Source organism: Burkholderia sp. Ax-1719, assembly GCF_011753055.1.
Classification (GTDB): Bacteria; Pseudomonadota; Gammaproteobacteria; order Burkholderiales; family Burkholderiaceae; genus Paraburkholderia.
The window spans coordinates 114496-172166 of sequence record NZ_VWWJ01000001.1 but is presented as its reverse complement, the minus strand read 5'-3'; the positions used below and the strand labels follow the sequence as shown (position 1 = coordinate 172166).

At 63.7% G+C, this 57671-nt stretch carries 51 protein-coding genes and 1 riboswitch (1 of these 52 running past the window's edge); of the genes, 31 read left to right on the top strand and 20 right to left on the bottom strand.

All coding sequences use genetic code 11. The features are described from left to right. The first annotated feature begins 69 nt into the window (after positions 1-69). The 7 genes from F3J17_RS00750 (at position 70) to F3J17_RS00720 (ending at position 6354) form a co-directional block, all read left to right on the top strand. Positions 70-1974 (top strand): amidohydrolase, encoded by a 1905-nt coding sequence (locus F3J17_RS00750; RefSeq protein ID WP_167052847.1) that lies wholly within the window; start codon positions 70-72, stop codon positions 1972-1974. Between the two features lie 30 nt (positions 1975-2004). Then, positions 2005-2436 carry a DoxX family protein gene (locus tag F3J17_RS00745; RefSeq protein ID WP_167052845.1) on the top strand — a complete coding sequence of 144 codons (432 nt, stop codon included), beginning with the start codon at positions 2005-2007 and terminating at the stop codon, positions 2434-2436. A gap of 56 nt (positions 2437-2492) precedes the next feature. Beyond that, positions 2493-2744, top strand: a complete 252-nt coding sequence (locus F3J17_RS00740) for a DUF1427 family protein (RefSeq protein ID WP_167052843.1) — start codon at positions 2493-2495, stop codon at positions 2742-2744. Beyond that, positions 2741-3478 carry a YoaK family protein gene (locus tag F3J17_RS00735; protein ID WP_240160709.1) on the top strand — a complete coding sequence of 246 codons (738 nt, stop codon included), beginning with the start codon at positions 2741-2743 and terminating at the stop codon, positions 3476-3478. The genes F3J17_RS00740 and F3J17_RS00735 overlap by 4 nt, the downstream gene beginning before the upstream one ends. Positions 3479-3543: 65 nt before the next feature. Then, positions 3544-4470, top strand: coding sequence for a glyoxalase (locus F3J17_RS00730; protein WP_167054367.1), 927 nt, complete (start codon positions 3544-3546; stop codon positions 4468-4470). A gap of 59 nt (positions 4471-4529) precedes the next feature. Continuing rightward, a complete protein-coding gene (locus tag F3J17_RS00725) occupies positions 4530-5957 on the top strand; it encodes an alginate export family protein (RefSeq protein ID WP_167052841.1) in 1428 nt (475 codons plus the stop codon). Positions 5958-6018: 61 nt separating this feature from the next. Beyond that, positions 6019-6354 (top strand): hypothetical protein, encoded by a 336-nt coding sequence (locus F3J17_RS00720; protein WP_345891103.1) that lies wholly within the window; start codon positions 6019-6021, stop codon positions 6352-6354. Between the two features lie 10 nt (positions 6355-6364). Here the strand turns inward: F3J17_RS00720 and F3J17_RS00715 are convergent, their stop codons facing one another. Both F3J17_RS00715 and F3J17_RS00710 read right to left on the bottom strand, forming a co-directional pair. After that, positions 6365-7438: a WYL domain-containing protein gene (locus F3J17_RS00715; protein WP_167052839.1), complete on the bottom strand. Its 1074-nt coding sequence runs from the start codon at positions 7436-7438 to the stop codon at positions 6365-6367. A 47-nt stretch (positions 7439-7485) separates the two neighbouring features. Next, complete coding sequence (locus F3J17_RS00710) at positions 7486-8289, bottom strand: Sir2 family NAD-dependent protein deacetylase (RefSeq protein ID WP_167052837.1); 804 nt, start codon at positions 8287-8289, stop codon at positions 7486-7488. 203 nt (positions 8290-8492) lie between these two features. On the opposite strand from F3J17_RS00710, the gene F3J17_RS35975 reads away from it, so the two are divergent. After that, complete coding sequence (locus tag F3J17_RS35975) at positions 8493-9845, top strand: hypothetical protein (RefSeq protein WP_205194575.1); 1353 nt, start codon at positions 8493-8495, stop codon at positions 9843-9845. Between the two features lie 47 nt (positions 9846-9892). On the opposite strand, the gene F3J17_RS00700 is transcribed toward F3J17_RS35975, so the two are convergent. From F3J17_RS00700 to F3J17_RS00685, 4 genes are all read right to left on the bottom strand, one after another. Beyond that, positions 9893-10966: an MBL fold metallo-hydrolase gene (locus tag F3J17_RS00700; RefSeq protein ID WP_167052835.1), complete on the bottom strand. Its 1074-nt coding sequence runs from the start codon at positions 10964-10966 to the stop codon at positions 9893-9895. 45 nt (positions 10967-11011) lie between these two features. Next, the gene (locus F3J17_RS00695) at positions 11012-11668 is read right to left on the bottom strand and encodes a peroxiredoxin (protein ID WP_167052833.1); all 657 of its coding nucleotides are present in this window, start codon (positions 11666-11668) and stop codon (positions 11012-11014) included. Between the two features lie 627 nt (positions 11669-12295). Continuing rightward, positions 12296-14242, bottom strand: a complete 1947-nt coding sequence (locus tag F3J17_RS00690) for a TonB-dependent receptor (protein ID WP_167052830.1) — start codon at positions 14240-14242, stop codon at positions 12296-12298. An 88-nt stretch (positions 14243-14330) separates the two neighbouring features. Beyond that, positions 14331-14539: riboswitch (cobalamin riboswitch) on the bottom strand. 114 nt (positions 14540-14653) lie between these two features. Beyond that, positions 14654-16306: an extracellular solute-binding protein gene (locus F3J17_RS00685; protein WP_167052828.1), complete on the bottom strand. Its 1653-nt coding sequence runs from the start codon at positions 16304-16306 to the stop codon at positions 14654-14656. Positions 16307-16452: 146 nt separating this feature from the next. Between F3J17_RS00685 and F3J17_RS00680 the strand changes: the two genes are divergently transcribed. The 3 genes from F3J17_RS00680 to iolG are packed head-to-tail and all read left to right on the top strand — an operon-like array spanning position 16453 to position 19361. Then, complete coding sequence (locus F3J17_RS00680; RefSeq protein ID WP_167052826.1) at positions 16453-17499, top strand: sugar ABC transporter substrate-binding protein; 1047 nt, start codon at positions 16453-16455, stop codon at positions 17497-17499. 34 nt (positions 17500-17533) lie between these two features. Further along, on the top strand, positions 17534-18307 hold the full coding sequence (locus F3J17_RS00675) for a TIM barrel protein (RefSeq protein WP_167052824.1): 774 nt from the start codon (positions 17534-17536) through the stop codon (positions 18305-18307). A 46-nt stretch (positions 18308-18353) separates the two neighbouring features. Next, complete coding sequence (gene iolG, locus F3J17_RS00670; protein ID WP_167052822.1) at positions 18354-19361, top strand: inositol 2-dehydrogenase; 1008 nt, start codon at positions 18354-18356, stop codon at positions 19359-19361. An 18-nt stretch (positions 19362-19379) separates the two neighbouring features. Here iolG and F3J17_RS00665 read toward each other — a convergent pair whose 3' ends face one another. Further along, entirely contained in the window at positions 19380-19982 is a 603-nt protein-coding gene (locus F3J17_RS00665; RefSeq protein ID WP_167052820.1) for a UbiX family flavin prenyltransferase, read from the bottom strand. Beyond that, positions 19975-21522: a UbiD family decarboxylase gene (locus F3J17_RS00660; protein WP_167052818.1), complete on the bottom strand. Its 1548-nt coding sequence runs from the start codon at positions 21520-21522 to the stop codon at positions 19975-19977. The genes F3J17_RS00665 and F3J17_RS00660 overlap by 8 nt, the downstream gene beginning before the upstream one ends. Before the next feature lie 119 nt (positions 21523-21641). On the opposite strand from F3J17_RS00660, the gene F3J17_RS00655 reads away from it, so the two are divergent. Further along, the gene (locus F3J17_RS00655; RefSeq protein ID WP_167052817.1) at positions 21642-22520 is read left to right on the top strand and encodes a LysR substrate-binding domain-containing protein; all 879 of its coding nucleotides are present in this window, start codon (positions 21642-21644) and stop codon (positions 22518-22520) included. On the opposite strand, the gene F3J17_RS00650 is transcribed toward F3J17_RS00655, so the two are convergent. Next, entirely contained in the window at positions 22517-23497 is a 981-nt protein-coding gene (locus F3J17_RS00650; protein WP_167052815.1) for a LysR family transcriptional regulator, read from the bottom strand. The genes F3J17_RS00655 and F3J17_RS00650 overlap by 4 nt on opposite strands. A 248-nt stretch (positions 23498-23745) precedes the next feature. On the opposite strand from F3J17_RS00650, the gene F3J17_RS00645 reads away from it, so the two are divergent. Both F3J17_RS00645 and F3J17_RS00640 read left to right on the top strand, forming a co-directional pair. Beyond that, positions 23746-24825, top strand: coding sequence for a tartrate dehydrogenase (locus tag F3J17_RS00645; RefSeq protein WP_167052813.1), 1080 nt, complete (start codon positions 23746-23748; stop codon positions 24823-24825). Between the two features lie 201 nt (positions 24826-25026). Then, complete coding sequence (locus F3J17_RS00640; protein WP_167052811.1) at positions 25027-25383, top strand: hypothetical protein; 357 nt, start codon at positions 25027-25029, stop codon at positions 25381-25383. 27 nt (positions 25384-25410) lie between these two features. Here the strand turns inward: F3J17_RS00640 and F3J17_RS00635 are convergent, their stop codons facing one another. The 4 genes from F3J17_RS00635 to F3J17_RS00620 all read right to left on the bottom strand — a co-directional run bounded on the left by F3J17_RS00635 (position 25411) and on the right by F3J17_RS00620 (position 30864). Beyond that, positions 25411-26487, bottom strand: a complete 1077-nt coding sequence (locus tag F3J17_RS00635; protein WP_167052809.1) for a PAS domain-containing protein — start codon at positions 26485-26487, stop codon at positions 25411-25413. Positions 26488-27159: 672 nt separating this feature from the next. Continuing rightward, positions 27160-28122, bottom strand: a complete 963-nt coding sequence (locus F3J17_RS00630; RefSeq protein ID WP_167052808.1) for a PDR/VanB family oxidoreductase — start codon at positions 28120-28122, stop codon at positions 27160-27162. Between the two features lie 122 nt (positions 28123-28244). Further along, entirely contained in the window at positions 28245-29705 is a 1461-nt protein-coding gene (locus F3J17_RS00625) for an NAD-dependent succinate-semialdehyde dehydrogenase (protein ID WP_167052806.1), read from the bottom strand. A gap of 10 nt (positions 29706-29715) precedes the next feature. Beyond that, positions 29716-30864, bottom strand: a complete 1149-nt coding sequence (locus F3J17_RS00620) for a ring-hydroxylating oxygenase subunit alpha (RefSeq protein ID WP_167052804.1) — start codon at positions 30862-30864, stop codon at positions 29716-29718. A 443-nt stretch (positions 30865-31307) separates the two neighbouring features. Between F3J17_RS00620 and F3J17_RS00615 the strand changes: the two genes are divergently transcribed. The 7 genes from F3J17_RS00615 (at position 31308) to F3J17_RS00585 (ending at position 37712) form a co-directional block, all read left to right on the top strand. Continuing rightward, positions 31308-32753 carry a cytosine permease gene (locus tag F3J17_RS00615; protein ID WP_167052802.1) on the top strand — a complete coding sequence of 482 codons (1446 nt, stop codon included), beginning with the start codon at positions 31308-31310 and terminating at the stop codon, positions 32751-32753. A 40-nt stretch (positions 32754-32793) separates the two neighbouring features. Beyond that, on the top strand, positions 32794-33951 hold the full coding sequence (locus F3J17_RS00610) for a porin (protein ID WP_167054362.1): 1158 nt from the start codon (positions 32794-32796) through the stop codon (positions 33949-33951). Next, on the top strand, positions 33951-34934 hold the full coding sequence (locus tag F3J17_RS00605) for a LysR substrate-binding domain-containing protein (RefSeq protein WP_167052800.1): 984 nt from the start codon (positions 33951-33953) through the stop codon (positions 34932-34934). The genes F3J17_RS00610 and F3J17_RS00605 overlap by 1 nt, the downstream gene beginning before the upstream one ends. A 35-nt stretch (positions 34935-34969) precedes the next feature. Beyond that, positions 34970-36226, top strand: coding sequence for an aromatic ring-hydroxylating dioxygenase subunit alpha (locus tag F3J17_RS00600; protein WP_205194574.1), 1257 nt, complete (start codon positions 34970-34972; stop codon positions 36224-36226). Positions 36227-36296: 70 nt separating this feature from the next. Beyond that, positions 36297-36965, top strand: a complete 669-nt coding sequence (locus F3J17_RS00595) for a YdcF family protein (RefSeq protein WP_167052798.1) — start codon at positions 36297-36299, stop codon at positions 36963-36965. 72 nt (positions 36966-37037) lie between these two features. Beyond that, a complete protein-coding gene (locus F3J17_RS00590) occupies positions 37038-37292 on the top strand; it encodes a hypothetical protein (protein WP_167052796.1) in 255 nt (84 codons plus the stop codon). Between the two features lie 111 nt (positions 37293-37403). Next, entirely contained in the window at positions 37404-37712 is a 309-nt protein-coding gene (locus tag F3J17_RS00585; protein ID WP_167052794.1) for a high-potential iron-sulfur protein, read from the top strand. Positions 37713-37780: 68 nt separating this feature from the next. On the opposite strand, the gene F3J17_RS00580 is transcribed toward F3J17_RS00585, so the two are convergent. After that, positions 37781-38305 carry a hypothetical protein gene (locus F3J17_RS00580; protein ID WP_167052793.1) on the bottom strand — a complete coding sequence of 175 codons (525 nt, stop codon included), beginning with the start codon at positions 38303-38305 and terminating at the stop codon, positions 37781-37783. Positions 38306-38537: 232 nt separating this feature from the next. Here F3J17_RS00580 and F3J17_RS00575 point away from each other — a divergent pair, with 232 nt between their 5' ends. Then, positions 38538-40217, top strand: a complete 1680-nt coding sequence (locus tag F3J17_RS00575) for an ankyrin repeat domain-containing protein (RefSeq protein ID WP_167052791.1) — start codon at positions 38538-38540, stop codon at positions 40215-40217. Here the strand turns inward: F3J17_RS00575 and F3J17_RS00570 are convergent. Next, positions 40180-40623, bottom strand: a complete 444-nt coding sequence (locus tag F3J17_RS00570) for a hypothetical protein (RefSeq protein ID WP_167052789.1) — start codon at positions 40621-40623, stop codon at positions 40180-40182. The genes F3J17_RS00575 and F3J17_RS00570 overlap by 38 nt on opposite strands. A 171-nt stretch (positions 40624-40794) precedes the next feature. Here F3J17_RS00570 and F3J17_RS00565 point away from each other — a divergent pair, with 171 nt between their 5' ends. From F3J17_RS00565 to F3J17_RS00555, 3 genes are all read left to right on the top strand, one after another. Continuing rightward, positions 40795-41193 (top strand): FKBP-type peptidyl-prolyl cis-trans isomerase, encoded by a 399-nt coding sequence (locus F3J17_RS00565; protein ID WP_167052787.1) that lies wholly within the window; start codon positions 40795-40797, stop codon positions 41191-41193. Positions 41194-41340: 147 nt separating this feature from the next. Then, positions 41341-43344, top strand: a complete 2004-nt coding sequence (locus F3J17_RS00560; RefSeq protein ID WP_167052785.1) for an amylo-alpha-1,6-glucosidase — start codon at positions 41341-41343, stop codon at positions 43342-43344. Between the two features lie 44 nt (positions 43345-43388). Next, a complete protein-coding gene (locus F3J17_RS00555; RefSeq protein WP_167052783.1) occupies positions 43389-46106 on the top strand; it encodes a glucosidase in 2718 nt (905 codons plus the stop codon). A gap of 18 nt (positions 46107-46124) precedes the next feature. On the opposite strand, the gene F3J17_RS00550 is transcribed toward F3J17_RS00555, so the two are convergent. From F3J17_RS00550 to F3J17_RS00545, 3 genes are all read right to left on the bottom strand, one after another. Beyond that, on the bottom strand, positions 46125-46592 hold the full coding sequence (locus F3J17_RS00550; protein WP_167052781.1) for a YaiI/YqxD family protein: 468 nt from the start codon (positions 46590-46592) through the stop codon (positions 46125-46127). Positions 46593-46662: 70 nt separating this feature from the next. Then, on the bottom strand, positions 46663-46797 hold the full coding sequence (locus tag F3J17_RS36405; protein ID WP_275692881.1) for a hypothetical protein: 135 nt from the start codon (positions 46795-46797) through the stop codon (positions 46663-46665). Between the two features lie 169 nt (positions 46798-46966). Beyond that, positions 46967-47725 (bottom strand): SDR family oxidoreductase, encoded by a 759-nt coding sequence (locus F3J17_RS00545; protein WP_167052779.1) that lies wholly within the window; start codon positions 47723-47725, stop codon positions 46967-46969. A 126-nt stretch (positions 47726-47851) separates the two neighbouring features. Here F3J17_RS00545 and F3J17_RS00540 point away from each other — a divergent pair, with 126 nt between their 5' ends. From F3J17_RS00540 to F3J17_RS00515, 6 genes are all read left to right on the top strand, one after another. Then, positions 47852-48766: an AraC family transcriptional regulator gene (locus F3J17_RS00540; protein WP_167052777.1), complete on the top strand. Its 915-nt coding sequence runs from the start codon at positions 47852-47854 to the stop codon at positions 48764-48766. Between the two features lie 163 nt (positions 48767-48929). Then, the gene (locus F3J17_RS00535; protein WP_167052775.1) at positions 48930-52796 is read left to right on the top strand and encodes an ATP-binding protein; all 3867 of its coding nucleotides are present in this window, start codon (positions 48930-48932) and stop codon (positions 52794-52796) included. Positions 52797-52877: 81 nt separating this feature from the next. Further along, on the top strand, positions 52878-53801 hold the full coding sequence (locus tag F3J17_RS00530; RefSeq protein ID WP_167052773.1) for a LysR family transcriptional regulator: 924 nt from the start codon (positions 52878-52880) through the stop codon (positions 53799-53801). A gap of 28 nt (positions 53802-53829) precedes the next feature. After that, positions 53830-54729 carry a LysR family transcriptional regulator gene (locus F3J17_RS00525; RefSeq protein ID WP_167052771.1) on the top strand — a complete coding sequence of 300 codons (900 nt, stop codon included), beginning with the start codon at positions 53830-53832 and terminating at the stop codon, positions 54727-54729. Between the two features lie 115 nt (positions 54730-54844). Continuing rightward, positions 54845-55858 (top strand): zinc-binding alcohol dehydrogenase family protein, encoded by a 1014-nt coding sequence (locus tag F3J17_RS00520; protein WP_167054358.1) that lies wholly within the window; start codon positions 54845-54847, stop codon positions 55856-55858. Between the two features lie 130 nt (positions 55859-55988). Next, positions 55989-56912 (top strand): LysR family transcriptional regulator, encoded by a 924-nt coding sequence (locus tag F3J17_RS00515; RefSeq protein WP_167052769.1) that lies wholly within the window; start codon positions 55989-55991, stop codon positions 56910-56912. 38 nt (positions 56913-56950) lie between these two features. Here F3J17_RS00515 and F3J17_RS00510 read toward each other — a convergent pair whose 3' ends face one another. Further along, on the bottom strand, positions 56951-57343 hold the full coding sequence (locus tag F3J17_RS00510; RefSeq protein ID WP_167052767.1) for a nuclear transport factor 2 family protein: 393 nt from the start codon (positions 57341-57343) through the stop codon (positions 56951-56953). Between the two features lie 159 nt (positions 57344-57502). Continuing rightward, on the bottom strand, positions 57503-57671 hold the 3' end of the coding sequence (locus tag F3J17_RS00505; RefSeq protein ID WP_167052765.1) for an oligopeptide:H+ symporter. It continues 1334 nt past the right edge of the window; the window shows 169 of its 1503 coding nt (coding positions 1335-1503); its start codon lies beyond the right edge, outside the window; the stop codon is at positions 57503-57505.

The following is a 57671-nucleotide window of genomic DNA, read 5'->3' as shown; positions in this document are numbered from 1 at the left end:
TCCGGCACCGCGCGCCACACCTCCCGCAAGCAGTTCGCACTGAATCCAGCACTAAACAGGAGAGCGTCGATGAGCGCCCTTGATCAACCTCGCCGCATCGCCGACCTGGTGATCTACAACGGCAAGATCGCCACCCAGGACGAGCGCCGCTCGTTCTCGACCGCGCTGGCCGTTGCCGATGGCAAGGTCGTCGCGAGCGGCAACGACCGCGACGTCATGCAATGGGCGCGCGACGACGCACGCCGTATCGATCTGAATGGCCGCACCGTGATTCCGGGTCTCAACGACTCGCACCTGCACGTGATCCGCGGCGGCCTGAACTTCAACATGGAACTGCGCTGGGACGGCGTGCCGTCGCTGCGAGACGCGCTGCAGATGCTGCGCGAACAGGTTGCGCGCACGCCCGCGCCGCAATGGGTGCGCGTGGTGGGCGGCTGGAACGAATTCCAGTTCGAGGAAAAGCGCGGTCCGACGCTCGAAGAAATCAACGCGATTGCGCCCGATACGCCGGTCTTCATCCTGCACCTGTACGACAGCGCGCTGCTCAATGCCGCGGCGCTGCGCGCGGCGGGCTACGACCGCGATACGCCGAACCCGCCGGGCGGCGAAATCCAGCGCGACAAGCGTGGCAATCCCACCGGCATGCTGATCGCGCGCCCGAACGCGGGCTTGCTTTACGCAACGCTCGCGAAGGGTCCCAAGCTCGCGCTGGAGGATCAAAAGAATTCCTCGCGCCAGTTCATGCGCGAACTGAACCGCCTGGGCGTGACGAGCGCCATCGACGCGGGCGGCGGTTACCAGGCTTATCCGGACGACTATGAAGTCATCATGGACCTGGCGAAGAACGATCAGCTGACCGTGCGCATCGCCTACAACCTGTTCACGCAGAACGCGAAGCGCGAGATCGAAGACTTCGCGAAATGGGTGAAGAGCACGCGTCCGGGCGACGGCGACGATTTCCTCAAGGTCAACGGTGCGGGCGAGATGCTGGTGTTCTCGGCCGCCGACTTCGAGGACTTCCTGGAGCCGCGCCCCGATCTGCCGGACGGCATGGAGCAGGAACTGGAAGACGTCGTGCGCCTGCTGGTGCAAAACCGCTGGCCGTGGCGTCTGCACGCGACCTACGACGAATCGATCGACCGCTTCCTCAACGTGTTCGAGCGCGTGAACAGCGACACGCCGTTCAACGGCCTGCGCTGGTTCTTCGACCACTGCGAGACGATTTCGCAACGCAATATCGAGCGCATCGCCGCGCTGGGCGGCGGCATCGCCGTGCAGCATCGCATGGCGTTTCAGGGCGAATACTTTATCTCGCGTTACGGCGCGGAAGCCGCCGCGCGTACGCCGCCGGTGCGCCAGATGCTCGAAGCGGGACTGCCGGTGGGGGCGGGCACGGATGCCACGCGGGTGGCGAGCTACAACCCGTTCGTCTCGCTTTACTGGCTGGTTTCGGGACGCACCGTGGGCGGCACGCAGATGTATGCGCAGCGCGATCGTCTGGAGCGTATGGAAGCCCTGCGCCGCTACACCGTGGGCAGCGCCTGGTTCTCGAACGACGAGACGAAGAAGGGCGCGCTCGTGCCGGGCCAGTACGCCGACTTCGCGGTACTCAGCGACGACTTCTTCACGATCGACGAAGACGCCATCAAGCATCTGAACTCGGTGCTGACGGTGGTGAACGGCCGCGTGGTCTACGCCGACGAGGAATTCACCTCATACGGTCCGCCCGCCCTGCCGGTGAGCCCGTCGTGGTCGCCGGTGGCGGAATTTGGCGGCTATGCGCGCTACAAGCCCGTAGTGACGAACACGGCGAACGCATCGAACGCCACGCTGGCGCAGTCCTGCAGCGATGCCTGCGTGAATCTGTGCGGCGTACACAAGCATGCACACGGCTGGGCGTGGCGCAGCAACGTGCCGGCCGGGGACGCGAATGCGTTCTGGGGCGCGCTGGGCTGTAGCTGTTTCGCGTTTTAAGTCGAGTTGCAAGTCAAGCCGAGGTCAGTGATGAAACGTTTCGAGAGCGCCGATATTGCGCTGCTGTTCCTGCGCGTGAGCGCCAGCCTGCTCGTGCTGTTCGTGCACGGCTTGCCGAAGGCGTTGCACGTGCGTGCGCAACTCGGCGTGATCGAAGATCCGTTGCACCTGGGCAGCGCCTTTACGCTGTCCTTTGCGATCTTCGCGGAGGTGGTGTGCCCGGTGCTGATGATGCTCGGCGTCTTCACACGCCTTGCCGCGCTGCCGATTCTCGTGGTCACTGCGGTCGCGCTGTTGCTGGTGCATCCTGACTGGACGCTCGAGCAAGGTCAGTTTGCGTGGATGCTGCTGATCTTGTTCGGCACGGTCGCGATTGGCGGCGCGGGGCGTTATCGCCTGACGTGGCAATGCGCGCTGCGCGCCGCCCGCCGGACCCATCGGCGTGTGAGCCAATCGGCCTGAACGCGCTGGCGGACTTTCTGAAATCGCGCGTTTGAGCGCAGCAAGGAGCGGTCGACATGTCGTACCTCATTTCACTCGGAGCGGGCCTCGTGGTCGGGCTGCTCTATTACTTCTCGCGCGTGCAGTCGCCCGCGCCGCCGCTGATCGCGCTGGCCGGGCTGCTTGGCATCGTGATCGGCGAGCATGCGATTCCGTTCGTGCAGGCGCACTGGAGCGCACCGCAGGCACAGACGCAAAGCGCGCCGGTGCAGCGCGATGTGTTAAGCGCGTCAGTCGACCACGCCGATTCGACGAGCAGCAAGCCATGAGCGCGACGCTTGCACGGAGCAAGGCCGTACTCGACCCGATGCGCGGCGAGAACACCGTGCTCGCTTTCGTGGCGGGTTTTGTCGATACGCTAGGCTTTGTCGCGTTGTTCGGCCTGTTCACCGCGCACGTGACCGGCAACTTCATCATGATCGGTTCGGGCATCGCGGGGGTGAGCGGCGGCCTGCTGATCAAATGGCTGGCGTTTCCCGCCTTTGTACTGGGCATCGTCGGCGCCCGTGTGCTCGCAGACAAGTTGCACGCGCAAGCCCATGCCGTTCGCGTGGGGGCGCTCTATTTGATGCAGATCGTGCTGCTGGCCGCTTTCATGATCGTGGGCCTTGTCGCCGCGCCGATCACGAACGCCGATGCGCCGCTCACAATCGCCTGCGGCCTGCTGGGCGCGGCCGCGATGGGCGTGCAGAACGCGCATCCGCGTCTGACCGCACGCAGCGTGGTGGCCAATACCGTCATGACCGGCAATGTCACGCAGGCCGTGATCGACGTATTCGATCTGCTGGCGCGCAGCACGCATGTCGATCGCCGTGAAGTGCGCGAGCGGCTGACCCGCACGCTGCCGCCAGTGGCCGCCTTCGGCGTGGGCGCGAGCCTGGGCGCGACAGGCTGGCTGGCCGCCTCGTTCTGGGCGCTGATCGTGCCGCTTGCCTTACTTAGTGCGATTGCCGTCTTTGCCTGCCGCGCCAGCGACGGCAGCGCGGCAGGCACCGTTCAGTAAATCCTTATTCATTTCATCAGGAGCAACACGTGTCTCTCTTTAGCCTGAATCGTCCCCTGCGCGCCATGACGGCCGCATCGATCGTCGCCTTTGCGGCTTTGGGTCTGGCCTTCAACGCCGCCCCGGCCTTCGCCGACGATTCGCAATATCCGGCTGCCGTCGCGCAAACGCCCGCCGTCGCCGTGGGCCCGCAATACGACACGACGCATGTCTACGTTGCAAGCGCCGATATCGACGCCTTCGTCAACAGCTTCCTCGCTACCTTCGGCGGCAAGGCCTCGCCGCGCGCCGTCTTCACGGTCACGCCGACGCCGAGCAAAACCGCTTCGCAGTACGTGCAAACGCCGGTGGGCATGCTCTCCGTGTTCGCGTTCGAAACGCCGGTGCCGTACCCGTTCGGCAACGAGCGCACCGGCTATCTGGTGACCGATATCGACAAGGCCGTGCACGCCGCGCGCGCAGCGGGCGCCGATGTGATCGTCGAGCCGTTCGACGACCCGATCGGCAAGGACGCGCTGATCCAGTGGCCGGGCGGCCTCACGATGCAGCTTTACTGGCACACGAAAGCGCCGTCCTATGCACCGCTCGAAATGGTGCCCGACAATCGCGTGTATGTATCGAAGTACGAAGCATCGAATTTCGTGCATCGTTTCGTGCGCTTCTCGCATGGCAAGGTGGTGTCGGATAACCGCCATGCCGATGGCGCGGAAATCGGCAAGAGCGGCGAAACGATCCGCCGCGTGCGCATCGAATCGGCGTTCGGCAACATGCTGGTGTTCGTGACCGACGGCAAGCTGCCGTACCCGTATGGACGCGAAACGACGGGCTACCGCGTGGCCGATCTGGACGCGACGCTCGAAAAGGCGCAGGCCGCTGGCGTGAAGGTGCTGGTCGCGCCCGCGCAAAACGCCGAAGGCCGCACGGCCATGGCGGAGTTCCCGGGCGGCTACGTCGCGGAGCTTCATCAACTGGCGAAGTCGCCCGCGAAGTGAGTGAAGAGAACAGCGGTATGCGCCTTCGCCCTCGCTTTCGATTTTGCCTTTCGTCGCCGATGAAACAGACGACGCGCCAGGCCGCGTTTGCCCTCGTGGCAGGCGCGCTGCTGCACGCTGGCGCGGCTCGCGCTGAAACATCAGCAAGTGGCGCCACCGAGGCCGCTTGCGACGCAAAGCGCCCGATCCCCAGCTTCAACCGCTGGCAGGAAGACTGGGGCGCGCTCGCGAATCCCTGCGTGCCGCGCAAACCGCTGGATCGCCTCAAATACATTCCGCTGTCGAGCGATCCCACCTGGTATCTCTCGCTGGGCGCGAATCTGCGCGAGCGCTTCGAACTCAACAACACGCCGTTGTTTGGACTGGGGGGATCGAAGCCCGATAGCTGGGTGATCCAGCGCGCCGAAGTGCATGCCGATGCGCGCTTCGGCGAGCACGTGCAGGCGTTTTTCCAGCTGGAGGATGCGCGGCCGTTCGGCAAGGACTCGGTATCGCCGGTGGACAAGAATCCGCTCGATATCGAGCAGGCTTTTGTGGCGTTCGTGTATGGCGTCGGCCCCGGCACGTTCAAGGCGCGCGTGGGGCGTCAGGAAATGGCGTTCGACTTGCAGCGCTTTGTTTCCGTGCGCGATGGCCCGAACGTGCGTCAGGCCTTTGACGCGCTGTGGGCCGACTACGAGATCGGCAAATGGCGCTTCATCGGCTATCTCACGCAGCCGGTGCAGTATCGCGATGTCGATACTTTCGACGATGTCTCGAACACACACCTGAAGTTCAGCGGCGTGCGCGTGGAGCGCGCGAGCGTGGGGCCCGGTGATCTGTCCGCGTACTGGTCGCGCTACGAGCGCGATAACGCGCGCTTTCTGGATGCGAGCGGCAATGAACGCCGCGATGTATTCGATGCGCGCTACGCGGGCAAGAGCGCACCGTTCGACTGGGACGTCGAAGCGATGGCGCAGACCGGCCACGTAGGCGCAGACTCTGTTGGCGCCTGGGCGTTCGGCGCGCTGGGCGGCTACACGTTCGCCTCGTTGCCGGGCACGCCGCGCGTGGGCGTGCAGGTCGATGGCGCGTCGGGCGATCATCATCCCGGCGATGGTCACGTGGGGACGTTCAATCCGCTCTTTCCGAACGGCTATTACTTCACGCTGGCGGGCTATACGGGTTACAGCAACCTGATTCACGTGAAGCCGTCGCTGACGTTCAGGCTCACGCCAAAGCTCACGCTGATGACAGCGCTGGGTTTCCAGTGGCGCGACACGACGCAGGATGCCGTCTACGGACAGGGCATGGCGACGGTGCCCGGCACGGCGGGCAAGGGCGATCTCTGGACCGGCATGTACGCACAGGTGCGCGCCGACTGGATCGTCAACGACAACGTGGCGCTGGCGCTGGAAGCCGTGCATTTCGAAGTGGGCGATTCGCTGCGGGCGCTGGGTGCGCGCAACGCCGACTATGTCGGCGTCGAAGCGAAACTCGCGTGGTGAAACGCGACGCATGACACCTGTGAATGGAAACAACGAACGCGCTTATCAACAGGGGAATACTGTGAGCACGCAATTACCGACGCAACTCCTTACGCCAATGCAGAGCATTGAAATGGCGCGGCTCAATGCGGCCGTCAACGCGAACATCGATGACGCGCGCGTCTGGCGCTGGTATAGCGATCTGATGGAAGACGACCGCGTGCGCTGCGAACGCACGCGGCGCGGCTGGCAGATCACCATCGACGATTGCCATACCGTGGAAGACGAATCGTTCGATTGCGCCGTGCGCCTGGCCGCGCAAACCTGGGGCGATATTGCGCGCGCGCCGGTGAAGCTCAGACGCCGCCGCAAGACGGCCGTCAGGCCGGGTGGGACGGCGTTGCCGCAGTTCTGGTGAAAGCCGCCGCTCATTCAGGCGCATTGCCGTAACGCGCGGCCATCAGGCGGGCGCGTGCGGCGAATTCCTCGCGCAGGCTTGCGGGTTCGAGCACCTCGATCGAATCGCTTTGACTGTGCAGGAAACGGCGCAGCATGACTGAGGGCTTGACGGTGGCCGTCAGCTCGAAGGAGCGCCTATCGGATGCCCACTTGATTTTCTGATCCGTGTGCAGCATGAACTCGTTGAGCATGTGCTGGGCGGCGCTGCGTTCGTGCGGCGCACTGCTGGCGTGGATGCGAAGTTTCAGTTGCACCTCGGCTTCGGGGAAGAAGTGCAAGGCTTGCTCGGTTCGCACGTAGGCATCGAGATTGAAACTCGCGTCGCGTTCGGCGGCGTGGGGAAGCACTTGAGCACGCTTGATGCGGTCCAGGCGGAATAGCCGCTTTTCGCCGGTTTCTGGCCAGTTCACGACGAGATAGAACACGCCCGCCCGATTCACGATGCCGAGTGGCGAACGGGCTTCGTAACGCTTGCTGCCGGTTGTCTCGTCCTCCGGCTTCTGATAGTCGAAGCTGAGCTGGCGATCGTGCAGCAGGGCATCGGAAACCTGACGATACACGTCGGCATCGATAAGCGGAAAGATGAGCGGCTGGGTGCCGTCCATGCGCACGATCTTGCCCTTCCAGTCGACGCCCGCGCGGGCAAGTGTGCCTTCGTGAGCCAGACTAAGCCTTGCGCGCGCGCGTTTGAAGGCAGGCTCCAGCCCGGCCATCACGGCCGAAGGCAGACTCTGATAAGGGCTGCGATCGAGCGACAGCACCGCGATCGCGAGATTCGTGTCGAGGTGATCCTGGGTGCTCAACATGTCGGTGTCGACGGTCTTGAACCAGCGCGAGGCCCGCGTGCCGCCGACCTTATCGACGTAGCCGGTCATATCGCTGAGATGGCGACGAATCGTGCGCTCATGCGGCGGCTCGTCCATACGTGCATTGACGATCTCGCGAATCCGGGAAAACCGGATGCCTTTTTCTGCCTTTTCGCTCGCATTAGCCGCATGATCGACAAAGGGCAGTGCGGAAAGCAGGACCTCTCTAAGCTCCATGACGGCTCGCGCGTTGAATCGGGCGCACGAGTGTAGCGAAGTTTGTTTCATTGCGTGTGGACCCTCGCGAGTTCATGGTCGATGTCGTGAAGCACGTCGAGCGCACGGCCATGAAGCGCGACGGTGGCTGCACCGTGGATGTCGGCGGCATCGGTGTTGACGCGAACAAGCGGCAGACGCAGGCTTTGCGCAAACATGCGCACGCCGGGCAGCGCCAGTCCCGCACCAATCTCGATCACGACCGGCTTGCGGGGTCCGGCGCGCCACATCTCCATGCGCAACCGTTGCGCGTTGGTGCGCGCCACGACCCATGCCGGGTCGGAAAACAGCAGAAAATTCGGCCGGGCCAGCGCGCCGCAACGACGGCAGCGCGGAAGCCACGGCGTGGCCGAGATGGGCGTGGCCGGCCAGATATCGGGCGAGCAGGGCCGCGCGCACTGGAAATGGCGGATCGAGCCATGGCATTCGACGATCCGTTCGGGCGCGAAGCCCGCTGCTTCAAAATGCCCGTCGACATTGCTCGTATAGACGAAGGCGCCGTGAGGCTTGCTCTGGGCCCAGTCGAGCAGCAACCCGTGACCGGCGTGCGGAACGGCCTTTTCGCAGACGCGCAGGGCTTCGCCGTAGAAGCGCCACGCTTGCGTGGGATCGGCCTCGAAGCAGCGGCCTTGCGTCCATGCGTGCAGATCGCGCTCGTGCATGCCCGCGGGCAAAAGCGTGGTCCACAGGCCGTGCGAGCCGCGAAAGTCGGGCAACCCGGAATCCACGCTCATGCCTGCGCCCGCGGCGATGATTAGGGCATCGGCCTGGTAGATCAACTGGGCGGCTTTCTGAATTGCTTTCGTATCCATTCCATTTCCTCGGTCGATTCGGAATGGCGCAAGCATCCACCTTGATTCGGCCAAACGATGTCCCAATGCGGTTTGAGTAACGCCTGGCGGATTGGGACAGCGTTTGGCCGAATTGAGTGGAATAATGCTTGCCGTCGTGCGTGACGGAATTGGATGCGCGACGCAATGAATAACACCGTGAATAAAGCTCCGGGGCCGAGGCGATGACAAAAGACGATTACGTTAAAGATAAATTCGTTGCGCAGTTTATCGAGTGGATGAGCGCGAAACTGGATGATGAAACGTTTGCGCATGGTTATACGATGCGAAGGACAGGTCAGCGATGGACGTGTACGAGCATCTTTAACGCATACGAAAAATACCAGTGGCGCCATAGCGGTGTCCCGTCGCTTGGCGTGCCGCGAGGCGATACGTTCGAATCGAATGCTGCGGCGCTTGCCGCGCTGCGCGCGGAATTGATCAGCGCGCTGGCAGCGGGCGATGATAATCGCGTTTGCGCGGCCGCTTGTGCGATTGTGATCTGGGGAGGCGTGGGGCCGGGCAACTTGACCTGGCTCACGGCCAATAAATTGGGTCTTGCCGCGTTGATCGCCGCAATACGGGACGCACTCGACGCCAACGATAGTGCGTATCCGGGACTGATGGCTGCGGATTTGCGGTTTACCTCGGGCATGAGCAAGGTGTATTCGCTTGCCTGCAAACGGTTTGTGATTTACGACTCGCGTGTAGCCGCTGCGCTTGGTCTGGCAGTCGTGAGATTCTGCCGCGAGGCCGGCCTTGAAGCCGTGCCCGCTGGATTGCAATTCCCCTGGGCGCCGCCAAACGCCGCGCCGAATGCAGACAATCCACCCATGCGCGATCCGCGCGTGAACAATTTCGACTTCTTGAGACTCAGATCGGGTGCACAGCACGCGAAATGGAATCTATTCGCGAGTTGGGTGCTTGCCGCAATCGTCGAGAAGCTGGATGGCGGAAATAGCGGTTTCGCAAAGATCGAAGCCAAAGCCGACAGGCTACGCGCGCTTGAGGCAGCGTTGTTTATGATTGGCTATGACCTCGGTCGCAAAGAGTCGGGGGACGGCAGCGGTGCGAATAACGCTGCGCTGCCTGCTCCGAACCCGCAGGATGGCGATGATGGTGCTTGGACCGAATGCTATACACCGAAACACGGTAATCCCTTCCAGTACCGGATCGACGATCGCGGGATTGCGACCAATGGGCCCCTGCGATTTAACGACGACCTTATCAATCGGACGCTAACCAGGCTTTACGTCCATTTTGGGGCAGATCCATTTCCGCTCGCGAACAATGCGGTCAACGTTCCGGCTGGCATCGAGCAGATGGGACTGGGTGTGGCGTATGTGGATGCCGGTGGCAACAATGCACCGAATACCAGCAAGCTCGCGGCGATCCTGCAGGATCTCAACGTGCTCGTGCGCTGCTACGACGCCCCAGGCAATGGCGCGCATTGGACCCTCAACAAGGACGCACTTGGTCTTGTCGACGGCCGCGTCAATATTCGCCCCTGGCTAGACGAACGTCGTAACGACGAATAACCTCGCCATAAGCCAGCGTCGCCGCACTCGCAAACCAGGCGGCGACGCTACGCGCCACCACCCGCGGCCACCGGCAACCCCTCTGCCCGCCACCGCAGCATCCCGCCCGCAAGATTCGCCACCTGCGCAAATCCGGCCTTGCCAAGCAGCACGCTCGCCTGCGCCGACCTCACGCCCGAACGGCACACCGCCACAACGGGCCGCTCGCGGTCGAGTTCATCGATGCGTCCCATCAGTTGCGAAAGCGGCACGAGCTTCGCATCGGGTAGATGCCCGAGACAATCGATGAACTCCGCCGCCTCGCGCACATCGACGACCTGCCATTCGTGTCCGTGCTCCAGCAGCGCCATCGGCTCGATTTCCCAGACGCCGCTAAAGCGCAGCGTAAGCGGCGCCCATTCAGGCGTCTCGTGCACGGGTGCGTCGCCTTCGGGCTTGCCGCAGCGCAGATTCGCGGGCACCGCCACCGCCATCAGTTTGGGATGCGGCAGATTCAGATTGTTCATATAACCCGCGAAATCGCCGATATCGACATCGCCGCCCAGACGGGGATTGAAGCGCCGCTCTTCGGCCACGCTCGTGACCGTGATGCCGCGATAATCGTGCGCCGGATAAAGCAGACAATCGTCGGGCAACGTGAGGATCTGCTCACGCACCGAGGCAAACAACTGCTCCGGACTGCCGCCCTGAAAATCCGTGCGACCGCAGCCGCGTATCAGCAGACTGTCGCCCGTGAAGGCCATGCTGCGATCGTCCAGCACGTAGGTGAGGCAGCCGCTGGTATGACCCGGCGTCGCGCGCACCTCCAGATGACGCTTGCCGAACGTCACACGATCGCCGTGTTGCAACGCACGACTGACGCCTTCAGCGCCCACGACGGCGGCGAGCGCGATTTCGCTACCGCTGCGCTCGCGCAGCCGCCAGGCGCCGGTGACGTGATCGGCGTGGACATGAGTGTCGAGTGTCGCGACCAGCTTGAGTCCCAATTCCTGTACGAGCGAGAGGTCGCGCGGCACCTGCTCGTAGACCGGATCGATGAGGAGCGCCTCGCCGCTGGCGGCGTCGCCGAGCAGATAGGTGTACGTCGACGAAACCGGGTCGAACAGCTGGCGACAAATCATCGCGGCCTCTGCGTCGTTCAGGCGTCGGGGTGCGCCAATGCGACGTCAGCCTGGCTGACGTGTCGTGCGCAGATAAGGCTTGATGGTCTTGAAGCCGGGGAAGGACTTTTCGGCTTCCTCGTTGCTCACGGCGGGCGTGATGATGACGTCGTCGCCTTGTTTCCAGTTGACCGGTGTGGCGACCTTGTATTGCGCCGTCAATTGCATCGAATCGAGCACGCGCAGGATTTCATCGAAATTGCGCCCGGTGGTCATCGGGTAGGTGAGCATCAGCTTGATCTTTTTGTCGGGGCCGATGATGAACACGGAGCGGACCGTGGCGTTGGTTGCGGCGGTGCGTCCTTCGCTGGACTCGCCGGCATCGGCGGGCAGCATGTTGTAGAGCTTGGCGACGGCGAGGTCGGTGTCGCCGATCATCGGATATTTGACGGCTGCGCCCTGGGTTTCTTCGATATCGGCGGCCCATTTTGCGTGGTCTTCGACAGGGTCGACGGACAGGCCGATCAGTTTGGCGTTGCGGCGCGTGAACTCAGGCTCGATCTTCGCCATGTAGCCGAGTTCTGTGGTGCAGACGGGGGTGAAGTCTTTGGGGTGCGAGAACAGGATGGCCCATTGGTCGCCGATCCAGTCGTGGAAGTCGATCGTGCCCTGCGTCGTGTGCGCCTTGAAGTTCGGGGCGGTGTCGTTGATGCGGAGTGACATGGTGGGGTCCTCGGTGGGAAGCGTCTCTAGAGTATGGTGCAGAACTGTGGTTTTTGTGAGTCTGGCACTTTTAAATCTGGTTGTTTTTTGGGGGTGTTTTCTTGAGTTGGTGTCGGTTTGCTAGCGTTGCCCCTGTGCGGGGCGGCACCTACTTTTCTTTGCCGCGGCAAAGAAAAGTAGGCAAAAGAAAGCCGCTCACACCGCTAATCTGACGCCGTCCACCACTAGCCCACCAACAGAGTGGTAACTGGACATTGTTCGCACCACGCGCGGTAAAACGAAGTGACAAAGGACTCATACATCCCGTTGCTCGCTGCGCTTGCAACGGTTGGGTCTGCGAGGGAAAGCGCAAACCTTCGGTTTGCGTTATGCCCCACGGGGCGCTTGCGCCCCCGGATGTGCGGGCGTCACCACTCTGTTATCAGGTCAGTGATGCGGGCGCTGCCCGGGCGCCACTTTGTTTTATAGGCTGTAGGTGTACGGCGAAGCACTGGCGGTGTGAGCGGCTTTCTTTTCCCCCCTTTTCTTTGCCGCGGCAAAGAAAAGGGGGTGCCGCCCCGCACAGGGGCAACGCTAATAGACCGACAAGAAAACAAGGAAACGCCCCAAACCAAAAACACCAAACCCTCAAAACGTATAACTCACCTTCCCAAACACCGTCCGCCCCAACGAGTTATACCCATAAGCCGTCACATACTGCCGATTAAAAAGATTCGCCACCGAAGCCGACAAAACCAGACGCGAATTCACCTGATAAGCCGCCCTCAAACTCACAGTAAAAAACGAAGGCAGATAAACCAGATTAGCCTGATCATCAAACGTCGAGCCGTTATACAGCAGCGAAGCCCCCGTACTCAACGCATGCAAATGCAGCTCATCCCATGAGTGATCAACACTCAAACTGGCGGTCTGACGCGGCCGCCGATTCAGCCACGTCTGATCCGTCACATCCTGCGGATTCAAAAAGCTCACCGAAGCGCTAACCGGCGTCGTCTTCCCAATCGACCCCTTATACGAAAGCTCAACACCTTGAATATGCGCACGTCCCACATTCACAGGCGAATAGTCGGGCGCAACATAAGCGATCAGGTTATGCACACGCGTATCGTAGATCGCCGCAGTAAACGTACCAAACGTCGTACTGGCATCGACCGCCGCCTCAACCGTATCGCTACGCTCGGGCAGCAAATCCGGATTCGAAAATCCCGGGTAATAGAGATCATCGAACGTCGGCAACCGGAACGCATTGCCATAAGAAACGCGCGCGGTATACACCGGCGTAATCGCCCACGAAAGCGCAGCGTTGCCGGTATTCACCGCCTGCCCCTGCACAATTTCGTGCCGCCCCGCGAGGAACAGCGTCACATCGCCAAGCGTGGCCGCCTGATGCAGCGAAAAGGCGGAATCATTGCGCGTAGGCACGCCACTGGGGATATCCACGGGCAGAAATGCCTGTTCGCGCGTGAAGTCATACGCCAGCTTGGTCTCACCGGAAAGCGGCAGCCCAAACAGCGAATGCCCCGTTTCCTGATGCGTGATCGACGTCGACGTGCTCAGGCGCGTCGAATCGATTTCATCGGTAGCAATCGTGGGATCATTCGCATACAGGAACTGGCGATCATTCGCATAACCAACCGATTGATCGAACTGCGTGGTCGGCGTGATGTCGAGGTGGAATGCGATACCCGTCGTCAACTGATGATCGAGTTGGCGATCGTCGCCGCCCAGATTGTCATAGGACAGATCGGAGCGGTGATAGAGCATGAATGTCGAGATCGACCAGTTTCCGCGCGCATAACCCAGGCGCGCATCCACGTCCTGCGCATGGTAAGGATTGCGGCCATCTTCGTGCCCGTAGGCGCCAGGCTGCGTGGCGTCGATCCCCGCGGTGTTGTATTCGTGCAGGCCGAGCGAATAGGTGAGGCCGCCCAGCGCCGCGAGCGGACCTGTCGAGGGCACCGTGCCCGACGTGCGAACTTGCGTGTCGAAGGTCTTGTTGGAGCCGCCGCCGAACGACACCGTCGTCTGGTTCGGCTGGTTCGACGCATGGCGGGTGAAGAGCTGGATCACGCCGCCCATCGCATCCGCCCCGAAGGAGGCCGCAGCCGGGCCCGAGATCACTTCGACGCGATCGAATGCCGACGTCGGCAGGTCGGCCCATTCGGCGGCCCCCGTGGTTGCGGAGCCGATGCGGATGCCGTCGATAAATACGGCCACCTGATTCGACGATGAGCCGCGTATGCTCACCGAGGCCAGCGCACCGGCCCCGCCGCTTTGCGAAACCGTCACGCCCGGTAGCGTCGCGAGCGCTTGCGTGATGCCCGGATCGGCGGGCGAGAGGCGGTCGAGATCCGCGCGTGTGAGCACCTGCGTGCTCGCGTAACGGCCGTCGAACGATTGCGGCAGATGTTGGGTATCGCCGGTGACGAGGATATTGGGCAGCGTTGTATCGTCGGCGCGCGCGCTTTGCCAGGCGCTGGATGCGAGCGCGCAGACGGCAAGCGCCAGCGATGTGTGGGCGGCGCGACGGCGCAGGCCGCTTCGTGCGGCGGCCTTGAGCAGTTCGATGGACATGGACGGTTCCTGAGGTCGGGCTGTCCTTGCAACGGGCCGCCGCACACGGGCGGCGCTTGCGCATCGGGACACCCCGCCCGTTGCGGCTGCTTGGACCTCGGTCGATGGCAGGTCTCCTGGCTCGCGGGTCGTCGTCCATGCCGGCCTTCCCGGGTTCCCGAGGCGGGTTCCCAGTGGCGCATGCGGCACGAACTCGCCGTTCACAGTTGCGGGGGCAGCCGCAGATTTGCCGGCGCATGCGCCTCACTGCGTTCCCTTTTGATCCCCTCCCGGGGAACCATCAGCGCGCAAGGGTAGGGGCGTGTGCGCACAGCGTCAACCGCGCGCCGCACATAGCGTTGTGAAAACGCGCCATATAGCGGGAATCCGGATGATTGAAAGCGCGTGGAAAGGCGAAAGCGCATCAGTCCGCTATTTGCGCTTCGCATGCGCTCTCGCGAGCGCACTTTGCAGCCTGCCGAGCCGTCGGCGTATGTCCGTCGCGCCGTCGAAGATCAGGGGCGTGAGGTGATCGCTCAGTTGTTGCGTCACGCGCTGGTAACCCGCTATCGCAGGAAATGGGCAGGTGCGGATCTGGCGGTTCCTCGCGAGCCGGTCGATTTCCGCAATCACGCGGTTGCGTTGCCGCACATAGCGATCTTCCGCTACCGCATGCAGTGCGCTGCCCGCCGCGCCGTGGAGCACGAAATACTTCATCAACTCGGGCGAGGTGAGCGTTTCGATCGCGCGCCACGCTGTTTGTGCGCTTGCGTCGGCGAGGCGCGAGGGAATCGCCAGTGATGCCCCGCCAAGCGGTGACAGCGGCGTCACGCCCGCCGCGAAGGTGGGATGCAGTTGCAAACCGACCCGGCCGCCCTTTTGCAGCAAGGCGTGGCTGTCGAGCATGCCGAAGCGGTTCGACCAGTGGTAGCACATGGCCGCCTTGCCCGCGCCGAATAGCTGCGCATTGCGCGTCCAGTGCGAGGCGCGCAATTGCGGCGACGACCACGGCACCAGCGCACGCAGATAGTCGACCACCAGCCTGCCGTGTTCCGTATCCACCTGAGGAATGCCGTCGTCGATACGCAGGCCGCCTTGCGCGCCGAGAATCTGCAAAAAGGATTCGGCGAGCGGCAGTCCCGGCGCTGCGTTCCAGCTGATGCCCGCGCGTTCGCGACTCGGGCGTTGCAGTCGTTCGGCGCAGCGAATCACGTCGTCGAAGGTGGCGGGCGGCGCGAGTCCTTCCGCCTCGAACAGATCCTGGCGATACCAGAGGAAGTCCACTGTCGGCTGCAAGGGGATGGCGTAGAGCTGCCGGTTGACCCAGCCCGCTTGCCAGACGGCGTCGTAGAAGTCTGCGCCGGAAAGCGTGCTGGCGGCCTGCAGATCCTGAAGTTCGCGCAAATGGCCATCGGCGCTGAATTCGGCGAGCCACGGGAACGGGATCGCCACCAGCATGGGCGTGTGCGCCGGCGTCTTCAACGCATGGTTCAAGGCCGATAAATAGGCATCCTGAGGATAGGTGAGGATTTTCAGGCGATGTCCCACGAAGCGTTCGATGTCTGCGCGATTGCGCTTGAGGATGTCGAAGACGGGATCTTCGTAGGCGACAAGCGTGAGTTCGATCGCGCCGTCGAAGCCTTGCGACGCGGGGCGCGGCCAGGCAATGCCGGGTGGTTCGGCATAACGCTCCGCGTTGAAACGATCGAATGTGTCGACGGAATGGCCGCCGCTATCGCTGGCGCCCATTACGAGCCGGATCGTCTGTTCCGTGATGCGGTCGAGGCGGTCGAGCAAGGCGGCGGCGGGCACCACCACCTCGCGGCTGCCGCTTTCCGATACCGCACGGAACACCAGCAACCCGCGCGCCTTGAGGTCGAATACGATGCGCCGCGCGCTGGTGCGCGGCAGGCCCGAAAGATCGGCGAGCGCCGTAATGGTGGTGGGCTTGTCGTTCAGATACTGGCGCAACAGCGCGCCGAGCACCGGCCAGAGCGCTTGCGCGTCGTCGCCTAATTCGCTGCGCAGAATCTCTGCCATTCGTTCGATGACAGCCACGGCCGCGAGCCGGTCGCGTGCGTGCATTCAAGGTCTCCTTCTTGTTCGTATAAGTCCATGATACGACGGGAAATAACCAGAATGGACATTTCCAGGCGGGGCGTTGCGTCGAGGGCGTCATAGGATGCAAATCAGGCTCCGGACGAGAGCCGGCAAAGCATCAGGAGACAACCATGCGAACGTTTTCCTCCCTTTCACGCTTCATTTGCGCCGCGTCGCTTGCGGCGTTTGGCTTGAGCGCTTCCGTCGCGACTCAGGCGGCCGACGCTAACGCCCGCTTCGTCGTCATCTCGCACGCGCCGGACGCCGATCCGTTCTGGAACGTCGTCAAGAACGGCATCGGCGATGCGCAAAAGGATTTTGGCGTCACGGTCGACTACCGCAACCCGCCCGATGGCGATCTCGCCGATATGGTTCATCTGCTCGATCAGGCCGCTGCCCGCAACTACGACGGCGTGGCTACGACCATCGCCGATTTCGATATCGTGCAGCGGCCGGTCAGGTCGCTGGTGGCGAAAGGTATTCCGGTCATCACACTTAATTCCGGCACCGCGCAGCAAAACACGGCGCTGGGCGCATTGCTGCACGTCGGTCAGCCCGAATACGAGGCGGGCAAGGAAGCGGGCGAGCGCGCGAAAGCCGTGGGCGTGAAGAACTTTCTGTGCGTGAACAACAACGCGACCAATCCGTCTTCGTTCGAGCGCTGCCGTGGCTTCGCAGAAGCGATAGGCGCGGATTTCAAAAGCTCGACGCTCGACAGCGGCAATGATCCCACCGAAGTGGAGAATCGCGTCTTCGCCGCGCTGCATAAGCGACCCGACACGCAGGCCGTGCTGGCGCTCGGCCCAACCTCGGCGGTTCCCGCGCTGCGGGCGATCCGCAAGCTCGGGCTGACTTCGAAAATCTTTTTCGCGACCTTCGACATGACGCCTGAAGTCGATCGCGCCATCGAGGCGGGCACGGTGGCCTTCGCCATCGACCAGCAGCCTTATTTGCAAGGCTATATCCCTGTCGCGCTGCTGGCGATCATGAAGCGGGACAACACGCGTGACGTGAGCCGCGCCGTCGCCGCACTCAAGGCAAACCCGCAGTTCCAGCAGCGCTTGCGCACCTACGGTCTCGCACCGCGCTTTTCGCCGACGGGCGTATCTACCGGCCCGAGTTTCGTGACGCGCGAGAACGTGGCGCTGGTCGAGAAATACGCTGGACAGTACCGCTGAAATCCTTCATCGAGAGCCAACCAGGAGACAACCGATGTTCCAACTCGCCGTTTGCGCCGAAATGGTGTTTCGCCAGCTTCCGTTTATCGAGCGCGTCAGCAAGATCGCCGCGCTGGGCTTCCAGGTGGAGATCTGGGACTGGACCCGGCACGACATCGCCGCGTTGCAGGCCACCGGCGCGACCTTCTCGTCGATGACGGGGTATATCGAAGGCGATCTCATCACCGCGCAGGGCGCACAAAGATTGCTGGAGACCGCCGAGCAATCGATTGGGATAGCCAGGCAATTGAATTGCCCACGCCTGAATCTGCATGGGACCGGACTGAATGGCGAAGGCCTGCCGGTCAAGCCGACACCTGTCGTAACGGGCGCAATGTGGCTGGCGGCGCAGCGAACGCTGCAACGCATCGCTGATCTGGGCCGCCGCGCGGGCGTGGTGTTCTGCCTGGAGAATCTGAATACGGAAGTCGATCACCCCGGCGTGCCGTTCGCGAAGGCGGCGGACACGCTCGCACTGGTGAGCGCAATCGACAGCCCGCATCTGCGTCTGAATCTCGATCTCTATCACGCGCAGATCGGCGAGGGCAATCTGATCGAGCTGCTGCGGCGTGCGTTGCCGTTTATCGGCGAAATCCAGGTGGCCGATGTGCCGGGGCGCTGCGAACCGGGCACGGGCGAGATTCACTATCCGGCGATCGCACGCGCGCTGGCGCAGGCGGGTTATCGCGGCACGATCGGCCTGGAAGCGTGGGCCAGCGGCGACGATGAACTGGCGCTGCAGCGTTTTCGCGCAGCGTTCGCGCTCTGATTGAAGCCACACCGACCAAACCGGATCAAAATCAAAAGGGACTGATATGCACAAGATCGCTCTGCTGGGCGCGGGCCGTATTGGACAAGTGCATGCGCGCGCGATTGCCGCGCATCCGGACTGCAAACTCGTCGCCATTGCCGACGCCGTGACCGAAGCCGCGCACAAGCTCGCCGCACAATATGGCGCGACGGTGCGCACGATTGACGAGATTTTCGACGATCGTTCAATCGATGCCGTGCTGATTGCCACATCGACGGACACGCACGCGAACCTGATCGAACGGGCGACCGCAGCGGACAAGGCCGTGCTCTGCGAAAAGCCGGTGGATCTTTCGCTCGAACGTGCGCTGCAATGCCAGGCCGCCGTAGCGGCGACGCGCAAGCCGGTGATGATCGGCTTCAATCGCCGCTTCGACGCGCAGTTTCGTGCGCTGAAGGCGGCGCTGGATCGCGGTGAAATCGGCCGCGCCGAATTGCTGTCGATCACGTCGTTCGATCCCGCGCCGCCGCCGCTGGCCTATATCGGCGGCTCGGGCGGGCTGTTCCGCGACATGATGATTCACGACTTCGATATGGCTTGCTGGATCATGGGCGGCGCGCCGGCCACGGTGATTGCGACGGGGTCGGCGATCGTCGATGCGCAAATCGGCGCTGCGGGGGATGTGGATACGGCAGTGGCAACGCTCAGATGGCGTGACGGCCGCATCGCCGTCATCAAGAATTCGCGCCGCGCGGGCTACGGTTACGATCAGCGCGTCGAACTGCTGGGCTCGCAAGGCTTGCTGAGCGCGAAGAATGTGCTGGAAAACACGCTGGAAAAGGTGACGCCCGAAGGCACGGTCACAGCGAAGCCGGTGTACTTCTTTCTGGAGCGCTATATGCGCGCCTATGCGGACGAATGGACGGCGTTCGTCGAGGCGTTCGCATCGGGCGCGCGCATGCCCGTGACGCTGGCCGACGGCGTGGCGGCCCTCGCATGCGCCGAGGCCGCTACGCGCGCCGCGCGCACGGGCGAGACGGTGGCGATCACGCCCGCGATGCTGGGAACGTGATCGCGCGAGCGCAAAGGCTCAGGCCGCGCGTACGTGCTGCATGTCGCGCCACGCTTCGATACGCTCGGTATCCAGCCCGAACTGGTCGAGCGCGCGGCTCACCGAATGATCGACCATTTCTTCGAGGCTTTGCGGCTTCGCATAGAAGGCGGGCACCGGCGGGAACACCACCGCGCCTGCCTCGGTCACCGTCGTCATATTGCGCAGGTGGATGAGGTTCAGCGGCGTCTCGCGCACCATCAGCACGAGCGGCAGACGTTCCTTGAGCACCACGTCGGCGGCGCGCGTGAGCAGCGTGCTGGTGACGCCCGAGGCGATCTCGCCGACCGTGCGCATCGAGCACGGCACCACCAGCATGCCGAGCGTGCGGAACGATCCCGATGAGATCGACGCGCCCACATCGGCGATCGCATGGACGTGATCGGCGAGTGCGTGCACCTCGTCGCGCGAGAGCGGCGATTCGTATTCGCGCGTGAGTTCCGCCGCGCGCGACATCACCAGGTGCGTTTCCACGCCCATTTCGCGCAGCAGGCGCAGCGTGCGTTCCGCGTAGACAAAACCCGTCGCGCCCGTCACGCCCACGATCAGGCGCTTGCGGCCATTGAGTGCGCGCTTACTCATGATCTTCATCCTCCTGATCGGCAAACAGGGTGGGCGCCCAGGGGCGCGGATCGACGTCCATGAACTTCGCGCGCTCGAACTCGCCGCGCAGATGGAACGGCGCCGTGCAGTCGAACACCGTCTTGCAGGTCACGCCGCGTGCGGGCAGCGCCGGGTTGAACTCGGGCGTCTGCGAGGGATCGAGCACGTGGCCGTTGACCTTGGGCAGCAGCATCGTCGATACGTCGCCCTGGTAGCGCGTGGTCATGGCCCAGAGGACGTCGTCGCTATCGAAGGGATCGACGTCTTCGTCCACGAGGATCACGTGCTTGAGTTCCGAATACACGCCCAGCGCGATGATCGCGGCCTGACGCGCGCGGCCGTCGTCGAAGGCGTTGCGCTTGTTGACCTGCAGGATCGCCAGCAGCTTGCCGCCGCCGGCCGTGTGCGCGTAGACCTGGCTCACGAAGCCCGGCATGGCCGCTTCCACCGCGTTGTAGATGCTCGCTTCGGTGGGAATGCCCGCGAGATTGGTGTGTTCTTCGCCGGGGCCGACCAGCGTTTGCATGATCGCGCCGTGGCGCATCGTCACGGCCTTGACCTTGATGACGGGCAGCGACGGGTTGGCCGGGCCGTTATAGCCGGGGAATTCCGGCATGGCGTGGCCCGTGTTCGTGTTCTGGTCCTCGACCACGCGCACGTTCGGCAGGATTTCGCCTTCGATCACGATCTCGGCGCGCGCAATCGACTTCTGCGCGACGCTCACGCAATCGACCAGCTCGACCGGCGTGCCGCGCAGGCCGCCGGCAATCGACAGCTCGTCGAAGCCCAGCGGCGTGGTGGGCGCTTCGAAACACGCGCCGATATGGATCGCCGGATCGAGCCCCATGTTGATCGACACGGGCAGCGCTTCGCCGCGCGCTTCGGCTTTCTGGCGGAAGGCGTCGATGTGGCGGCCCGGCGCGAAGAAGATCGAGAGTTCGTCGCGGCTTTGCACGCACAGGCGGTGAATCGTGACATCGGCGTGGCCGGTGTCGGGGTCGCTACCGAGCACGAGGCCCAGGCACAGGAACGGGCCGGCGTCGCTGGTGGTGTTGGTCGGCGCGGGGATCAGCTTGCGCAGATCGAAATCCGGATCGCTGGCGAGATGTACGGTCTCCTGGCAGGGCGCGGCTTCGCGCGCCACGGTGACCGGAGCGATGGCGTTGCGCACGGCGTCAGCCATGCGCTGCGTGAGGCGGCGCGAGGGCGCATCGAGCAGCATGCCCACGCGCTTGCGGCTGGCCATCAGGCCCACCAGTACGCGGCTATGCGGATAGCCCTTGATGGTGTTGAAGATCATCGCCGGGCCCAGGCGCGTGGGACGCTCCACGGTGCCGCCCGCGCCGATGCGCTTGTAGACGCCTGCGAGCTGCGCGTGCGGATCGACTTCGTGATCGGTTTCGATGAGCTGGCCCGGTGCGCTTTCCAGACGCGCGAGCGCGGAGCGCAGATCGTTGACGGGAGCGTGGGGACGGTGTGCTGCGGAGTCTTGTGCTGCGGAATCGATGTCTTGATGCATGGTGGAGCGTCCATCTGGGTGACTGATGGACTCTATTTGACCCTCTACGACCGATTGAATCAATAAATCGAAAGCCACGTTTTTGATAAGATTATCTTATCTTTCGATTGAGGCCGACGATGGACTTTCGCCACTTCCGCACCTTCGTGATCGCCGCGGAGGAACTGCATTTCGGCCATACCGCCGAGCGTCTGGGCATCGCTCAACCCGCCGTGACGCAGCAGATCAAGGCGCTGGAAACGCAACTGGGCTTCAAGGTGTTCCATCGCGTGCGGCGCGGTATCGAGCTGACTACGGCGGGAACGGTATTCCTCGACCACGCGCGCGCGGCGCTTGCGCAGGCCGAAACCGCCGTGCTGGCGGGGCGGCGCGCCAGCCGCGGCGAACTGGGCAAGCTCTGCATCGCCTACGCGAATTCGATCGTGCTGGAGCCGGAACTGCCCGCGCTGCTCAAGCGCTTCACCCAGGCGCGGCCCGAAGTCGAACTGGAGTTGCGCAGCGTCTCGGTGCAGGAGCAGATGAGCGCGCTGGCGGACGAACGCATCGATGTGGCGTTTCTGCGCTCGCCGCCAGGCGCGTTGCCGGGCTCGATCCGCATCACGCCGTTTTCGCGCACGCCGCTCGACCTGGTGCTTGCGCGCGATCATCGGCTGGCGGGTAGGAAGCGGGTGACGTTGCGCGAGGTGGCGGACGATCGCCTGATCCTGGTCGACGATCCGCCAGGCGTGGGCCTTGGGCATCGCGTGATGGAGCTGTGCCTGGAGGCGGGGTTCGAACCCGCGAGCGTGTTGCGCACGACGGATTCGGTGGGCGTGATGCGCTTTGCGGCAGCCGGTCTGGGCGTGGGGCTGGTGCCGCGCACGCTCGCGCGCTTCGACGTGGAGGACGCGGTATTCAAGCCGCTGGCGATGGCGAACGGCTTCAGCGAGGTGGTGATCGCCACACGCGCCTACGACCGCGCGGCGGCTACGCGGGCGTTGCTGGAGATGGCGGTTTAAGTGGGTTTTGCTGCCTTGGCCGCTTTCGCGCGTGATGTGACCGGCGCTTTTCGCGCAGCGTGCGCCACGGGCGGCGGCAAATCACGCTCGGCCCACTCGCGCACCGCGTTCGCAAAGAGACGCAGCGCCGTGGGCGGGTGCCGGTTCGCGGGATAGTAGAGGCACAGGCCCGTCATCGAAGGGCTCCACTGCGGCAGCACCGTGACGAGCCGGCCCGCCCGCACGTGCTCGCTCACCTGATCCTCGGGCACCCACGCTATGCCGATGCCCGCCAGCGCCGCCTCGACCATCAGATTCAGATTGCCGAGCGTGAGCGGGCCGTCGACATCGATGCTCGCGCTCTTGCCGCGATGCTCCAGATCCCAGTGATAGATCGCGCCGCTTTCGAACCGGAAGCGGATACAGCGGTGCGCGAGCAGATCGTGCGGCGCCTTCGGCTCGGGATGCTCCGCGAGATAGCGGGGCGAAGCCACGGCCACGAAGCGCAGATCCGGCCCGAAGCGGATCGCCACCATATCGCGCGGCACGTCCTGCATCACGCGGATGCCGGCATCGAAACCATTCGCGACGATATCGACCATGCGCGTATCGACGACGAATTCCACGCGGATGTCGGGATAGGCGCGCAGGAAGTCGGGCAACACATGGCGCACGAGCGGCCGCGACGCCGATTCGGACGCGCTGATGCGGATCGACCCGGACGGCCGGCTGGCGGCCGAGGTCAGGGCGTGAACGGCATCGTCGAGATCGGCGAGCGCGGGGCCGACGCGCTGAAGGAACTGCTCGCCCGCCTCGGTGAGCGCGACGGAGCGCGTCGTGCGATTGAACAGCCGCACCTGCAGGCGTGCTTCCAGCGCGCGCATGGCGTGGCTCAGCGCGGACGGCGAGACGTCGAGCGTGCGCGCCGCCGCGCGAAAGCTGCGGGTTTTGGCGATTTCGACGAAGGCGGTGAGTTCGGATAGGCCGGCGCGTGACATAGATGAGCGCGATTCAATGCCGTGCAGGGATTGAAGTCGATTGGTGAAATACGTTGCGTGGAATATCGCACTGTATCGCACACTTTGCTGCGCGGCGCTCGATCCCGTTTTGTTCACGAATCGTGTTTAATGTCTCCACGCCTCGGGGGCTAATGTTCCCGCCTCAACTGAGGCATGCTTGCAGCTATCGAAGCGCGCCAGTGGGGCGCGCCGGATCAGGTAAAGAACACAGCAACGGAGAACGAGACATGAGCAAGACCTACCGCATCGCGGCGATCGCAGGCGACGGCATCGGCCAGGAAGTGATGCCCGAGGGCGTGCGCGTGGTAGAAGCGGCGGCCGCGAAATTCGGCCTGTCGATCGAATTCACGCACTTCGACTGGGCCAGCTGCGACTACTACCTCGAACACGGCAAGATGATGCCGGACGACTGGTTCGCCACGCTCAAGGGCTTCGATGCGATCTACTTCGGCGCGGTCGGCTGGCCGGACAAGGTGCCCGATCACATCTCGCTGTGGGGCTCGCTGCTCAAGTTCCGCCGCGAATTCGACCAGTACGTGAACCTGCGTCCGGTGCGTCTGCTGCCTGGCGTGCCGTGCCCGCTCGCCAACCGCAAGCCCGGCGACATCGACTTCTTCGTGGTGCGCGAGAACACCGAAGGCGAGTACAGCTCGGTGGGCGGCAAGATGTTCGAAGGCACGGATCGTGAATTCGTGCTGCAGGAATCGGTGTTCACGCGCCAGGGCGTGGACCGCATCCTCAAGTACGCATTCGAACTGGCCAACCAGCGTGGCCGCAAGAAGCTCACGGCGGCCACCAAGTCGAACGGCATCTCGATCAGCATGCCGTACTGGGACGAACGCGTTGCCGCGATGGCCGAGGCCTACCCGGACGTGAAGTGGGACAAGCAGCACATCGACATCCTGTGCGCGCGCTTCGTGCTGCAGCCGGACCGCTTCGACGTGGTGGTGGCGTCGAATCTTTTCGGCGACATTCTTTCGGATCTGGGCCCGGCGTGTACCGGCACGATCGGCCTGGCGGCATCGGCGAACCTGAACCCGGAGCGCACGTTCCCGTCGCTGTTCGAACCGGTGCATGGCTCCGCGCCCGATATCTTCGGCAAGGCGATTGCTAACCCGATCGCGATGATCTGGTCGGGCGCGATGATGCTCGACTTCCTCGGCAACGGCGATGCGCAGTTCAAGGCCGCACACGATGCGATCATGCAGGCGATCGAAAAGGTGCTGGTGGAAGGCCCGCGCACGCCGGATATGGGCGGCGCGGCGAAGACGGGCGACGTGGGGCAGGCGGTCGCGCTCGCGCTCTAAGCCTGGCGCAGCGCACATCTTTCGACGCAGTCCCGGACGGCAGGACGCGCGGCTTCACCGCCGCGCTTCCTGCCGTTTTTGCATGGTGTCGCGTTGATCCTGCTTCCCGTGCTGAAGAGCGCAAGCGCCCGTATTTCAGGATGGAGCCGCGCCCGGCCGGGTTAGCGTTGATCCTTTGCGTGCATGACCGGGGAGTGAGGGATGCGTGAGAAGGGGGAGTGGGAGCAGCGCCTGATCGAGGCGATGCAGGGCGGCGTGAGCGGTACGACGTCGGAGCTGGCGGTGGCCGCGCGGGCCGATGTTCGCAACGTGCGCGCGCTACTGCGGACGTGGATGGACGCGGGCATCGTGCACGTGGCGGAGGTGGTCGCGCCGCGTCGCACGCTGGTTTATCGCTATGGCAAGGCGCCGCCGGAAGCGGCTGGTGGAGCGGCGGCGGTGCGTCAACTGCGCGCACGTCCGGTTGTCGAGGTGCAGTTCGACCGCTGGCCGCAACTGGATCCGGATGTGGCGGCCGCGGTGGACGCGATGGTGCGGGTCAATGCGCGCGAGGCATGACACGACGGACGAAAAACGACCGCGCCCTTACTTATTGTCGGGTGCGCCGTCTTCCGCAACGGGCTGGGCAAAATTCTGCATGTCCGCCGGCTGGGCGGCGCGGCACAGCGCGGTGAGCCAGACATCCTCGCCATGCGGAGCCACGCGCGCCTGACCCTGCTCGACTATGAGCCGCCACGTATCGTCGGGCAGCGACGCACGATACAGCACCCGATAATCGGCTCGCCGTATCAGCGCGTCATTCACCGCCGCCTCGCGGGCAGCGCGATCGTCGGGGTGAATATGCTGCGATAGCTCGACATAATGGCGCGGCGAGTGCCGCAGATCGATGCCGAACAACCGGCACCATTCATCCGTGACGATCAACGCGTCCTGCGCGCGCAGCCAGCGCCACGCGCCTACGCCCGCGATGCGTGCGGCGTCGTTGAGCAGTTGCAGGCGACCTGACTGCGCGGATTCCGCTTCCTTGCGCGCGCTGATGTCGATAGTGGTACCGACCACGCGCACCGGGCGGCCCGCATCGTCGAGCAGCGTTGCGACGCGAGATTCGATCCAGCGGATCTGCCCATCGGGCAGGATGATGCGGAAGTCCCATACCCGCGGCGCCTTGCTGGCGACCACGTCTTTGAGCGCGTCGGGCGTCAGCCAGATCGCGTCTTCGGGATGAAGGATTTCCCAGAATTCGTCGTTGCTGCGCAGTTCGCGGCCGTAGAGCTTTTCGCAGTTGCTCGAATAGATCAGTTCGTCGGTGACGAGATTCCATTCCCAGGTGACGATACCGGCCGACTCCTGGGCCTGCTTCATGCGGGCCTCGTTCGACATGATTTCGGCGGTATAGCGCCGGCGCAGATCGGTCATGGGCAGCTCGGTGGTGCCTGCGATGCCGAGATCGCGCACGGCTTCATCGCCGTAACGCAGCCAGACCCAGTTCACGTCGAGAAAAGCCGCGAGGCGGCGCAGATTCGAATAGTCGATTTCGCCGCCGCGTGTCCACTTGTGCACGGCGGGACGCGAAATGCCGACGGCGTCGGCCACTTGCTGAAGACTCAGCTTCTTGTGCTCGAGTAGAACCTTGAGACGGAACGCGAACGTATCCTCGGACATCCATTTCCCTCTGTGACGTGTCGCGCGGGTGGGCGGCTGGGCGCCGCGGTTTTTAAGGGGCGCTGCGCGGAATTGGCGGGTTGAGGTGGTAGTTTAGCGGATTGAGTGAGGGGTGGCCTTTGGGCGGTGGCGCGTTTACTTGTGAGCGTGGTGGTCTATTAGCGTTGCCCCTGTGCGGGGCGGCCCCCCCTTTTCTTTGCAGCGGCAAAGAAAAGGGGGGAAAAGAAAGCCGCTTAAACCGCCAGTGCTTCGCGGTACGCCTACCGCCTTATTGCGGAGTGGCGCCCGGGCAGCGCGCGCACCACGCGCCCAACAACAGAGTGGAAACGCCCGCACATCCGGGGGCGCTCTGCGCCCCGTGGGGCATAACGCAAACCGAAGGTTTGCGACTTACCTCGCATACCCAACCGTTGCGAGCGCAGCGGGCAACGGGATGTATGAGTCCTTTGTCACTCTGTTTTACGGCTAGTGGTGCGAGCAATGCCCAGTCACCACTCTGTTGGTGGGCGAGTGGTGGACGGCGTCACATTGGCGGTGTGAGCGGCTTTCTTTGCCTATCTTTCTTTGCCGCGGCAAAGAAAGTAGGTGCCGCCCCGCACAGGGGCAACGCTTGCATACCGACAAGAAATCAAGGAAATGCCAACCCACACAAACCCAAAGTCAAAATCAAAATCAAAGATCAACAACAATCCGGGCACCCCGCGCCCGCGAAACACACAACAAAATCGTCTTCTGCGCCGCCTTCTCATCATCATCCAGATACTGATCCCGATGATCGGCCTCGCCTTCGAGAATTGCGACCTCACACGTCCCACACACCCCTTCGCGACACAGCGATTCCACCGTCACACCCACACGCTCAATCGCCTTGAGAATAGTCTCATCCTCACCAACTTCCACCTCGATACCCGACTTCGCAAGCACCACAGTAAAAGCCTTCCCACCGGTATCGCCCGCAGCAAACTGCTCCGAATGCAACTGCGCCCGAGGCCAGCCCAGCAGCGCGGCATTTGCATAAACAGCATCATTGAGCCCTTGCGGACCGCACACATAAACATGCGCATCAGCTGGAAGACCTTTGAAAAGCTTGAGCAAATCAAGCCGCTGCCCGTCACTGTCGACATAGCAAAAAACGCTGGCAGCATGCGGACCAGCAGCAAGCTCATCAACAAACGCACCATGCTCAGCGCTGCGATACGCGTAATGCAATTCAAGATCAAGATCGCCAGCCGCATGCTCCTGCAACTGTGCAAGAAACGGCGTTATCCCAATCCCACCCGCAATAAACACATGCTTTTTCGCGCCTTTGGCGAGTTCAAAAAGATTCGCAGGCGTGCCAATCGCCAGGCGCGTGCCTACCTGCACGCGCTCATGCATGAAAGCCGATCCGCCCCGCGACGCTTCTTCCCGCCGCACGGCGATCTGATACTGGCGCGTGTCATGCGGCGAGCTGAGCAGCGAATACGCGTTGTGATGCCACTGCTCGCCGTCCTGCATCGACACCAGCACGTGGGCGCCGCCGCTGAAAGCGGGCAGTGGCGCGCCGTCGGGCAGCGCAAGCGTGAAGCGCTTGATGAGCGGAGTGAGTGGCTCGACGGCGACAACGTCGACAGTGATCGATTCGCGGGCATTCATGGTGCTTTCCTTTACCGCTTTCAGCGCGTTGTTCGCGGGCGGGTGTTTCGGGATTCGGTTAAATGGCGGATGCGATCCAGGACCGCATCCGCATGCCAGGCAACGTGCGCTGCGCGCTTGAATTAACGCGTCACGCCGCCCATGCAGAGGTACTTGATCGACAGGTAATCCTCGATGCCGTACTTCGAGCCTTCGCGGCCAATGCCCGACTGCTTGACGCCGCCGAACGGCGCGACTTCGTTGGAGATCAGTCCCGTGTTGATACCCACGATGCCGTACTCCAGTTGCTCCGCCACGCGCCAGATACGGCCGATGTCGCGGCTGTAGAAGTAGGCGGCCAGGCCGTAGATCGAGTCGTTGGCAAGCTGCACCACTTCGGCGTCGCTCGAAAAGCGCACGATGGGCGCGACCGGTCCGAAGATTTCTTCGCTGAGCACGGCCATGCCGGGCTTTGCATCGGCCAGCACGGTCGGCGCATAGAAGTTGCCGCCGCGTGCATGGCGCGTACCGCCCGTGACCACGCGCGCCCCTTGCGAAACAGCGTCGCGCACGAGGCCGTCGACCTTGTCGCGCGCCGCTTCGGTAATGAGCGGGCCGATGTTCACGCCATCCGCGAATCCATCGTCGACCTTGAAGGCCGCCACACGCGCCGCAAAGCGTTCGCAGAAAGCGTCGTAAAGCGAGTCGTGCACATAGAAGCGGTTCGCGCATACGCAGGTCTGGCCCGCGTTGCGATACTTCGAAAGCAGTGCGCCTTCCACGGCGGCGTCCAGATCGGCGTCCTCGAACACGATGAAGGGCGCATTGCCGCCCAGTTCGAGCGAGACTTTCTTGACCGTGTCCGAGCACTGGCGCATCAGCAGGCGACCCACTTCGGTCGAACCCGTGAAGCTGAGCTTCTTCACCAGCGGGCTGGAGGTCATCTCCAGACCGATTTCGCGCGATCTGCCGGTGACGATATTGAGCACGCCCGCCGGAATGCCGGCCTGTTCGGCGAGCGCCGCGAGTGCGAACGCAGAAAGCGGCGTTTCGTTGGCGGGCTTGACCACCATCGTGCAGCCCGCGGCGAGCGCGGGCGCGGCCTTGCGCGTGATCATCGCTGCCGGGAAGTTCCACGGCGTGATGGCAGCGCACACGCCGATGGGTTCCTTCGTCACGACAAGGCGCTGATCCGGATTCGGACTGGGGATCACGTCGCCGTCGATGCGCTTGGCTTGCTCGGCGAACCATTCGATGAACGAGGCCGCGTAGGCGATTTCGCCGCGCGCTTCCGCGAGCGGTTTGCCTTGCTCGCGCGTCATCAGTTCAGCGAGCGTTTCCTGATTCGCCATGACCAGCTCGAACCAGTTGCGCAGCAGGCGCGCGCGTTCCTTTGCGGTGGTCGCGCGCCAGCCGGGCAGGGCCCGCTGGGCGGCTTCGATGGCCGCGCGCGTTTCGCTGGCGCCCATGTTCGGCACGCTGGCGATGCGCTCGCCCGTTGAGGGATTGGTGACGTCGAGCGTCGCGCCGTCGTGCGCGTTGCACCACTGGCCGTCGACGTAAGCCTGCTGGCGGAACAGGCCGGGATGTTGCAGCGAAGTCATCGTCGGTCCCTTAGTCCTGGTAGTGCTGCGCGAGCAGGTTGTGGAAGTGCGCGATGCCGTGCTCGCTGATGCCGCTGCGCTTTTCATCGACCATGATGCGGCCCTGTCCGCGATAGCCACGCGATTTCAGGCCCTTTTGCACGCTCTCGACCAGGCGCAGGTCTTCCGGGCGGAACACGGTGCGATACCATTCGATCAGCTTTTGCTGTTCTTCGGTCGGCTCGTCGTTGAGGAAGTAGATGTCGTAGTGCTGCAGCGTGACTTCGGCGCTCATCGGGAATTCATAGATGACCGTCATGAAGTTGCTGCCCGGCGGCACGTTGAACATCGTGCACGGCCAGGCCCAGTAGCCGTGGAAGCTCGGGTCCGTGATCGACGGATCGAGCTTGAACGAGCGCTCCGACGACTGGGCGTGGCCGAACTGCAGCGTCCATTTGCCGTGCAGCGTATGCGTGTACTGGTCGACCTTGACCGAGTCCGAAAAGCCGGGGTGGGCCGGGCCGCAGTGATAGCACTCAAGGTAGTTGTCGACGATCGACTTCCAGTTGGCGGGTGTTTCAGTAACGAAGCGCGCGGCCAGCTTGAGGTCGTCGATCACGGGGCAGGCGTTGCGCAGGCTGGCTTCCAGACCCGGCAACTGCGCTTCCACGCCGTCGGCGTTCGGGTTCAGGTTGATGAACACGAAGCCCGCGTATTCCTCCACGCGCACCGGTACGAGCGTGGAGTTTTCCTTGTCGAACGACTGCACGTGATCGCAGTTGTTGGCGTGCGCGAGTGCGCCGTCGAGCTTGAACGCCCACGCGTGGTACGGACAGGTGATGACGTTCTTGGCCTTGCCGCTGCCTTCGAGCAGTTGATGGCCGCGATGCGGGCAGACGTTATAGAACGCGCGCAGCACTTTGTCCTTGCCCCGCACGAGCAGAATGCTTTCGCCGACGATTTCGCGCGTGACGTAGGCGTTGGCTTCCGCCAGTTCGCTGCGATGCGCGACGCAGATCCAGGTGTCCTCGAAGATGCGCTTTTCTTCCGCCTTATAGACCGATTCGGCCGTGTAGTAGCTCGCCGGGATGGTCCAGGCGAGATCTGGATTGGCGCAGAAGTCGGCCGGCAGCTTCGGCAGGTCGGGTTGCTTGTGGAATTCGATCGGGAGATAGGTCATGGGGTCCGCCGCAGTGAGTTCTATGAGAGTGCTGTGGGAGAATCGCGCTTGAAATTAACTGACAGTTACAAAATAACTGTAGGTTAACGAGAGGATAAGAGAAATTCCGCCGATGAGGGATCAGGGTTATCCCTCGACGTCACACTGAACAACGATGAAAGCGATCCTGCGTTGATTCGCAGCGCGTATGCTTACTAATAAATATCAATGGGAGATGCGCGGCCGCAAAGCAAATCGATTTCGTGAGGGCCGTCAATAGGAGGATGCGATAGTGCGTCTCACCCCTCCAGGATGCGTACTATTGTTAACCAGTGGTTTGTCGTTAACCGTAGGATAACCATGCCGTGGCCGGATCGGGAAAAGCTTTCCGCAGCCGCGCGCGATGCGCGAGGTGGCTTCGTCTAAGGCGAGGCGGCCCGCGCCACCCCACAACTGGAGGAGACATGAGACAAGAGGCAATGGCCGAAGCGCTGGCCGGCGAGCCGTCGCGCGGCAAATCGCGGATCGAATCGCGCTCGATTGACTACGTGCCGCTCGCGGAACGCAAAGGCAAGGCGTGGCATCTGTGGCCGGTGTGGTTTACCGGCGACGCCAATCTGGCAACCATCGCGGCGGGCGCAATCGGCATCAGCATGGGCGGCAATCTGCTGTGGAGTGCGATCGCCATCGTGCTCGGCAATGTGCTGGGCACCTTCTTCATGGCGTTCCATTCGAGTCAGGGGCCGCAACTGGGTTTGCCGCAGATGATCCAGTCGCGCCCGCAGTTTGGCTATATGGGCGCACTGCTGGTATGGGTGGTCGCGCTCGTCACCTACATTGGCTACAACTCCTTCAATCAATTGATGGCGGGGCAGACTGCCCACCATCTGCTGGGCACGGAACCGCATCTGAGTTACATCGTGTTTACCGTGCTGGCAGTCGGTCTCGCCGTGTTCGGCTATGACCTGATTCACAAGGCGCAGCGCTGGCTTGCGTTCGCGCTGCTCATCGCGCTCACCATCTTCAGCGTGGGCATGTGCGTGAAGATGCCGTTCCCTGCCGCGCAACTGAGCTTCGCGGGTTTCAAGGCCACGCCGTTTCTCGTTCAGCTGTTTTCGGCCGCCGCTTATCAGCTCTCGTGGTCGATCTACGTTTCGGACTACTCGCGATACCTGCCACCCAATACCGGTGTACGCGCAACCTTCTGGTGGACCTTCCTGGGCGCGCTGATCGGCGGTGTCTGGATGATGCTGGTGGGCACGGCGGCGGCCGCGCTCAATGCGCAGATCGAAATTTCGGATGCGGTCCAGCGTGCCGGCGATCTGATTTTCCCGGGCTTCGGTACGGTCACGCTGCTGCTCGCACTGCTGGGACTGCTGGCGATTTCGGGGCTCAACTTCTACGGCGCGTCGCTCACGCTGCTCAGCATCACCGATTCGTTCAAGCCGCTCAAGTCGAACGCAAGCAAGCGCATCGTGAGCCTGATCGTCGTGGCGCTGGTGGCGACCTCGCTGGCGTTCTCGGCGTCGGATAACTTCATGGGCAAGTTCGGCGATTTCCTCGGCATCCTGGGCTATCTGTTCACGCCGTGGACCGCCATCAACCTGATCGACTTCTTCGTGGTGCGCCATTCGCATTACTCGGTGCGCGAGATCTTCAACCCGCGCGGCATTTATGGGCGCTGGAACTGGCGCGGCCTGACCGCGTATGCGGTGGGTTTCGTCGCGATGATCCCGTTCTTCAAGACGGATATCTACACCGGCCCAGTCGCGCGCATGCTGGGTGGCACCGATGTCGCAATGCTGGTGGGGCTGCCTGTCGCCGCGCTGGTCTATCTGTGGACCTGCCGCTCGCTCGACATCGAACAGGAACGCCGTCTCGTGCGCGAAGCCGACCGCGGCCTGAACTGATCCCACACGATAACAACCACAAGATAGCGACATGAATTCGATGAAGACACTGCGCACGAGCGCGCTGCATGCGGCTGTGCTGACTCTGGCTGCGCTGCCGCTTGCTGCCGTCCCCGTTGCGGCCCGCGCGCAAAGCAGCGTGACGTTCTACGGCGTGCTGGATGCGGGCGTCACCTATGTGAGCAATGCGGGCGGCGCGCATCAGGTGAAGTTCGACGACGGCATTTCGTATGCGAACCGTTGGGGCATCAAGGGCAGCGAGGATCTGGGCGGCGGCCTGAAAGCCATTTTCAAGCTGGAAAGCGGCTTCCATCTGGGTAACGGCCAGATTTCCAACGGCGGCTCCCTGTTCGGCCGCGCCGCCTATGTGGGGCTGCAGAACGACTGGGGCACGCTGACCTTCGGCAACCAGATCGACATGACGCAGGAGATGATCTATCTCTACAACGTCTCCGCGTGGGCGAGCGGCTACGCCATCAATCAGGGCGATTTCGACCGCATGAATGGCGATCATCTGCCGAATGCGGTGAAGTTCATGTCGAACACGTACGGCGGCTTCCAGTTTGGCGGCATGTATTCGTTCAGCAATACACCGGGCAGCTTTCACAACGGCAGCGCGTGGAGCGTGGGCGCGCAATATCAGCGCGGCGCGTTCTCGATGGGCACGGCCTATACGCAGCTGAACAATCCCTCGGGCATTTACGCGTTCGATCCTTACGCGATGATCGGCGTGCATTCGTTCTTCGGGCAGCCGACCGTGAGCGTCGATCCCGGCACGGGCGCGGTCAACGACCTTTATGCTGATACGCCGTTTCCGGTGGACAAGCAGGGTGCGTTCGGCGCGGGCGCGAGCTACGCGATCGGCAACGTCACGCTGATGGGCGACTTCACCTACACGCAGATCAAGGCGCTGGGCCAGAGCCAGCATATGCAGGTGGGCGAAGGCGGCGCGAACTGGCAGGTCACGCCGGCCTTGAGTCTGGTAGGCGGTTACCAGTACACGCATTTCGATGCGCATCACTGGAACATGCTGTCGGCAGGCGTGCACTATCTGCTGTCCAAGCGCACGGACGTCTATCTCTCCGGCGACTGGCTGAAGGCGTCGCAAGGCGTGGATGCAGTGATTGGCTACAGCTTCACGCCGTCCACCACCACGACCCAGGCCGATGTGCGTATCGGCATGCGCCATTCCTTCTGATGCTCAAACTGCCTGGCACTCCAGAACTGGACGATCTGCGCGTGTTCTGCACGGTCGCGCGCAAATCGAGCTTCAGCGGCGCGGCCGAGGCGCTCAACGCGTCGGCCGCCTATGTGAGCAAACGCGTGGGCGTGCTCGAAGCGAGCCTGGGCACGCGTCTGCTACATCGCTCGACGCGCCGCGTGGCCATCACGGCGGCGGGCGAGCGCGTGCTCGCGTGGGCCGAGAAGATTCTCGACGACGTCGATCAGCTTGTCGAAGACGTCTCGCTCACGCAGCGCATGCCGCGCGGCACGCTGCGCGTGTCCAGCAGTTTTGGCTTCGGGCGCAAGTTCGTTGCGCCCGCGCTCGCGGCGATGTCGGACCGCTATCCGCAACTGAATGTGCGGCTCGATCTGTTCGACCGCGTGGTGGACGTGGCGGGCGAGGGCTTCGATCTGGACGTGCGCATCGGCGACGAGATCGCGGGGCATCTGATTGCAAAGCGGCTGGCCAGCAATTACCGCGTGTTGTGTGCGTCGCCGACGTATCTCACGCTGCACGGCGCGCCGCGCACGATCGCCGATCTCGATTCGCATGCGTGTCTGGCGATCAAGGAACGCGATCATCCGTTTGGCGTGTGGCGTCTCGATGCGCACGGTGAATCCGTCTGCGTGAAGGTGACCGGGCCGCTTTCGACCAACCACGGCGAGGCCGCCGTGCAATGGGCGCTGGCGGGGCGCGGCATCGTGCTGCGTTCGATCTGGGACGTGCAGCCGCTGCTGGACGAAGGACGGCTGGTGCGCGTGCTGCCCGACGTCACGCAGCCGGCCAATGTGTGGGCCGTATTCCCCGAGCGTCTTGCGCAGTCGGCCAGGGTCAAGGCCTGCGTGGAGTTTCTTGCCGAAGCCTTTGCGCTGGCGGGACTTGGCGACACCGCGCCGATCGAGGCTCTCGCGCCGGGCGAAGCGCCTATGCCCGAACCTGTCTTTGAATCCGAGTAAACCGACGTAACAGCAATACGGAACAGGAAACCCAAGTGATCGATCCCGCCCATCTGCGCAGCCTGCTTGCCGCGCGCCGCGAAGGCTACAGCCTCGAACGCCCCTTCTATACCGACCCTTCGTTCCACGAACTCGATATCGACGCGGTGTTCTCGAACGAATGGCTGTTCGCCTGCAACGTTGCGGAGATTCCGCGCGAGGGCGATTACATCACGCTCGCGATTGGCGAGACGTCGGTGATCGTGCTGCGCGGCAAGGACGGCGCGGTGGGGGCGTTTTTCAACACCTGCCGCCATCGGGGTTCGCTGCTGTGCACCGGGGCGGCGGGGCACGCGAAGCGCCTGGTGTGTCCATATCATCAGTGGGTCTATGAACTCGACGGCACGCTCAAAAGTGCGCGCCAGATGCCCGCGGATTTCGATCGCAGCGAACATGGGCTGCGTGCGGTGCATGTCGAAGTGATCTGCGGCATGGTTTATCTCTGCATCGCCGATACACCGCCCGATATCGCGCGCTTCAAGGCAGCGGTGACGCCCTACATTGCGCCGCATCATCCCGAGCGCACCAAGGTGGCGTTCTCGATGACCATCGTCGAGGACGCAAACTGGAAGCTCGTGATCGAAAACAATCGCGAGTGCTATCACTGCATCGGCAGCCATCCGGAACTGCTGGCCACGCTGATCGAATTCGCCTTGCCCGACGATCCGCGCGCGAACCGCGATTTCCAGTTGCTGATGCAGGAAAAGACCGCGCTGTGGGACAGCCTGGGCTTGCCGCATCAACCGGCCGACGGCGGCACGGAGTTCCGTTGCATCCGCTTGCCGTTTCATCGCGGCGCGGTATCGTTCACCGCGGATGGACGGCCCGCATGCAACAAGCTGCTGGGCGATTTCACGGAACGTGATCTGGGATCGGTGAGAATGTTCAGGGTTCCGAACAACTGGAATCACTTTCTCTCGGACCATATCATTCACTTCCGCGTCTTGCCGATATCGGCGACGCAGACCGAGCTCAAGACCACCTGGCTCGTGCATGAAGACGCGGTGGAAGGCGTCGATTACGACATCGAGACGCTGATCGAAGTCTGGCGCGCCACCAATGCGCAGGATGCCACGCTGGTGGCGCACAACCAGCGCGGCGTGAATTCGAAGGCCTATACGCCGGGGCCCTATGCGCCTCCGGAGTTCATGCTCACTCGCTTCACGAACTGGTATGCGCAAAAGCTGGGAGAGCATGCCGGGCGCATGGCAGGGCGTGAAAAGACGATACGTCTGGCGGTGGCGCAAGGTTGAGCTGCAGCGTAGGCGCGCGTGAAACAGGGCGATGCTATATTCACGAGCCTTTTTTGTGCCGATCGCCTTCATGTCCGCTCGACTTCTTTTTCGCAGCCGCGCAGTTCGCTTCGTCGTGTTGATCGCCGTGCTTGCTCTCGTGGCATGGGTGGCGGCTGCGGCCTATGTCTGTGTATGCGGCTTGACGTCGCCCTATGAACGCGCCGATCTAGCCGTGGTGTTTGGCAATGCGCTGGAGGACGACGGCACGCCAAAACCCATTCTGGCTGCGCGTCTGGATGTCGCGCTGCAGTGTTATCGGGCGGGAGAATGCCCGCGTGTCTTCGTGAGCGGCAGTATCGACGGACCGGGTCTCGACGAAGCGGGGGCCATGCGCACGTATCTGCTCGCGCGCGGCGTGCCTGACGATCGCATCGTCGTCGATCGGGCCGGCGACAACACGCTGGCGACGGCGCGCAACGCCGTCGCGTATATGCGCGAGCAAGGACTGTCGCGCGTGCTGCTGGTGTCGCAGTATTACCACCTGCCGCGTGCGCGCTTTGCTTTCGAGGAAGCGGGCGCGCCGCGGGTCTACGGCGCTTACCCGCGCGCATTCCGTTTCATGGATCTTTATTCGAGCTGGCGTGAGGTGCCCGCGCTGGCGGTGTATCGCGTACGGCTTGGACTGAATGCCGATGCGCGGCCGGTCTCGTTCCGGCCGGTACTTTTTCTGATGGGGCTGGTGGGACTGGGCAAATAAGGGTCGCGGATGGAGTCGAAAACCTGAAGCGACACTCCTAAAGTTTGTTCGCAGCCTGCCGAAAATCCAGGCATGGCGCACGAACAACCCAAACTTCCCGAAAATGACCCGATCTGGGCCGAGGCACGCGCCCTCGAGGCCAGCATCCGTGCGATCCGGCGCGCCCAGGGCAAACGGAACCCCGAAGACTACGCCCCGGACGATCCCGAGTGCATCGATGCCATGGAGGAGTTCGTGCGCGATGTGGGCCGCGTGCTGGCGATGTACACCCAGGAAGCCGCGCGAGGCGAAGACAACGATCTGTACGGCGCGGGCGCGACGGGCTAAGGCGCGTCACGCTGCATAAAAGCAGGCAGCCTGAGACACTACCGGATATGCGCGACGTGCTGCACTGCGGCACGTCGCCTTCCCACCCATACCAAAAGTGTCTCCCCCACGATGAATACATCGCGTCGAAAGTTTCTGGTTTTGAGTCTGTGTTCGGCTACTTCGCTCGCGCTGGCCGGCGAAGCCCTGGCCGACGAACCCACTTTGGCTGAGTCCGACGAGCAGGCGCGCCGTTTGGGCTACAAGGCCGTCGCCACGACCGTGGACCCCAAACAATTCCCCACCTATAAACCGGGCCAGGACTGCCGCAGCTGTTCGCTGTTTCAGGCAGGTGCGGACGACAAATGGGGGGATTGTTTGCTGTTCAGCGGCAAGCGGGTGGCCGCAGCGGGCTGGTGCAGTTCGTTCAGCACCATGTGAGGCAGCGAGAGGCAGCAAGCGGCGGCAAGCGGCAGCAAGCCGCCGTCGCCGTGACCCGCAGCTAGCTTTTACTCGCCCTTGGCCGGGCGCCCGGTCTTGACGGTTTCAAGCGCCGAAATCGCAGCCAGCAAACGCTTGGACGAAGCCGAATCCAGCAACTGGATGCCGGCGCGCAGCAGTTCGCTCTTTTTGACGCTGATGCCCGCATCCAGGCACTTGCGCTTGAGCACGGCGAGGCGCTCGTGATCGGCCTTCGGCATCGTGAAGCTGTCGCGAATGACTTTCTCTTTCTTTGCCGGCTTGACCTTGGCCTTGACGGCCAGTTCCCGCACGCGCGGCGTCTTCGCGGTTTTGGCCGCCTTCTTCGCGGCTTTCTGCGCCTTCTCTGCCTTCTCCGCCTTTACGGGTTTCGCCGACGCCACGACGTCCGCCTGGACCTTGGGTTCTTTCGGCTCTTCGGACGCTTTGGCCTGAACGACGACCTCAGCGGCTTCGGCCTTCGCTGCAGCCTTGCGTTGGGCGCGCTTTGCGTCCCCGGAGGTGGGGAAGTGAAACGCTTTCTTCGTGGGCTTGCGGGCGATTACGGTGGTCATGCTGGATTCTCGAATATGAAACGATAAAACAGTATATACGGTTTATGCCGCTTTCCCGCCTGCTTGCAGGCTTGACGGCCCGAACCGGGCTCCCGTACCCTCTGTCTCAAGCGGTGCAGGCCGCTTCCGGGTCCGCGGAAAGGGTTGAACCCACCTGTCGCTTCAAGCCAGGATTTCCCATCCTTTGTGCTGCCGGTATTGCGGACCTTCGGCAAGACTGCACGAGGATGTCATGCAAACACTGCCTCCCAGGGCTCATGCCGATCATCTGAAAAAGCAGGCCAAGGAACTCTTGCGCCTGTATCGCCATGGTGACCCACAGGCGCTCGCGCGCTTCATCGCGGCGCTCCCCGCCGCCGCTCATCGCACCCCGGCCGAAGTGATCGCGCTGCAACTGCGTCTGCACGATGCGCAGTCCTGCATCGCGCGCGAATACGGCTTCAGTTCATGGGCGGATCTCAACGTTGTCGTCGAGGCGCGCGCCGTGGCGCAGCAGACGCAGTCGACGCTGATCCGACGCTGGCTCGATCTCGCCTATGGCGGCGACGTCACCGGCAACTACGACGCGGCGCGCCCGCGAGTAGCGGCTCAACTGCTGCACGATCACCCGGAGCTGGTTGTCGCCGATGTCTGGGTGGCCTGCGCGGCCGGGCATGTCGAAGCCGTGCGGCGCGCCGTCGACGCCGATCCCGGCTGGCGCAACCGCGCGGGCGGACCGCTTGCACTGCCGCCGCTGGTCGCCGTCACGCATTCGCGGCTCGGGCAGATCCCCGAGTACGCCGCCCGTTTGCGCGACTGCGCGCGCGTCCTGCTCGATGCTGGCGCCGATCCGGATCAAGCCATCTACAACCGCTTTCCTCCGGCTTCGCTTGCCGTGCCCGACGAAAACGGGCCGCTGAGCGCTCTGTACGGCGCGGCGGGCGTCAATCGCGATCCGGCGCTCACGGCCATGCTGCTGGCGGCCGGCGCAAATCCCAACGATGGCGAGTCGCTCTATCACTCGCTGGAGAACCCGGCCTGCACGCGCTTGCTGCTCGATGGCGGCGCGCACGTGAGCGGCACGAACGCGTTGCGGCGAGCGCTCGATATGCCGGAACCGGCGGCGCTTGAATTGCTGCTCGCCTACGGCGGCGATCCGAACGAACCGGCGGGCGCCGGGCCGACGAAACCCTGGGGCGCGCCGCTGCTGCGCGCGATCGCGGTGCGCCGCTCGGTGGGTCATATCGATGCGCTGCTGAAAGCAGGCGCCGATCCTCATGCGCAGACCGCAGCGGGCGTTAGCGCGTATCGGCTTGCCATGCGCACCGGGCTGACCGATGTGGCCGAGCGTCTGCGCGCAGCGGGGGCGCAGGACGCCCTGAGCGATGAAGACCGCTTCGTGGCGGCCTGTGCACGTGCCGATGCGCAGGAGGCGCGCCGCATTCAGGCGCAGCATCCCGAACTGCCGCGCTCGCTCGCGGCGGATCCAGGCGACCCGTTACGCCTGTTGCCCGATGCTGCCGCGTGGGGATCGGACGACGCCGTGCGCCTGATGGTCGAACTGGGCTGGCCGATCGAAGCGCGCGGCGGCGACTGGAATGCGTCGGCGCTTAATCACGCCGTCTTCCGTGGCGACGCCGCCTTGACGGACTTTCTGCTGGCTCATGGCGCGAACTGGCGCGAGGCGCATGGCTATGGCAGCGATGCGCTCGGCACGTTGTCGTGGGCGAGCGTCAACGAACCCACGGGATTCGATCAGCCCGACTGGCCGGCGTGCGCACGCGCGCTACTGGCGCACGGCTTGCCGGCCATCGAGCGCGATCCCGCGCATCCGGAGCGCGTGCTCATCGAAGGCCGGCCGATGCGGTTCTCGGAAGACGTGACGCAAGCGCTGCTCAGTGATAGATCGTCTTCGACGATGACAGCTTCGTGAGCGTGCCGTTCTTGTAGCGGAACCAGCCTGCGGGGCCCTGCATCACGACCTCGTCGGCTTGCCAGAACACGCGCTTGACGGTCATGTCGGTGCGCAGATGCTGTACGAGCGGCGGCTGGCGGCGCAGATCGTACAGCACCGGGCCGTTGGCGCTTTGCACCAGCACGCGCGAGACCGAATCACCCTGCGCGCCGGGTTCGTCGAAGTGCGTGAGCGTTTTCCCATCGAAGCGGTCGATGATGTCGCGGTTGAGCATTGCCACGAAATCGTGGTCGTCGCGCACGAACTGCAGCGTGCCCGCAGGCGTGTTGAACGGACCCGGCGCGCTGACCTGCGCGTGAGCGGCGGTCGCGCATGCGCAGGCAGACAAGCCCGCGAACAGCAGTTTTTGTAACAGTCGATTCATCATGCTTTCCAGATAGTGCGCCGGCTTTGGCGCGCGGGGAGCATTGTCGCCAATCCTGCGCGTCACGTCGAATCCGCCGCCGCAAACGGGGCCATCCATTGCGGAGCCGGCGTTTGGGGCGCCAGACCGCCCTGCCGATATAATCGACGCTCTATTCCACGAGGACCTCGCATGAAATCCCTGATTGCCTTGATCGCCGCTGCGACCGTCGCGTCGAGCGCCTTCGCCGCCAACCCCGTCGAAAAGCTGCCCTCGGGCGTGGTGGTTGAAACGCTCAAGCAAGGCACCGGCGCGTCGCCGGCCGCTACCGATGTTGTGCGCGTGAACTATCGCGGCACGCTCGCGGACGGCACCGAATTCGACGCTTCGGCCAAGCATGGCGGCCCGGCGAGCTTCCCGCTCAACCGCGTGATTCCGTGCTGGACGCAAGGCGTGCAGAAGATGAAGGTCGGCGGCAAGGCGAAGCTGACCTGCCCGGCCGACACGGCTTACGGTGACCGCGCAGTCGGCCCGATCCCGCCGAACAGCACGCTCACGTTCGAAATCGAACTGCTGGGCATCGGCCAGTAATTCGTGACGTAGTACTCTCGCAGTACACCGGAAGCGCCTGCGCCGCGAGAGCGGGCGGAGCGCTTCCCGGAGCGGTCCTCCGGGCGCTCCTTCGGGCGCTCCATTACACTCGACGTCATCCGCAAACCTCTCTGGCGAGGCCACCCGATGACGCGTCTTGCCCCTCCCATCGATGCAGCGCGCCTGGACGACGAATGGCTCGAAGCGGATGGCGCGGGCGGCTTCGCCTCCGGGACCGTCGGCACTGCGCGCACGCGCCGCTATCACGCGCTGCTGCTCAGCGCGACTCAACCGCCCACGGGCCGCGTGGTGCTCGTCAATGGCGTCGAAGCCTGGCTCGAACACGACGGCGGCAAGATCGCGCTCACCGCGCAGCGCTATGCGCCCGACCTGCTTGCGACCGATATCACGAACCGCATCGCGAACTTCGCCACGTCGCCGTGGCCGACCTGGCGCTACGCGCTGAACGACCGCGTGGCGTTGATCGCCGAGGTATTCGTGGCCACGTCGAGCCGCGAAACCGTGCTGCGCTGGCGTCTTGAGGCGCCGCCTGACATCGCCGCAGACTGGACGCTGAAAGTGCGCCCGCTGCTGTCGGGCCGCGACTATCACGCGCTTCATCACGAGAATCCGGCGTTCGCCTTCGATGCGCAAATCGACGGCGAGCGTGTGCGCTGGCAACCCTATGGCGATCTGCCCGCCATCGTCGCGCAATCGAACGGCAGCTATGCGCACGCACCGGACTGGTATCGCCATTTTTTCTATGTACGCGAAGCGGAGCGCGGACTCGACGCAATCGAAGATCTCGCTACGCCTGGCGTGTTCTCGTTCGATCTTGCCAAAGGCGATGCGGTGTTGCTGCTGCGCGCGCAAATAGCGGCTGGCGCGGCGGATAGCGGCGAAAACGCGGCAAATCGCGCACTGCGCCTGGCGGGTCTGGAGGCGTTGCGCCGCGCGTCGTGCAGCACGCGGCTGCAACGCTCGGCGCGCGCCTATGTGGTCGCTCGCGGCGATGGCCGCACGATCGTCGCGGGTTACCCGTGGTTCACGGATTGGGGCCGAGACACCTTTATCGCCATGCGCGGTCTGCTGCTCGCGAACGGATCTGGCAGGACCGAAGACCTCGAACAAGCAGGCGCGATCCTGCTCGAATGGGCTTCGACCGTTTCCGAAGGCATGTTGCCGAACCGCTTCCCCGATGCGGGCGGCGCGCCCGAATACAACTCGGTCGACGCGTCGCTCTGGTTCGTGGTGGCCGTGCACGATTTTTTTGCAGCGGCGACCGTGCCCGAGCCAACGCGGCGCGTGCTGCAAAACGCCGTCGACGCGATTCTGGACGGCTACGCGCGCGGCACCCGCTATGGCATCGTCGCCGATCCGCGCGACGGCCTGCTGCGCGCGGGCGTGCCGGGCGTGCAACTCACGTGGATGGACGCGAAGGCGGGCGACTGGGTGGTCACGCCGCGAATCGGCAAGCCGGTCGAAATCCAGGCGCTGTGGATCAACGCGCTGCGCGTTGCGCTCGGGTGGGATCCGCGCTGGCGCGAACTCGAAACGCGCGCCAGCGCTGCGTTCACGAAGCGTTTCGTCGATCCGGCCACCGGTGCGCTATTCGATGTGATCGACGTGGATCATATCGATGGCCAGCTTGATGGCTCGATTCGACCGAACCAGATTTTTGCGTTGGGCGGTCTGCCGTTCGCGCTGCTGGAGGGCGACGCGGCGCGCGCGGTGCTCGCGCAAGTGGAAACGCACCTGCTTACGCCGATGGGATTGCGCACGCTGGCGCCGTCCGACCCTGCCTATCGCGGCCGTTACGCGGGCGGCGTGCTGGAGCGCGACGGCGCGTATCACCAGGGCACGGTCTGGCCGTGGCTGCTGGGCCCTTTCGTGGAGGCATGGCTGCGCGTGCATGGCGATGACGCAGCGCAACGCGCGACTGCGTACGCGCGCTTCGTCGCGCCGCTGCTCGCGCATCTGGATCGCGCGGGGCTCGATCACATCAGCGAAGTGGCCGATGGCGATGCACCGCATCAAGCCGGAGGCACGCCGTTTCAGGCGTGGTCACTCGGCGAGCTGCTGCGTATTCTTGAGCGGCTTGGCGAGCCGGGCGCAGCCGGAGATCAGCAGCCCCCAGCCAAACCGCGCTAGCATGAGGCTCCCGGCGCGCCTGCGCGCCGACCCATGAGAAGGGGATGCCCATGCTGCAGCGCGCCGCCGGTCTCGACCTCACCGCCGAAGGCCAACGCCTCTATTCGAGCGACTACGCCCGCTGGCAGCGCTGGGGACCGTACCTGAGCGAGCGTCAGTGGGGCACGGTGCGCGAGGACTACAGCGAGCATGGCACTGCATGGGATTACTTTCCGCACGATCACGCGCGCATGCGCGCCTATCGCTGGGGCGAGGACGGCCTGGCGGGTTTCAGCGATGAGCGGCTTGGCTGGTGCGTCTCGCTGGCGTTGTGGAATGGCCGCGATCCGATCCTGAAGGAGCGTCTGTTCGGCCTCACGAACGAGCAGGGCAATCACGGCGAGGACGTCAAGGAACTGTACTTCTACACCGACGGCACGCCGACGCATTCCTACATGCGCATGCTCTACAAGTATCCGCATGCGGCGTTTCCGTATCAGGATCTGGTCGACGAAAATGCGCGGCGCGGCACCGCCGTGCCCGAATACGAAATTCTCGATACCGGCGTGTTTGACGACGAAAATTATTTCGACGTCCATATCGAATATGCGAAGCACACGCCCGAAGACATCGTGATGCGCATCACGGTGGAAAACCGCGCGGGACGGCACGCGGCAATCGACGTGCTGCCGCAGATCTGGGCGCGCAATACGTGGTCATGGAAGCCTGTTACCGGCAAGCCGTCGCTCAGCTTCATTTCATCCGCTGAAGGCGATCATCTGCTTGCGCGCGGCGACCGGCACGAACCGCTGATCGTCACCGCGCAATCGAAGGACGCCATGAGCGTCGAGTGGCTGTTCTGCGAGAACGACACCAATGTGCAGCGGCTCTTCGGCATGCAGGGCGCGGGGCCGTTCAAGGACGGCTTCAACGATTACATCGTGCACGGCGATGAAAACGCGATCCGCCGCGATGCGGGCACGAAAGCAGCCGCGCGCGTGCATCTCGAACTGGCCGCGCATGCGCGTGCCGTCGTGACGTTGCGCTGGCGGCCCGTATCCGCGCCGAAGGAGGACGCGGCGCTCGATATCGACGCGTTATTTGCGCGCCGCATTGCAGAAGCGGACGCGTTTTACGCCGCGCTCCAGCGCGATATCGACAGCGCCGATGCGCGCCTCGTGCAACGCCAGGCGCTCGCGGGCCTGCTGTGGTCCAAGCAGTATTACGAGTACGACGTGCATCGCTGGATGCAGGGCGATCCGCTTCAGCCCACGCCGCCCGCCGCGCGCTGGCGCGGGCGCAATGCGGACTGGCAGCATCTCTGTAACGCCGACATTCTCTCCATGCCGGACAAATGGGAATACCCGTGGTACGCCTCGTGGGATCTGGCGTTTCAGGCCGTGGCGTTCGCGCTGATCGATCCGATGTTTGCGAAGAAGCAGATGTTGCTGCTGGTGAAGGACCGCTATCAGCATCCCAACGGTCAGCTTCCTGCCTACGAATGGGCCTTTGGCGATGCGAATCCGCCGGTGCATGCGTGGGCCGCATGGCGCGTCTACGAGATCGATCGCACCATCACCGGTCACGGCGACCGCGAGTTTCTTGAGCGCATCTTCCACAAGCTGCTGCTGAATTTTTCGTGGTGGGTGAACCGCAAGGATGCGGACGGCCACAATATCTTTCAGGGCGGCTTTCTCGGACTGGATAACGTCGGCATCTTCGATCGATCGTCGCCGCTGCCCACGGGCGGGCGTCTCGATCAGGCCGACGGCACCGCGTGGATGGCTGCGTATGCGCTCGATCTGATGCGTATCGCGCTCGAACTCGCGTTCGACAATCATGTGTTCGTCGATATCGGCGTGAAGTTCTTCGAGCACTTCCTATATATCGCCGGTGCGGTGAGTGGCGACGATGGTTGCGATACCGGCCTGTGGGATAGCGTCGACGAATTCTTCTACGACAAATTGCGTCTGCCCGATGGCACGATCGAGCCGCTGCGTATGCGCTCGATCGTCGGCCTGATCCCGTTCTTTGCGGTGCGCGTGCTGGAAGAGCAGGTGCATGGCGGACTGCCCGGTTTGCGCGACCGGCTGGTGTGGTTTCTGGAACATCGGCCCGATCTGGCGCGGCTGGTTTCGCGCTGGAATCAGCCGGGCAAGGGCAATTCGCTGCTGCTGTCGCTGCTACGCGGGCATCGCATGAAAGCGCTGCTCAAACGCGTGCTCGACGAAAGCGAGTTTCTATCGGCGCATGGCGTACGCGCGCTCTCGCGCACGCATCTGGACCAGCCGTTTGTGTATCGCTACAACGGTTGCAATTTCGGCGTGCAATATCTGCCGGGTGAATCGGATTCGCGCGTGTTCGGCGGCAATTCGAACTGGCGCGGGCCGATCTGGATGCCGGTCAATTATCTGCTGATCGAATCGTTATACGAATTCCATCGCTATTACGGCGACGATTTTCTCGTCGAATATCCGACTGGGTCGGGCAGGAAGCTTTCGCTCGCGCAGATTGCCGACGAACTCGCGCGGCGCGTGACCACGCTTTTTCTGCTCGACGGCAAGAACGAGCGCCCGGTAATGGGCGCCTATCCGCAATTGCAGGCCGACCCGCGCTGCCGCGATCTCGTGCTGTTTCATGAGTATTTTCATGGCGACAACGGGCGCGGGATTGGCGCATCGCATCAGACCGGCTGGACGGCACTGGTCGCGCTGATGTTGCAGCCGCGCGCGATGAGCGCATCGGGCAATGTGCCGGTGGCGGCGGAAATCGGCGCGGTGTAATGCTGCGTGTGATTGCGCTTAGGGCTTCTTGCCCGGCGATTGCGCGTGCCGCGCCAGAAAGCGGTCGAGCTGGCTCGCGAAAGTATTGCTGTCGCGCGTGGAGAACGGCGCGGGGCCGCCGGTTTCGATGCCGGTGCTGCGCAATTGATCCATCACATCGCGCATCGTCAACTTTTCCTTGATGGTATCCGGCGTGAACCAGTTGCCGCGCGGATCGAGCGCGTGCGCGCCTTTTTCCAGCACGGCGGCGGCCAGCGGGATATCGGCGGTGATAATCAGATCGCCGGATTCGGCGAGTTCGACGATGCGGTTATCGGCGACGTCGAAGCCCGCCGGCACCTGGATGGATTTGATGAACGGCGAAGGCGGGGTGCGCAGATACTGATTGGCCACCAGCGTGACGCAGACCTCGACGCGACGCGCGGCCCGAAACAACATGTCTTTGATGACGGACGGACAAGCGTCGGCGTCGACGAGGATCTGCACAGGGTAATCTTCCGGAAATCAAACGGGGATCATAGCAAAAGCCGCCACCGTCAGTTTCCGCGATCGCGGATCAATGATGGCAACGCGTCTCCCAATGATGATGCACGCGCACCTTATGGCAGTTGTGATGATCGTAAGCGAAAGCCGGCTGGATGGCAGCGAGCGAAACGAGCGTCGTAGCGGCGATCAGAAGCAGCTTTTTCATTACGGATTCTCCCTTGAATGAGGCGGCCGGGATGGAGGTTGCAGGGGTTTGCGTGGCCGCGCAATGCGAGAGCAATCCGCTTGCCTGAAAGGAAAATGGCAGCGTGGGCGACGAATTCCTCTGCGGAAATCGCGCCCGCGCCGCTCACCGGGTGCATACCGTTCGACGGCTAGATGTGAATGCCGCCCGCCACCTCGATTCGCTGTGCATTGACCCAGCCAAATTCGTCGGACAGCAGCCCGGCGATCACCGGGCCGACGTCCTGCGGCAAGCCCACGCGGCCGAGTGCGGTGTTATCGGCCACGGCCTTGTTCACCTGCGGATTGTCGCGCACGATGCCGCCGCTGAAGTCAGTCGCGATCGCGCCCGGCGCGACCACATTGACCGCGATGCGACGTGGCGCGAGTTCGACGGCCATATAGCGCGTCAACGCTTCCACGGCGGCCTTGATCGAGCCGTAGCCAATGCGGTTGGGCATCGCAAAGCGCGCCAGCCCCGAGGAAATATTCACGATGCGGCCGCCATCGTTGATAAGCGGCAGCAGTTTCTGCGTGAGAAACAGCACGCCCTTGAAATGGACGTCGTAGAGCGCGTCCATTTCCGCTTCGGTAATCGATTCCAGGTTCGCGCTCGACGAAATGCCCGCGTTGTTCACGAGGTAGTCGAAGCGCTGCGCGCCCAGCGTGGCGAGCGACTTGCGTACTTCCTCGGCAAATGCGGCGAAAGCGCCTGAATCGCCGGTGTCCAGCGGCAAGGCAATGGCCCGTGCGCCCGCCTGCTCGACGAGCGCCACGACTTTGGCGGCTTCCTCGCGGTTGGACTTATAGGTGAAGATCGTGTCCACGCCGCGCCGGGCGAGACAGAGTACGGCCTCGCGGCCAATGCCGCGGCTGCCGCCCGTCACGATCGCAATGTTGCTGCTGGCCATGATTCAGGCTCCTGTAGTTTGGCGTCGCCGGATGTCGACGTGCGGGTTCATTATGTCGAGCGCGATGCGGGACTAGAATGCCGGAACTCTCCAATTTTCTGCCTGATCCTGCACGAGGACTCCGTTATGCACGATCAACTGGCCGAAGCGCTCCTGCGCTACACGCAGCGCCAATCCGGCGATAGTCCATTCATGACGCCCATCGACGGCGTGGCCATCATGCGTTCGGATCATCCCAAGCCGCCTTCGCACATGATCTCGAAGCCGGCACTGTGCATCGTCGCGCAGGGCGCGAAATGGGCGACGTTCGGCGGCAACCAGCTGGTTTATAAGGCAGGACAGGCGCTGGTGATCGGCGTTGAAGCACCGTCGATTGGCCGCGTCGTGGAGGCCAGTCCGGGCGAGCCATGTCTCGTCATGGCGATCGAACTCGACTTCACCGTGATGCGCAGTGTGGCCGACGAACTGGACGCGCCGCCCCCGCCCAGCGACGCGGATGGCGTGGGCATCTTCGTCACCGATTTCGGCGGTCCGCTGGCCGATTGCGCGCTACGGATGGCGCGTCTGCTCGATACGCCTCAGGCGATTGCCGTAGTGCGACCGCTGATACTGCGCGAGATCGGCTATTGGCTGCTCACGGGCGCGCATGGCGCCGATGTCGCGCGATTGACGCTGATGAATAGTCCGTCGCAGCGGGTGATCAGCGCCATGCATAACCTGCGCAGCCGTTTCAGGGAAAGCGTTCGGATGGAGGAACTGGCGGAAATTGCGCAGATGAGTCTTTCGGCTTTTCATCGGCAATTCAAGACTTTGACGTCGCTGACGCCGCTGCAATATCAGAAGCAGCTGCGTTTGCTCGAAGCGCGGCGTTTGATGATTTCCTGCGCGGCGAATGTGGAAACCGCTTCGTTCGAAGTGGGCTATGAAAGTGCCTCGCAATTCAGCCGCGAATATGTGCGCATGTTCGGCCAGTCGCCCAAGCGCGATGCCATGGCCATGAATCAGGCGCTGCACCTGGATCGGGCTGAAGCGCCGGCGTGATCGTGCGTCCAGCATCGCACAAGCGACGACGGACGCTCCGCGCCACCTGCCGCGACACCCCTATAGCTGACGTCCGGCAACCGTGGTACGTTGATTGCTTTACACGGTTTGCCGGCTATCGATCGTCATGACCGGCGGCACTCTCCGCGATCAGGAGCGCTGAATGGAATCGTCGACGGATCTCCCGCAGCCGTCTTCCAGCATGGCGGTCGAAAGCCGCGAAAGCCGCGAACCCAGCGAAAGCGCGAATTCCCCCGCTTCGATGGCGCAGCTCGTCAGCGAGTTCGACTGGGGCGCCACGGTGCTCGGTCCGCAATCCGGCTGGTCGGCGGGGCTGCGCATGATCGTGCGTTTCGTGCTGGCCAACCGCTTTCCGATGCTGCTCTGGTGGGGACCGGACTACATCCAGATTTACAACGACGCCTACGCGCCCATCCTGGGCGCGAAACATCCCCAGCAGGCGCTGGGACTGCCGTTTCGCGTCTGCTGGAACGAGGTGTACGACGTGCTCGGCCCGCTGGTCGACGTGCCGTTCAACGGCGGTCAGGCCACCTGGATGGACGATATCGAACTGATCGTGCGTCGCCATGGTTTCGCCGAGGAAAGCCATTTCACGATCGCCTATAGCCCCGTGCCGGACGACGCTGCGCCGCGCGGCATCGGCGGCGTGCTCGCCACCACCATCGAAATCACGCAGAAGGTGATCGGCGAGCGGCGACTCAAGATCCTCGGCGATCTGGGCTCGCATCTGGCCGAGGCGAAGACGGCCACGCAGGCGTGCGAGCGCGCCGCGAACGTGCTCGCCGGATACGCCAAAGACGTGCCGTTCGCCATGTTCTATCTGGACGACGAGGCAAACGGCTCGCTGCGCCTTGCGGGATCGACCGGCTTCGCGCAAAGCGATGACGTTTCGACTGCCGCGGTCGAGATCAACGCGTCCGCTGGCGGCCTTGCCGCACTCATCGCGCGTGCTTTGCACACTGGCTCGCTGCAGCTTCACGGCGATTTATCCGCCTTGCTGTCGAGCGTACCGGCCGGTCCCTGGCCGATTCCCCCGGCGCAACTGGCCATCGTGCCGGTCAAGTCGAGCGTGGCCAACCGCTACGCGGGCGCACTGGTGATCGGCATCAGCGCCTATATCCGGCCCGATGCGCTCTATCTGAGCTTTCTCGAACTCGTCGCCAGCCAGGTTGCGTCGGCGGTCAACAATGCGCGCGCATATGAAGAGGAGCGCCGCCGCGCCGAAGCGCTCGCGCAGATCGACCGCGCCAAGACCACGTTCTTTTCCAACGTGAGCCACGAGTTCCGCACGCCGCTGACGCTGATGCTCGGCCCGCTCGCCGATGCGCTTGCGGCCTCCAACGTGCCCGCGCGCGTACACACGCAGCTCGATGTGGCGCATCGCAACGCGCAACGCCTGTTGAAGCTGGTGAACTCGCTGCTCGACTTTGCGCGCATCGAGGCGGGCCGCGCGAACGCCTCCTACGCCGCCGTCGATCTCGCCGCGCTCACGCGCGACCTTGCCAGCTCGTTCCGTTCGGCGATGGAGCGCGCGGGCCTGGCGTTCCGCGTCGAATGCGAGACCTTTGGCGAGCCGGTCTATGTCGATCGGGCCATGTGGGAAAAGCTCGTCCTCAATCTTCTGTCCAACGCCTTCAAGTTCACCTTTGATGGCGAGGTTCGCGTCACGCTCGCGCGCCGTGGCGATGTTGCGCTGTTCGAAGTAAGCGACAGCGGCGTGGGCGTGCCGCCGCAGGAATTGCCGAGGCTGTTCGAACGCTTCCACCGCGTCGAAGGCACGCGCTCGCGCACGCACGAAGGCTCCGGCATCGGTCTCGCGTTAGTGCAGGAAATCGTGCGCCTGCATGGCGGAACGATCGAAGTCGAGAGCGAACTGAACGCGGGCAGTACGTTTCGCGTGCGCTTGCCGTTTGGCAGCGAGCATCTGCCGCCCGAGCAGGTGCAGCCGTCGACGGCCGCCGCGCCTGGCGTGACCGGCTCGACCGGCTCGACCGGCACCGGTGCGGCTGGCGCAACAGTGGCGCAAGCGTGGGTCGACGAAGCCATGCGCTGGCTGCCCGAAGCGCCGTCGCCAGTGGGCGCGCCCGCCTGGGTGGACGACCCGGCGGGCGAAGCGCAGCAAGCCGACGGGCGTTTCGCCCGCACCTACGGCTCGCGCATCCTGCTGGCCGACGACAACGCGGACATGCGCGCGTACCTGTGCGATCTGCTGGCGGCGCACTACCCGATCGACGTGGTCGGCGACGGCGAGGCCGCGCTCGAACACGCCAGCGGCACACGTCCGGACCTGATCCTGGCCGACGTGATGATGCCGCGCCTCGACGGCTTCGGGCTGATCGCCCGCCTGCGCGCCGATCCCATGCTGCGCGATGTGCCCGTGATCCTGATCTCGGCGCGCGCGGGCGAAGAGGCGCGCATCGAAGGCCTCGCGGCGGGCGCCGACGACTACATCGTCAAGCCCTTCTATGCGCGCGAGCTGCTTACGCGTGTGGGCTCGCTGCTGGAGCTGGCGCATCTGCGCCGCGAGGGCGAGGCGCGCTTTCGCGCCTACGTGCAGGCCACCAACGATGCGGTGTATCGCATGAGCGCGGACTGGCGCGAGATGCGCCAGCTCCAGGGCCGCAACTTCATTTCCGATGAGGCCGGCCCGAATCAGACCTGGATCGACAAATACATACGCCCCGAGGATCAGCCGCCCGTGCTCGAAGCGATCGCGCGCGCGGTGCGCACGCGCACGCCGTTCGAACTTGAGCATCCGGTGATTCGCGTCGACGGCAGCATCGGCTGGACTTCCTCGCGCGCGGTGCCGCTGTTCGACGAGAAAGGCGAGATCGTCGAATGGTTCGGCGCCGCGACCGATATCACCGAGCGGCGTCAGTCGCAGGAAGCCTTGCAGCGGCAGCGGCAAGCGCTCGAAGCGGCCGACCGGCAGAAGAATGAGTTTCTCGCCATGCTCGCGCATGAGCTGCGCAATCCGCTCGCGCCGTTGCGCAGCGCCGCCGATCTGCTGGCGCGGCTGCTGGCGCAGCCGTCGCGCGCCACTCAGGCGGTGGATATCGTCGAGCGTCAGGTGACGCAACTCACGCGGCTGGTCGACGATCTGCTCGACGTATCGCGCATCACGCAGGGCAAGATCGAGTTGCGGCGCAGCGCGCAGCGTCTCGATCGCCTGATCGCCAATTCGATCGAGAGCGTGGAAATGCTGGTGCACGAGAAAGGCCACGCGATTGTCGTGCACTCGGGCGCGGGAGCGCTGAGCGTCATGGGCGACCCGCAGCGGCTGGTGCAATGCTTCGGCAACGTGCTGGCCAATGCCGCCAAATACACGCCGCCGCCGGGCGAGATCCGCGTGCGCACGCATCAGGAGGGCAATCAGGCGGTCGTGACGATCAGTGACAACGGCGTGGGCATTTCGGCGGAAATGCTGCCGAAGGTCTTCGATCTGTTCGCGCAGGGCGAGCGCATGCTCGATCGTTCCCAGGGCGGACTGGGTATTGGCCTTGCCATCGTGAAGCGGCTGATCGACATGCATGGCGGTTCGGTGAGCGTGCGCAGCGATGGCGTCGATCAAGGCGCGAGCTTCGAAATCCGCCTGCCGCTGGCGCATGCGGAATCGGCGGTCAAACCCGTGGCGGCGGGCGATGCGATCCACGTGCACCGTGTCCTCGTGGTCGACGACAATCGCGACGGCGCCGATCTGATGGCGGCGCTGCTAAAGGAGGACGGTCACGAAGTCGCGGCGGTTTATTCGAGCCGCGAAGCGCTCGATCTGGTTCATCGCTTCAAACCCGAGATCGTGCTGCTCGATATCGGCCTGCCCGAAATCGACGGTTACGAACTCGCGCGCCGCATTCACGCCGACCCAACGCTGCAACCGGTCAAGCTGATCGCCATAACGGGTTATGGCCAGGAAGAGGACAAGGCACGCGCGTTTTCGGCGGGGTTTTCCGCGCATCTGCTTAAACCGGTGGAGTTTGCGCGCTTGCGGCAACTGCTTGCCGGATCGTGAGCGGCCAGGCGCGGTAACATGCCGGTTTCGCGCAGCCGGGGTGGCCCGGCTGGCGCTTCCCGTCACTCCCCTCGGCGCACCATGGACAATCTTGGAGACATACGGCTGTTCGTCGAAGCGGCCAGTCAAGGCAGCCTCTCGGCGGCGGGGCGCAAGCTCGGGCTGTCGCCGGCGGCCGCCAGTGCGCGGCTCGTCAAGCTGGAAGGCGTGTTGCGCACGCAACTGTTCGAGCGCTCCACGCGCCGGTTGCGCCTGACCGACGAAGGCCGTGTGTATCTTGCTCACTGCCAGCACGCGCTGCAAACGCTCGACGACGCGCGCGCGGCTTTGCAGGCGGGCCGCGCATCGGTGAGTGGCGCGTTGCGGGTGTCGGCAACCTCGGATTTCGGGCGCGCAGTGTTGCGCCACTGGCTCGACGAATTCAACGAGCGGCACCCGCAGGTCACGCTTACGCTGGTGCTCTCCGATTCGCTTTCGCATCTGTTGCAGGACGATATCGATATGGCGATCCGCTTTGGCATGCCGGCCGATAGCGCGATGGTCGCCAAACGTCTCGCCGATAATCGCCGCGCGTTGTGCGCCTCGCCCGCGTATCTCGCGGCGCGCGGCACGCCGCGCCATCCCGACGAACTCGACCAGCACGATTTCATTCTGCTGGGCTCCGCTGCGGGCATATCGAACAACTGGCGCTTCACGCACGGCGCCGAGACCGCTTTGTTCACCGCGCCGCCAGAGCGCTCGCGCCAAACCAACGACGGCGCACTGGCGCGCGAATGGGCGATCGAAGGGCGCGGCGTGGTCATGAAGTCGATCTGGGACATTGGCGCGGATCTGCAGGAGGGGCGTCTGCAACTGCTGCTGCCCGAGTGGCGCTGCCCGGACGCGCCCGTGAACGCGCTGTTTCAGCGCACGCCCTATATGGCGCCGCGCGTACGTACGTTGCTGGATTTTCTCGAACGAAAATTCGATCAGGCATCCGAAATATTGCAACCTTATCTGGCGTGATGCCAACCCGTTCCTTCCACCAGACGCCATGATCCGACTCGAAGACCTCGAGATTTTTGTCTCGGCGGCGGCCAACGGCAGTCTTTCCGCTGCTGCGCGCCAGCTCGATCTCACGCCCGCCGTGGCGAGCGCGGGCCTTAAGCGGCTCGAAGCGGAACTCGGCGTGCGGTTGCTGGCGCGCTCGACCCGCAGCCTGAGCCTGACCGCCGACGGCGAGCGCTACCTGACGTTCGCGCGTAACGCCATCGAGCAACTGGAGGCGGGGCAGAACGCCGTTGCTCATGGGCGCGGGATGATCGGCGGCACGGTGTCGCTGTCGATGCCCTCGGATCTGGGGCGCAACGTGCTGAACGGCTGGCTCGACGACTTTCAGGCGCACTATCCGGCCGTGTCGCTGCAGGTGCGTATCGGCGATCAGATCGCGGATATGTTCCGTGCGCCCATCGGGCTGGCGATCCGCTATGGCGTGCCCGAAGATTCGAGCCTCGTGGCGCTGCCGCTCGTGCCTGACAATCGCCGTGTGTTGTGCGCCACGCCCGCCTATTTCGCGCGTCACGGCAAACCGCAGACGCCCGCCGATCTGGCGCGCCACAACTGCCTGCGCTTCGCGTTGAGCGACACGCTGCATGATCGCTGGACCTTCTTCAGCGACGACGAACCGATCGTCGTGAGCGTGCACGGCAACCGCAGCAGCGACGACGGCGAACTGGTGCGCAAATGGGCGCTGGCGGGGCTGGGACTCGCCTACAAATCGCGCCTGGATGTGCTCGCCGATCTCAAGGCCGGGCTGCTCGAACCCGCGATGGCGCACTTTGACACCGAACACGCGCCGCTCCATCTCGTCTGCGCGCACCGCGCCATGCTCTCGCCCACCGTGGGCGCGTTGCGCGACTTTCTCCAGCAGCGTTTCGCCGCCTATCTCGGCTGAGCCGCCTGCGCATTTTCAATCCTGCGTTGAAACTGCTTGTGCAGCCGCCCGCTGGGTCGGGCGCGCGATTTCGCTCATGATTGCTCTCACGAATGATTTCAACTGGAGAAGCATGATGAAAGCGATTGGCTACCACCGCAGCTTGCCGATTACCGATCCCGAATCGTTGATCGACCTCGACCTGCCCGATCCCACGCCGGGCGCGCACGATCTGCTGGTCGAGGTGCGCGCCGTGTCGGTCAATCCGGTGGACGTGAAGGTGCGCGCACGCATGGCGCCCACGGACGGCCAGCCGAAGGTGCTGGGCTGGGACGCGAGCGGCGTGGTGCGAGCGGTCGGCAAGGATGTGACGCTCTTCAAGCCGGGCGACAAGGTCTGGTATGCGGGCTCGCTCGTGCGCCCCGGCACCAACAGCGAACTGCATGTGGTGGACGAACGCATCGTCGGCCCTATGCCCGCGACGCTGGACTTCGCCCAGGCGGCGGCGCTGCCGCTGACGACCATCACGGCGTGGGAACTGTTGTTCGATCGCCTGCAGGTGCCGGAGGCTCGCGAAGCCAGCGGCCAGGCGCTGCTCGTGATCGGCGCGGCGGGGGGAGTGGGTTCGATCCTCGTGCAGCTTGCGCGGCAACTGACGGGGCTTACCGTGATTGGCACGGCCTCGCGTCCCGAGACGGCGCAATGGGTGACGGAGTTGGGCGCACACCACGTGATCGATCATACGAAGCCGCTTTCGCAGGAACTCAAGCGCATTGGCCTTGAGGGTGTGGAGTATGTCGCGAGCCTGAACCAGACCGATCATCACTTCGACGAGATCGTGGCGTCGATCAAGCCGCAAGGCCGGCTCGGCCTGATCGACGATCCGGAGTTGATCGACTTCCGCAAGCTCAAGAGCAAGGCGGTGTCGCTGCACTGGGAATTCATGTTCACGCGCTCGATGTTCGGCACGGCGGACCAGATTCGCCAGCATGAACTGCTGGATCTCGTCGCGCGCCTGATCGACGAAGGCGTGCTGCGGACCACGCTCAATGAGCGCTTCGGCAGCATCAACGCCGCGAATCTGCGCCGCGCGCACGAGCTGATCGAGACCAACCGCGCGCGCGGGAAGATTGTGCTCGAAGGCTTCTGATTGCTCAAATGGCGCACGAACGCCGGGATATACTTCGCTTCGTCAACCGATAGGGAAAGGCTCATGCGCCAGCGGTGCATGCGCTTTTCCCATCCTTCATACGAAGCAACGATTATTCCGGCGGTGATCCATGGACCTCGTCCAAAGCATGCGGGTCTTTATACGTGTCGTGGACGCGGGCAACTTTACCGCGGCAGCCAACACGCTCAACACGACCACGGCCTACACCTCGCGCGCTGTCTCCGATCTCGAAGCCCATCTGCAGACGCGGCTCTTCAACCGCACGACGCGCAAGATCATTCTGACCGAAGCGGGCGAGCGGTTTCTCGCGCGCAGCCGTCATCTCCTCGACGATCTTGAACAGGCCGAATCCGAAGCGCGCAACGCGACCGTGGTGCCTTCGGGGCGCTTGCGCATTCATTCGATGAGTGGTTTTGGCACGCGTTATGTGGTGCCGCTGGTATCGCGCTATATGGAACAGCAACCGCTCGTCGAAGTGGATCTCACGCTGCATCAGCGCATTCCCGATCTGCTCGATGAAGGGCTCGACATCTCGATCGTGCTCGCGCAATCGTTGAAAGAGTCGAACTATATCTCGCGTTCGCTCGGCAGCTTTTATAGCGTGATGTGCGCGTCGCCGGGTTATCTCGAACGTCATGGCGCGCCGCAGACGCTTGCCGATCTCGACCAGCATGCATGCCTGAAGCTGGTGATGCCTTCGGGCGAATCGGAATCCTGGCTGTTCGAGAGCGAGCAGGGGCAGGAGATGTATGCGCCGCAGAAACTGCCGTTTTCGGTGAATCTGCCGGAAGCGCTGGCCGAAGCCATTGCGTCCGGCATGGGGGTGGGCGTGCTGCCCGCTTCCACGTTCGCGCGCGAACACGCGCTTGGGCGTCTTACGCGCGTATTGCCCGATTACCGGCTCGACGTGCGCAACATCTATGCGATCTATCCTTCGCGCAAGTATCTGGATGCGAAGGTGCGCACGTGGGTGGAATTCGTCGGCGAACATCTGCCGCCGTTGCTGGCAAGCGACAACGCGGCGATTGGCTAGTCGATTTAGCAATCATTGCGCGCGCAACGATCCTGCTTTTATGCGCCGGTGCTTCGCAGGCGCGGCGCGCCCATCTTGAACCAGGCCCTGGCGATCTTGCCGTCGACGACTTCGTAGATGGCCAGTACATCGACTTCGCCCACGCCTTCGGGAAAGTCGCGCGTCACGCGTTCCTGATCGAAAACCGTATTGCCCACCACGCCGCGGTGGATCAGATGACCATGCAGATTCGGCTCCTCGAATCGCGAGAGATGACGTGCGCGAATGTCCTGCGCGCCGCTTGCGAGCAGGCGTGAGGGAAACTCGTAGTATTCGGCGTTATCGGCCCAGCAGGCCATGAAGGCGTCGATATCGCGGGCGTTATAGGCGTCCAGCTGTTTTTCGACGGGCGTGGCGATATCGGCGGGAAGGAGGGCGAAGCTATCGGACATGGCGGCTATTCCTCGTATGAAATCGTGTTGCCGATTCTAGCTCGCGTTGTGCACGAAACGCCCAGGTGTACGCACAAACAAAAACGGGATCGATGCGTGAGCAACGATCCCGTTTGAGCAGTCAGGCCGCCGATACACCTGCGCGGCCCACATGCCAGCTTACTTTGCGGCGAGTTCGCCTTCAGCGGCGTTCTGCTCGCTTTGTTGCTGATGCGCGCGCGAGAGGCGGCCCATCAGCGGCAGCAGCAGGATGGCGAGCAGGGCGCCCGCAGCCGCGAGCCAGCCCAGACCGTCGAACAGTTTCGTGTACAGCGGCAGCGATTCGAGC

Bases quoted from the DNA above. Each gene is read 5' to 3' on its own strand.
- F3J17_RS00750 (WP_167052847.1), top strand. From the start codon at position 70: ATGAGCGCCCTTGATCAACCTCGCCGCATCGCCGACCTGGTGATCTAC.
- F3J17_RS00745 (WP_167052845.1), top strand. From the start codon at position 2,005: ATGAAACGTTTCGAGAGCGCCGATATTGCGCTGCTGTTCCTGCGCGTG.
- F3J17_RS00740 (WP_167052843.1), top strand. From the start codon at position 2,493: ATGTCGTACCTCATTTCACTCGGAGCGGGCCTCGTGGTCGGGCTGCTC.
- F3J17_RS00735 (WP_240160709.1), top strand. From the start codon at position 2,741: ATGAGCGCGACGCTTGCACGGAGCAAGGCCGTACTCGACCCGATGCGC.
- F3J17_RS00730 (WP_167054367.1), top strand. From the start codon at position 3,544: ATGACGGCCGCATCGATCGTCGCCTTTGCGGCTTTGGGTCTGGCCTTC.
- F3J17_RS00725 (WP_167052841.1), top strand. From the start codon at position 4,530: ATGAAACAGACGACGCGCCAGGCCGCGTTTGCCCTCGTGGCAGGCGCG.
- F3J17_RS00715 (WP_167052839.1), bottom strand. From the start codon at position 7,438: ATGGAGCTTAGAGAGGTCCTGCTTTCCGCACTGCCCTTTGTCGATCAT.
- F3J17_RS00710 (WP_167052837.1), bottom strand. From the start codon at position 8,289: ATGGATACGAAAGCAATTCAGAAAGCCGCCCAGTTGATCTACCAGGCC.
- F3J17_RS35975 (WP_205194575.1), top strand. From the start codon at position 8,493: ATGACAAAAGACGATTACGTTAAAGATAAATTCGTTGCGCAGTTTATC.
- F3J17_RS00700 (WP_167052835.1), bottom strand. From the start codon at position 10,966: ATGATTTGTCGCCAGCTGTTCGACCCGGTTTCGTCGACGTACACCTAT.
- F3J17_RS00695 (WP_167052833.1), bottom strand. From the start codon at position 11,668: ATGTCACTCCGCATCAACGACACCGCCCCGAACTTCAAGGCGCACACG.
- F3J17_RS00690 (WP_167052830.1), bottom strand. From the start codon at position 14,242: ATGTCCATCGAACTGCTCAAGGCCGCCGCACGAAGCGGCCTGCGCCGT.
- F3J17_RS00685 (WP_167052828.1), bottom strand. From the start codon at position 16,306: ATGCACGCACGCGACCGGCTCGCGGCCGTGGCTGTCATCGAACGAATG.
- F3J17_RS00680 (WP_167052826.1), top strand. From the start codon at position 16,453: ATGCGAACGTTTTCCTCCCTTTCACGCTTCATTTGCGCCGCGTCGCTT.
- F3J17_RS00675 (WP_167052824.1), top strand. From the start codon at position 17,534: ATGTTCCAACTCGCCGTTTGCGCCGAAATGGTGTTTCGCCAGCTTCCG.
- iolG (WP_167052822.1), top strand. From the start codon at position 18,354: ATGCACAAGATCGCTCTGCTGGGCGCGGGCCGTATTGGACAAGTGCAT.
- F3J17_RS00665 (WP_167052820.1), bottom strand. From the start codon at position 19,982: ATGAGTAAGCGCGCACTCAATGGCCGCAAGCGCCTGATCGTGGGCGTG.
- F3J17_RS00660 (WP_167052818.1), bottom strand. From the start codon at position 21,522: ATGCATCAAGACATCGATTCCGCAGCACAAGACTCCGCAGCACACCGT.
- F3J17_RS00655 (WP_167052817.1), top strand. From the start codon at position 21,642: ATGGACTTTCGCCACTTCCGCACCTTCGTGATCGCCGCGGAGGAACTG.
- F3J17_RS00650 (WP_167052815.1), bottom strand. From the start codon at position 23,497: ATGTCACGCGCCGGCCTATCCGAACTCACCGCCTTCGTCGAAATCGCC.
- F3J17_RS00645 (WP_167052813.1), top strand. From the start codon at position 23,746: ATGAGCAAGACCTACCGCATCGCGGCGATCGCAGGCGACGGCATCGGC.
- F3J17_RS00640 (WP_167052811.1), top strand. From the start codon at position 25,027: ATGCGTGAGAAGGGGGAGTGGGAGCAGCGCCTGATCGAGGCGATGCAG.
- F3J17_RS00635 (WP_167052809.1), bottom strand. From the start codon at position 26,487: ATGTCCGAGGATACGTTCGCGTTCCGTCTCAAGGTTCTACTCGAGCAC.
- F3J17_RS00630 (WP_167052808.1), bottom strand. From the start codon at position 28,122: ATGAATGCCCGCGAATCGATCACTGTCGACGTTGTCGCCGTCGAGCCA.
- F3J17_RS00625 (WP_167052806.1), bottom strand. From the start codon at position 29,705: ATGACTTCGCTGCAACATCCCGGCCTGTTCCGCCAGCAGGCTTACGTC.
- F3J17_RS00620 (WP_167052804.1), bottom strand. From the start codon at position 30,864: ATGACCTATCTCCCGATCGAATTCCACAAGCAACCCGACCTGCCGAAG.
- F3J17_RS00615 (WP_167052802.1), top strand. From the start codon at position 31,308: ATGAGACAAGAGGCAATGGCCGAAGCGCTGGCCGGCGAGCCGTCGCGC.
- F3J17_RS00610 (WP_167054362.1), top strand. From the start codon at position 32,794: ATGAAGACACTGCGCACGAGCGCGCTGCATGCGGCTGTGCTGACTCTG.
- F3J17_RS00605 (WP_167052800.1), top strand. From the start codon at position 33,951: ATGCTCAAACTGCCTGGCACTCCAGAACTGGACGATCTGCGCGTGTTC.
- F3J17_RS00595 (WP_167052798.1), top strand. From the start codon at position 36,297: ATGTCCGCTCGACTTCTTTTTCGCAGCCGCGCAGTTCGCTTCGTCGTG.
- F3J17_RS00590 (WP_167052796.1), top strand. From the start codon at position 37,038: ATGGCGCACGAACAACCCAAACTTCCCGAAAATGACCCGATCTGGGCC.
- F3J17_RS00585 (WP_167052794.1), top strand. From the start codon at position 37,404: ATGAATACATCGCGTCGAAAGTTTCTGGTTTTGAGTCTGTGTTCGGCT.
- F3J17_RS00580 (WP_167052793.1), bottom strand. From the start codon at position 38,305: ATGACCACCGTAATCGCCCGCAAGCCCACGAAGAAAGCGTTTCACTTC.
- F3J17_RS00575 (WP_167052791.1), top strand. From the start codon at position 38,538: ATGCAAACACTGCCTCCCAGGGCTCATGCCGATCATCTGAAAAAGCAG.
- F3J17_RS00570 (WP_167052789.1), bottom strand. From the start codon at position 40,623: ATGAATCGACTGTTACAAAAACTGCTGTTCGCGGGCTTGTCTGCCTGC.
- F3J17_RS00565 (WP_167052787.1), top strand. From the start codon at position 40,795: ATGAAATCCCTGATTGCCTTGATCGCCGCTGCGACCGTCGCGTCGAGC.
- F3J17_RS00560 (WP_167052785.1), top strand. From the start codon at position 41,341: ATGACGCGTCTTGCCCCTCCCATCGATGCAGCGCGCCTGGACGACGAA.
- F3J17_RS00555 (WP_167052783.1), top strand. From the start codon at position 43,389: ATGCCCATGCTGCAGCGCGCCGCCGGTCTCGACCTCACCGCCGAAGGC.
- F3J17_RS36405 (WP_275692881.1), bottom strand. From the start codon at position 46,797: ATGAAAAAGCTGCTTCTGATCGCCGCTACGACGCTCGTTTCGCTCGCT.
- F3J17_RS00545 (WP_167052779.1), bottom strand. From the start codon at position 47,725: ATGGCCAGCAGCAACATTGCGATCGTGACGGGCGGCAGCCGCGGCATT.
- F3J17_RS00540 (WP_167052777.1), top strand. From the start codon at position 47,852: ATGCACGATCAACTGGCCGAAGCGCTCCTGCGCTACACGCAGCGCCAA.
- F3J17_RS00535 (WP_167052775.1), top strand. From the start codon at position 48,930: ATGGAATCGTCGACGGATCTCCCGCAGCCGTCTTCCAGCATGGCGGTC.
- F3J17_RS00530 (WP_167052773.1), top strand. From the start codon at position 52,878: ATGGACAATCTTGGAGACATACGGCTGTTCGTCGAAGCGGCCAGTCAA.
- F3J17_RS00525 (WP_167052771.1), top strand. From the start codon at position 53,830: ATGATCCGACTCGAAGACCTCGAGATTTTTGTCTCGGCGGCGGCCAAC.
- F3J17_RS00520 (WP_167054358.1), top strand. From the start codon at position 54,845: ATGAAAGCGATTGGCTACCACCGCAGCTTGCCGATTACCGATCCCGAA.
- F3J17_RS00515 (WP_167052769.1), top strand. From the start codon at position 55,989: ATGGACCTCGTCCAAAGCATGCGGGTCTTTATACGTGTCGTGGACGCG.
- F3J17_RS00510 (WP_167052767.1), bottom strand. From the start codon at position 57,343: ATGTCCGATAGCTTCGCCCTCCTTCCCGCCGATATCGCCACGCCCGTC.